Consider the following 56,809-nt stretch of genomic DNA (forward strand, 5'->3'; position numbering starts at 1 on the left):
CCCCCCCCCCCCCCCCCCCCCCCCCCCCCCCCCCCCCCCCCCCCCCCCCCCCCCCCCCCCCCCCCCCCCCCCCCCCCCCCCCCCCCCCGGAGGGAAGAGGCGGGAACGGGTACGGCTAGACCCGCTCCTGCGCCAGCGCGGCGGCGGAGGCGTCGGAGGAGGTGACCACGCGGGTCGCGCGGGGCGGCGTACGGCGGTCCAGGCGCAGGGAGACGACGGCCAGCGCGATCGCGGTGACCGTCATGGCGGCGCCCGCCCAGGCGGTGGCGGCGAAGCCCCAGCCCGCGTCGATGACCGTACCGCCGAGCCAGGGACCGCCGGTGTTGCCCAGGTTGAAGGCGGCCGTGGTGGTGGCCCCGGCCAGGGTGGGGGCGGCGCCCGCCACGTTGAACATGCGGGCGTTGAGCGCCGGGGCCGTGAAGAAGGCCGAGAAGCCGAGCAGGAACGCCAGCGCGATCGCGGCCACCTGCGCGGACGCCAGCAGCGCGAGGGCGGTCAGGAAGACGGTGGAGGCGCTGATGCCCCACAGCAGCACCCCGAAGAGGTGCGCGTCGGCGACCCGGCCGCCCACGGTCGTACCGACGAGCGCGCCGACGCCGAAGAGGCCCAGGATCCACGGGACCCAGGCCGAGTCCAGCCCGGCGACCTCGGTGAGCAGCGGCGAGAGGTAGCTGAAGGCGCAGAAGACGCCGCCCGCGGCGAGCGCGGTGACGCCGATGGACAGCCAGACCTGGCGGTCGCGGTAGATGGCCAACTCGCGCACCAGGCGCGGCTTCTCGTCGGCCAGCGGGATCGGCGGGATCAGCGCGAGGATGCCGACGAGGGCGATGGCGGAGGCGGCGCCGACCGACCAGAAGGCGGAGCGCCAGCCGAGGTGCTCGCCCAGGAAGGCGCCGGCCGGGACGCCCAGGACGTTCGCGATGGACAGGCCGCCGATCATGACCGCCATCGCGCGGGCCCGCTGGTGCCGCTCGACCATGGCGATCGCGACGGCCGCGCCGACGGCCCAGAAGCCGGCGCAGGCGAGGGCGGAGACGATGCGGGAGGCGAAGAGCAGCTCGTAGGTCGGGGCGAGCGCGCCCGCCACCTGCCCGAGGCCGAAGAGGCTGATGAGGGAGACGAGGGTGGTGCGGCGGGGGAGGCGCAGGGTGGCCACGGCGAGCAGCGGGGCGCCGACGACCATGCCGATCGCGAAGGCGGATATGAGCAGACCCGCCTGCGGGATGCTGACGCCCATGTCCTCTGCGATCGGTGGCAGCAGCCCGGACAGCATGAACTCGCTGGTCCCGAGGGCGAAGACGGAGAGGCCGAGGACGTAGACGGCGACGGGCATGCGGGTGCGTTCGGCTGCTGCGGGCATGCCTTGCACCAACGACGCGGAACGTTTCCGCATTCCCGGTGATTCCCTTTTATGGGTTTTTATTCTGGATGCGCCTCTTGTTCCAGCGCGGCCGCCTCGGCGGCGAGGTTGGCGCGCGCCGGGGCCTCCCAGTGGGCGGCGCCGTACGGGGTGCGGAAGAGCCGGGGCAGGGCGAGGAGCTGGCGCAGTACGGCGACGCGCCCGGCGCGGAAGGTCGCGTCGGGGACGAAGTCGTACTCCTCGCGGACGGCGGCGGCGTAGGCGGCGTAGGCGTCCGGGGCGCCGGCCAGGACCGCGAGGTCCGCGTCGCAGAGCACTTCGCCGTCGGTGTCGCCGGGGGCCGGGTCGTGGGTGACGGTGAGCCGGACGAGGCGGGCGACCTCGGCGGTGCGGGCCGCGTCGATGCCGAGTTCGGGCAGGGCGCGCTCGGCGAGGGCCGCGCTGCGCTCCTCGTTCTCGGAGCGGTCCGGGCGGTAGACGGCGTCGTGGAACCAGGCGGCGAGGCGGACGGCGCTCGGGTCGGCGGCGTGCGCGGCCAGGGTGTCGACGTGTGCGAGCACGGCGGCCAGGTGCGCGGTCGAGTGGTAGCGGCGCTGGGGTTCGGCCCAGGCGGCGAGCAGCCGGTCGGCGTAGGGGTCGGGGTCGCGGTCGGCTCCGGCCTCGGTGGCGGTCCGGTGCCAGGCGGCGCGGAGGTCCGTGTCGGTGTCCTGCTGGCGCTGCGGTGTGTCGGAGTCCATGCGCACATTGTGCGGGTGGCGTGATTGTGCTGGTGAAGGGTGCTGGCGGAGCCGTACCCTGGACATTGGACTAGACCTATTTTCCATACCAGTCATACGAGCAGCAATCAGAAGGATGGGGTCAAATGAGCAACCGTGCGCTCCTGGAGGTGATCGCCCTCGACGTGGAGGACGCGGTCGCGGCCCAGGCCGGTGGGGCGGACCGTCTCGAACTGGTCACCGACATGGCGGCCGACGGGCTCACCCCGCCGCGCGAGACCTTCGCGGCGATCCGGGCGGCGGTGGACATCCCGCTGCGCGTGATGCTGCGGGCGGCGGACGGGTTCGGCGCGGGCGACGTCGAGGGGCTCCTCAAGGACGCGCGGGCGCTGCGGGCGGAGGGGGCGCAGGAGTTCGTGCTCGGCTTCCTGAACGGCGACGGGAGCCCGGACCTCGCGGCCGTCGAGGCGCTGGTGGCGGAGCTGGACGGTTGCCGGTGGACCTTCCACCGGGCCATCGACCGGGCCGCGGACCGGGACGGCCTGCGCAAGGCGCTCGCGGATCTGCCGGGCCTGGACACCTACCTGACGGCGGGCGCCGCCGAGGGTGTGGACGCCGGCATGGCGACCCTGCTGGCGGAGGCCGCGCGGGGCGGCGAGCCGGGGTACGGGGCGCGGATCCTGGTCGGCGGCGGCCTCGGGCTGCACCACCTGCCCGAGCTGCGGGCGGCGGGCGTGGACGCCTTCCACATCGGCGGGGCGGCCCGGCCCGAGGGCTGGTCGGCCCCGGTCAACCCGGCGGCGGTGGCGCGGTGGCGCGAGGCCCTGGCCTGACGCCGCCCGCGGCGACCGGGCCCGGGAATCACCCCGGCCCCGGCCCCGGCCGCCCGCACCTCCGGCCCTCCGGGGACGCCTCAAACGCCGGCGAGGCTGCATCGGCCCGGCCGTCCCCATCGAGCCCGCCCGGCGCCCGCACCTCCGGCCCGCTGCCCTCCGGGGGCGCCTCAAACGCCGGCGAGGCTGTATTGGCCCGGCCCCGACGGGAAACGCCGGCGAGGCTGCGTTGGCCCGGTCATCCCCATCGAGCCCGCGCGGCGCCCGCACCTGCGGTCCGCTGCCCTCCGGGGGCGCCTCAAACGCCGGCGAGGCTGTATTGGCCCGGTCCCGACGGCAAGCGCCGGCGAGGCTGCGTTGGCCCGGTCCCGACGGGAAACGCCGGCGAGGCTGCAGTGGCCCGGCCATCAAGCCCCGCCGGCGTTTGAGGCGCCCCCGGAGGGCATGCGAGCCGCAGGCGTCCAGGGGGGCCGGCTCCTCGCGGCGCTGGCCCGGTCCCGACGGGAAACGCCGGCGAGGCTGCAGTGGCCCGGCCATCAAGCCCCGCCGGCGTTTGAGGCGCCCCCCGGAGGGGATGCGGGGCGTAGGCGTCCAGCGTCGTGGCGCCCCCCGGGAACGGACGGCTCAGACCAGCGCCCCCGGCAGGGCTTCCGCATGCAAGGCCGTCAGGCCCGAGACCGCACGGGTCAGGCAGACGTACAGCCGCCGCAACCCGGTCCGCTCGTCCGGCTCGCCCGCCACGATCGCCCCCGGCTCGTCCAGGACCACGTAGTCGTACTCCAGACCCTTCGCCAACGACGCCGGCACCAGCGTCAACCGCGACTCGGCCGTGGTCTCCTCACCCGGCGCCAGATACGGCAGGCCGTCCGCGACCAGCGCCCCGCCCAGCTCCTCGATCCGCGCGTCCGCCGCGATCAGCCCGATCGACCCCTCGTGCACGAGCGCCGCCCGGCAGGCCGCCACCACGGCCCCGGTCAGCTCCCCGGCCGCCACCTCCCGCACGTCCAGCGACCCCGGCGTCTCACGCACCGAGGACACGGGCGCCAGCCCGGGCGAGATCCGCGGCAGCAGCCGCGAGGCGTACGCGATCACCTCGCGCGGCACGCGGAAGCCGGCCGTCAGCTCCTCCAGCACCGCCTCCGGCTTGCCCAGGTGCCCCAGCGCCTCCGCCCAGCTCCGCGTGGCCCACGGCGTGGTCCCCTGGGCCAGGTCGCCCAGTACCGTCGCCGAGCCCGTCGTGCAGCGCCGCCCCACCGCCCGGTACTGCATCGGGGACAGGTCCTGCGCCTCGTCGAGGACGACGTGGCCGAGCGAGTGCGTGCGCTCCACCAGGTCGCTCGCCTCGTCGATCAGGACCAGGTCGGCCGGCGACCACTTCGCGGACTTCACGCTGCGGAAGGGCTTCGGCCACAGCAACAGCCGCTGCTCGTCCTCGTCGAGGATCCCGGCGGCGTGCTCCGCGAGGAACTCCGGCTCGGAGAGCAGCCGCAGCACCAGCTTCGCCGGATCCACCGGCGGCCACGCCTGCTTGACGACCGCCTTGACGGCGGGGTTGCGGGCCACCGCGTCCTGGACGCGGTCGTCGGGAGCCTCGCCCGCCTGTTCCATCCGGACGAGCACGGTGTGCGCGATGCGCTGCGGGAGCGCGTCGTGGGCGGCGCCGTAGCGGATGTCGCGGTTCTGGAGCTCTTCGACGATCTCGGCGAGTTCGTACGCCGGGACCCGCCAGCGGCGCGACCCGCGGACCACCATCAGCGGCTCGGTCGGCGGCGTGACGTGCGACCGTACGGCCCGGCGCAGCACCTCCGCCATCCTGGCGTCGCCCTTGACCACGGCCGTGGCGGCCCCGTCCACGGCCCGGACCTCGGCCACGCCCGGGCGGGCCACCAGGTCGTCGACGGTCGCCTGCTTGACCTCCAGCTCGCCCAGGGCCGGCAGGACCTGCTCGATGTAGTGGAGGAAGGAACGGTTCGGCCCGATGACCAGGGTGCCGGTGCGGGCGAGCCGGTCGCGGTGCGCGTAGAGGAGGTAGGCGACGCGGTGCAGGCCGACGGCGGTCTTTCCGGTGCCGGGGCCGCCCTGGACGCAGACCGAGCCGCCGAGGCCGGAGCGGACGATCTCGTCCTGCTCCGGCTGGATCGTGGCGACGATGTCGCGCATCGGACCGACGCGCGGGCGTTCGATCTCCTGCTGGAGGAGCTTGCTGACGGCGGACGCCTCGGCGGGGTCGGAGAGGTGCTCGTCCTCGTACGCCGTCAGCTCGCCGCCCGTGTACCCGAAGCGGCGGCGCAGCCCGATGTCCTGCGGGTCCTTCTTCGAGGCGCGGTAGAAGGGCTGGGAGACGGGCGCACGCCAGTCGATGACCATCGGGTCGCCGCCCGCGTCGTGGACGTGGCGGCGGCCGATGTAGAACTGCTCGCCCTCCGCGCCCTCGGCCAGGGAAGCACCGGGCGCGTGGAGGTAGTTGAGGCGGCCGAAGAAGAGGGGCGTGTGGGCCAGGTCCGCGAGGGCCTTGATCCGGTCGTCGATCTGGGCCTGCAGGACGACGGCGTTGACCCAGTTCGCGGTGACGTCGCGGATGTCGAGGGACTCGACGTCCTCGCGCATGGCGCGCAGCGCGGAACGGGACGCGGCGAGGTGGGCCCGTTCGCGGGCGAGCGGGTCGACGGACGGGTCGACGGACGGGTCGGCGGATGGCTCGGCGGACGGGTCGGCGGACGTCGCGGCCGACGACGTGGAACTACCTGCGGACACGGAACTGCCTCCAGCTGCTGATCTCTGTGATCGGACCGTCCGGTTTCCGAGCGGACGGCGGCTCTCCCCGGCGGCGTGATGGAGCGACGGCGGGAGGGGAGGCGGCAAGAGCGGAGATTGTAGTCAGCGCGGCGGCGCGGCGCGAACGGATTATCGGGGCCGCCGCGTGGTGCGGGGGTAGTACGGGAGGGGGAGCGGGCTCCCACTTCCGGCAGAGTCCCTAGGGGATGCCGTGCGTCGCGAGGAGGACGTGGGAGGGGGCGGGGTTCCGCCCCCAGGGCGATGTGACGGCCGGGCCGGAAAAGGACCATGGATACATGAGCACCGCCACCTTCACCCCGAGCCAGGGCCGCCACACTCGCGGCGCCACCACCACGACCTCCGTCGGCTCCGCCCCCGACGGCCACACCGCGAGAGCGGCCGGGCCCACGCACCCCGGTCAGCGCCGCAAGGGCGGTCTGCTGCGGGCCGCGAAGATATTCGCCGGGACCGCCGTGAGCGTGGTCCTGCTCGGTGAGTACGCCGAGGACGCCGGCGTCGTACGCCGCTGACGCCCCCGGCCCCTCACCGTGCGGCCACGATCCGCTAGTCGGAAGCCAGCAGCTCGTCCGCGTCCATGATCCGGTAGGCGTAGCCCTGCTCGGCCAGGAAGCGCTGGCGGTGGGCCGCGTAGTCCTGGTCGATCGTGTCCCGGGCCACCACCGAGTAGAAGCGGGCCTCGTGACCGTCCGCCTTCGGGCGCAGCACGCGGCCCAGGCGCTGTGCCTCCTCCTGGCGGGAGCCGAAGGTGCCCGACACCTGGATGGCCACCGTCGCCTCCGGCAGGTCGATCGAGAAGTTCGCGACCTTCGACACCACCAGCACGTTGATCTCGCCCTCGCGGAAGGCGTTGAAGAGCTTCTCCCGCTGCGCGTTCGAGGTCTCGCCCTTGATGACGGGCGCGTCCAGGTGCTCGCCCAGCTCGTCGAGCTGATCGATGTACTGGCCGATGACCAGCGTCTGCTCGCCCTTGTGCTTGCGCACCAACGCCTCGGTGACCTTCCGCTTCGTCGCGGTCGTCGCGCAGAAGCGGTACTTCTCCTCCGTCTCGGCCGTCGCGTAGGCGAGCCGCTCGCTCTCGGTGAGGTTGACCCGCACCTCGACGCAGTCGGCCGGCGCGATGTAGCCCTGCGCCTCGATCTCCTTCCACGGCGCGTCGAAGCGCTTGGGACCGATCAGCGAGAAGACGTCCGACTCGCGGCCGTCCTCGCGCACCAGCGTCGCGGTCAGCCCGAGCCGCCGCCGGGCCTGGAGGTCCGCCGTGAACTTGAAGACCGGCGCGGGCAGCAGGTGCACCTCGTCGTAGACGATCAGGCCCCAGTCCCGGGAGTCGAAGAGCTCCAGGTGCGGATAGATGCCCTTCCGCTTCGTCGTCAGGACCTGGTACGTCGCGATCGTGACCGGGCGGATCTCCTTGCGGGTGCCCGAGTACTCGCCGATCTCCTCCTCGGTGAGCGAGGTCCGCTTGATCAGCTCGTGCTTCCACTGACGGGCCGAGACGGTGTTCGTGACCAGGATCAGCGTGGTCGCCTTGGCCTGCGCCATGGCCCCGGCGCCCACCAGCGTCTTGCCCGCGCCGCAGGGCAGCACGACCACGCCCGAACCGCCGTGCCAGAAGCCCTCGACGGCCTGCTGCTGGTAGGGGCGCAGCGCCCAGCCGTCCTCGGCCAGCTCGATCGGGTGCGCCTCGCCGTCGACGTAACCGGCGAGGTCCTCGGCGGGCCAGCCCAGCTTGAGCAGGGTCTGCTTGATCTGCCCGCGCTCGGAGGGGTGCACGGCGACCGTGTCGGCGTCGAGCCGTGCGCCGACGAGCGGGGCGATCTTCTTGGAGCGCAGGATCTCCTCCAGCACCGGCCGGTCCGTGCTGGTCAGGACCAGCCCGTGCACGGGGTGCTTGGTGAGGGTGAGCCGCCCGTAGCGGGCCATCGTCTCGGCGACGTCGACGAGCAGCGCGTGCGGCACCGGATAGCGGGAGAACTCGACGAGCGCGTCCACGACCTGCTCGGCGTCGTGCCCGGCCGCCCGGGCGTTCCACAGCCCGAGCGGGGTGATCCGGTAGGTGTGGATGTGCTCGGGGGCCCGCTCCAGCTCGGCGAAGGGCGCGATCGCCCGCCGCGCGGCGGCGGACAGCTCGTGGTCGACCTCCAGCAGGAGGGTCTTGTCACTCTGGACGATCAGAGGCCCGTTCAAGAGCGTCCCTTTCCGGCGGTGTGACCGTCCGGGCGCGGACGGCCAAACCTCCAGTCTGCCGCATCCCCCGCCGGGTGTGGGGCTCCCGCGGGATCGCTCAGGCGCCCAGATGGGGCAATGGGGGCGCGGGGTAGGGCGTTTCGGTCGGGAGGAGGGCGCGGGCCGCGGTGTCGTCACCGGCACGGACCAGGGCGTGGATCTCGCGGGCCAGGGGGGTCACGTCGCGGATGGAGAGCGTCCACTCGTCGGCGTAGGCGCGGGAGGTGGATCCGGACAGGCCCAGTTGCAGGGACCGGTGGGGCAGCGCGTTCAGGTGGAGGTCGCGTTCGGGGTCCCACTGGACGCGGGCCGGGGCGGCGCGCAGCGCGTGGCGCCAGGTGGTGTGGTCGGGGTGGACGCCGGACTTGTAGTGGGACAGGCAGGCGTGGCGCAGCGCGTGGTCGAAGCCGGCCCGGGTGATCTCGATGGCGAGGACCGTCTCCTGGCCCTCCTTGGTGCCCCAGCCGCAGCGGTACATCATCCACAGGAACGACGGCTTGATCCACGTCATCCGGTCCCGCTTCCAGTCGGGCGGGAAGCGGCCGTCGCGGGCGGCCGGGAGGCCCAGCCTCGGGGAGTACGCCTGGTAGACGGTGATCGTGTCGGCGGTGTGCGCCGCCCGGATCCGGCGGGACGGTTCGGTGGACATGCCCCCAGGATCACCGCCCGCCGAGCCCCCGGGCCAGCGGTTTTCACATCTGGTCGTCGGCCAGCTCCGCCACGCCCGTGACCCGGTGCAGGGCGTACGTGCGGACCTCGTCCGCGGTGTGGTCGTAGCCGGTGACGTAGCCGCCCTCGACCCGGACCGGTGCGATCACGCGCTGGCTGGCCGCGCCGTCCGCGTTCACGTACCCGATCCACACCGCCGACCCGGTCAGCGCCGCCGCCTGCACGGTCGCCAGGGTCTCGGCCGCGCTGGTGCGCGGCAGTTCACCGGGCAGGTGAGCGGTTCCCGTGGTCGAAGCGGTCGGCGCGCTCTCCTTGCGCACCGCCGTCGCCGCCAGGTCGCCCGCGCGGATCGCCCGTACCGCCGCGCCCAGCAGCGTCGCGTCGGGCACCGGCGGCCCGTCCGGCACCGGGACGGGCGCGGCCCGGCGCGGGGTGCGGTGCGTGTCGGCCCGCGCCACCAGCACGTCACCGGTGCGCGACTCCGCGGCCGGGGCGTAGCCCATCGCCCGCAGCCCGTCGAGCAGCGCGCCCGGCTCGGCCTGCGCGGCCAGGACGGTCGGCGCGAGCCGGCGCAGCCCGAGCCCGGCCGAACGCTTGTCGGCGAGCAGCTCGCCGAGCACCGCGTCGTCGTCGCAGCGCACGTACGCGGAGGCCGCGCCCACGCGCAGGTGCCCGTGCCGCCGGGCCACGTCGTCGATCAGGTAGGTCAGCGGCTGCGGCACCGGCGTGCGGCTGTGCTCGGCCAGGAAGGAGTGCAGGTCGGAGGCGGTCCGCCCGGAGTCCAGGGCGCGGCGCACGGAGCCGGGCGTGAAGCGGTACACCGTCGCCCCGCCCTTGGACTCCACGTCGGCGAGGACGGCCAGTACGTCCCCGAGCGGCCGCCGCAGCGGGCCCGGCGCGACGGCCGTCAGGTCGGCCTGGAGCAGGACGTGGTCCACCGGTTCCGGCAGCAGCGGCGCCAGCAGCGGCCCCGGGTCCTGATGCGAGAGCAGCGCCCGACCGGGGCCCGAGAGCGCCCCGCGCCCGGTCACCCCGAGCAGCTCCGCCTCGTCCAGGGTCCAGCGCGCGAGGCGGGCCCGCAGCTCGCTGGTGCCGCGCACCGGGCGCTCCCAGGCGAGGCGGGCGAGCAGGTCCGCCGGATCGGCGGAGCCGCCCTCGGGCAGCGCGGCGAGCAGTTCCAGGACCCGGCGGCGCACCTCGGGGGCGGCGCTGCGGTCCAGGTCGGGGCCGAGGACGGACAGGGTGCGGCCCTTGGCGTCCTGCTCCCCGGCCAGCGCGGCCGTCCGGGTGGCGGGGAGCCAGGCGACGGCGAGCGCCGACCACCGCTCGGCGGGCGGGAGTTCGACCCAGGTGTCGAAGGCGGGGGTCGGCGCGTACCGCTCGTCGGCCTCGCCATCGCTGGCCAACAGGCCGCTCGCGTAGGCGAGTTCGATCCAGAACGCGGCGAGGGACTCGGTGGTGTCCAGGGCGGTGGCGGTCCGCTTGAGGTCGCGGACGGCGAGGCCACCGGCGCGCAGCACGGCGGGGCCGGTGTGTTCCCAGTGCTTGACGAGCTCCTCGACGGTGGACAGCGCGGCGAGCGCCTGCCCGGCCGCGTTCGCGTCCACGAGCGGCGGACGGTGCTCGCGCGCGGCGGCCACCGTCGGAGCCACCGGTTCCACCGTCCGGTGGGCCAGCCCGCCGCGCAGGTGCAGGGCGACCTCGCGCGGCAGCACGACCGTGCGCGTCGAGGCGGGCAGCAGCAGCCCGCGGTCGCGCAACCAGCGCACGGGCGGCGTCGGGTTGGCGGTCACCTCCCCGTACGGCGGCCCCCACACCAGTCGGCCCAGCACCTGGTGGGCCTCGGCGGGGGCCTCGTCGAGCAGTGCCGACATCCGCTCCCCGTCGGTGAACAGGGCGGTCAGCGCGGACACCGCGGACACCGGGTCGTGGGTGGCGGGCAGTCCGGCGGCCAGCACGATCTCCTGGACCCGGCCCGGGGACATGCCCGCGGTCGCCTCGGCGACGGTCGGGCCGAGCCCGGTGGGGGAGGGGCGGGAGGCGGAGGGGGCGAGCAACTCGCGCGCGGTGCGCACCAGTCGCAGCGCGTCGTCCCCGCCCCATACGAGGGCCTGGTCGCGCAGGGTCCGCAGGGCCCCGGGCAGCGCGGCCCGCACGGCGTCGGCGAGCGGCGCGCGGTCGTCCTCGCCGCCCGGGGCCGTACCGGTGAGCAGGGCCTCCAGCACCGGGTACGGGCACGGGTCCGGGGCCACCGCCAGCGCTTCCGCGCACTGGAGGGCGAAACGGTCCAGGTGTTCCAGGGCGCGCACCACCGACGCGCGGGTCCCGGCCCGGGTCGCCAGTTGGGTGACGTCGCCGGGCACCGGGTTCAGCAGGTCCGGCCGGGCGCGCAGCAGTGCGGCGAGCGCGGCGTCGTCACGGGCGCGCAGCGCCTCGGCCAGGGAACGCGGAGCGGTCCCTGCGGTGCTTGCCTCGGGCACGGTCGCCTCCTGGTCGCGTCGGCCGGTCGTCGGCCGGTCCCCATCCGGTCCACGTTATCCGCTGCGTGGGCGGCGGCTCCACGGGCGCACGCGCTACCTTTCGACGAGGTGGTACGGGAGGAGCCGGGGCGTGGGGATCGAGAGCGACCATCTGGTCTACGAATATCTGAGCCGGGTCGGCGACTTGGCCCAGCGGCGCCAGCTGGCGTCGGCCGACCGGATGCGGCTGGTGTCGGGCCTGCGGGACGAGATCGACCGGCGCCGCGCGAAGTACGACCCGGACACGCCGGCCGCCGTGCGCCGCATCCTCGACCGGATCGGCAGCCCCGAGGAGATCCTGGACGCGCTGGCGGCGGGCCGTGACCCGGCGCCGGCCCCGGAGCCGGCCCCGGCGCCGGGGGGTGTGCCCGTACAGCGGGGGCCGGGGCGGCTGCTCGGCCGCAAGCCGGTCCCGCCGCCGCGGCCCGCGGAGCCGACGGCGCCCGCGCCGGCCGGACCCGCGTCGCCGCACCTGGCCGGGATGGACGAACTCGGCCCCGACGGGGGCGGGTCGGCCGAGCCCGACTGGTGGCGGGTCGGGCCGGGCGGCTACGGCGCCGGTCCGCAGGTCGAGGGTTTCGCGGGCGGCATCGAGATGCCGGACCTGCCGGACCTCTTCAAGGTCCCGGCGGAGGAGGACGAGGCGGCCGAGGCCGCCGCGACCGGGGCGGCGGGTACGGGCGGATCGCGGGGGCGGGCCGCGGTACGGGCGCTGCGCGAGCGGCGTCGGCGGCGCAAGGAGGCGGCGGCCGCCGCGGGCGAGGTCGTGTCCGGGAAACCGCGGCCGCACGCCTTCCTGGTGCTCGCGGCGCTGCTGCTGGCGGTCGGTGTGGTCACCGGGTACTGGGTGCTGCTCGGGCTCGGCTGGTTGGTGGCCTACCTCTCGCGGGTGCTCGGGCCCACCGAGAAGAAGTGGGTGGTGTTCGGGCTGCCGGGGGTGGTGTTCGCGGGTGCGGTGGTGTGGGTGTGGGGGCGGATGAACGGCCACTGGGGTGACCCGATCGTCGACGGCCACCTCGGCGAGGCCTTCCATGGCATGTGGCCCTGGCTGGTCCGCGGCGCCGCCGTAGCCTCGGCCCTGCACCTAACCTGGCGAGCCCACCGCCGCTGACCCACCCCGGCCAGCCGCCTCAACCGCCGTCGAGGCCGGAGGTGGTCCGCCGGCCCGGCAGATCCAGCCTGACCAGTGCCCGCTGGCCCCCGGGCTCCGCCCGGACCCGCGCCTCAAACGCCGGCGGGGCTGGAGGTGGGCCGCCGGCCCGCCAGATCCAGCCTGGCTGGTGCTGCTGGCCCGCCACATCTAGCCCGCCCGGCGTTTGAGGGCGCCCGCCGGAGGCGGGTTGTGGGGGCGGTGCTGCGCTGGGCCCCCGGGCTCTGCCCGGACCCGCGCCTCGAACGCCGGCGGGGCTGGAGGGGGCCCGCCCGGCGCCCCGCCGGAGGCTAGGGGGACCAGGGGGAGGTGGGGATGATGAGGGGGGAGGCGGTGACGGGGTCCGGGATGACCAGGGAGGTGAGGCCGAAGACCTCGTGGACCAGGTCGGCCGTGACGACGGCGGAGGGCGGACCCTGCGCCACCACCCGCCCCGCCTTCATCGCCACCAGATGATCCGCGTACCGCGCGGCCTGGTTGAGGTCGTGCAGGACGGCCACCACCGTCCGCCCCCGCTCATGGTTGAGCCTCCGCACCAGATCCAGCACCTCCACCTGATGCGCGATGTCCAGGAACGTCGTCGGCTCGTCCAGCAGCAGCAGGTCCGTCTCCTGCGCCAGCGCCATCGCGATCCACACCCGCTGCCGCTGCCCGCCGGACAACGCGTCCACGGGCCGGTCCGCCAGGTCGGCGACCGACGTCCGCTCCATCGCCGCGACCACGGCCCGCTCGTCCGCCTCGGACCACTGCTGCCACCACCGCTGGTGCGGCTGGCGCCCGCGCGCCACCAGGTCCGCGACCGTGATCGCCTCCGGTGCGACCGGGGACTGCGGGAGCAGCCCGATGGCCTGCGCGATCCGCCGCGTGGGCAGCGAGGCGAGCGCCTCGCCGTCCAACAGGACCGCCCCCGCCCGCGGCTTCAGCAGCCGCCCCAGCGCCCGCAGGGTGGTGGACTTCCCGCAGGCGTTCGGCCCGACGATCACCGTCACCTTCCCGTCCGGGACGGACAGGTCGAGGTCCTCCACGACGACCCGGTCCTCGTACGCGAGCGTCAGCCCGCTCGCCGTCAGACGACTCATGCCTTGCCTCCACTACGAACACCACGAACACCACGGCTGCGCACGATCAGCCAGATCAGGTACGGCGCCCCCACCGCGGCGGTCAGCACGCCCACGGGAAGCTCGGTCGGCGACAGCAGCCGGCGCGCCAACAGGTCGCCCAGGACCACGATCACGGCGCCGGTCAGCGCCGAGCACAGCAGCGGGATCTGCGCGGTCCGGGTCATCCGGCGCGCGATCTGCGGGGCCAGCAGCGCGACGAAGTCGACGGGCCCGGCCGCCCCCGTGGCCACCGACGCCAGGACCACGCCCAGCGCGACCAGCCCGAGCCGCACCGGCCCCAGCCTGACCCCGAGCGCGGTCGCGGTGTCGTCGTCGAGCGAGACCGTGCGCTGCGCCCGCGCCGCCCACAGCACGGCGGGCGTCAGCGCCAGCAGCACCCAGCCGAGCGGCGCCGCGATGTCCCAGCCGCGCCCGTTGAGGGAGCCGGTCATCCAGATCTGGGCCTGCTGGGCCACCAGGTAGTCGCCCTTGGTCATCAGCAGCGTCGTCATCGAACGCAGCGCGATGGCGAAGCCGATGCCGATGAGGACGAAGCGCCCCGCGTGCAGGCCGCCGCGCCAGGCGAAGACGTAGACGAGAGCGGCCGCGAGGAGCCCGCCGAGCACCGAGAGGTAGGGCAGGACGGCGTACGAGGTCACCCCGAAGGTCAGCGCCGCCACGGTGACCGCGCCCGCGCCCTGGCTGATCCCGATGATGTCGGGGCTGGCCAGCGGGTTGCGGGCGACGGTCTGGATCAGCGCGCCCGCGATCCCGAAGGCGATCCCGACCAGCAGCCCCACCGCCAGGCGGGGCAGCCGCAGGTCGGCGACGACCAGCTCGTCCTGGGAGGGCTGCCCCAGCAGCACCTTGACGACCTCGCCGGGCGCCACGAAGGACTCGCCGACGCAGAGGTACGCCACGCACACCGCGGCCAGCAGCCCCGCGAGGCAGAGCGCGACCACGGCGGCCCGCCGGTGCAGCAGGAACGATCCGCGCCCGGCGCGTACGAGCGCGTACCCGGCCGGTCGGGTCGAGGAGGTCGTGCTCACGCGGCCACCGCCTTGCGGCGGACCAGGGCGACCAGGAACGGCACCCCGATGAGCGCGGTCATCACCCCGGCCGGCACCTCGCCCGGCGGCACCACGACCCGCCCGACCACGTCCGCGACCAGCAGCATCACGGGCCCGATCAGCGCGGCCATCGGCAGCACCCAGCGGTGGTCGCCGCCCACCACGGCCCGCGCGATGTGCGGCACGGCCAGCCCGATGAAGGCGATCGGCCCGGCCGCCGCGACCCCGGCGCCGGTCAGCACGGTGGCCCCGAGGCCGCCGACGACGCGGACGGCGGCGACGTTCTGCCCCAGGCCCTTGGCGACGTCCTCGCCGAGCGCGAGCGCGTCCAGACCGCGCGCCACCGACGCCACGAGGACCGCCCCCACCAGCAGGAACGGCCAGATCTGGGAGACGACCTGGAGGTCGCGCCCGGCGACCGAGCCGACCTGCCAGAAGCGGAACTCGTCCAGCGTGGACGCCTTCGTCGTCAGGACCGCCATGGTGACGGAGGCGAGCAGCGCGTTGATCGCGGCCCCGCCGAGGGCGAGCTTCACGGGGGTCGCGCCCCCGCGCCCGCTCGCGGCGATGGCGTAGACGGCGACGGACGCCACCGCCGCCCCCGCGAAGGCGAACCACACGTAACCGGTGAGCGTGTGCACCCCGGCGAAGGCGATCGCGCAGACGACGGCGACCCCGGCGCCCTGGCTGATGCCGAGGATGCCGGGGTCGGCGATGGGGTTGCGGGTGATGCCCTGGAGGGTGGTCCCGGCGAGCGCGAGGCCCACGCCGACCATCAGGGCGACCAGGGTGCGCGGGACCCGCAGGCTGCGGACGACCTCGGCGTCGGGGGTGTGCGCGCCGCGGAACAGCGCGTCGAAGACCTCGGAGGGGGGTATGGAACGGGCGCCGACGGCGAGGCTGAGCACGACGGCGCACAGCAGCGCGGCGAGCGCGGCCACCGTCCAGCCGAGGCGACGGGCCGTCAGGGCGCGCCGCGGGGCGGCGCTGGGAGCGGGGGCTGACATCTCACCCAATTTCATGATCTGGTAAGGCGAGCCTAAGTCTACGTTCCCCCGCGTTCGCCCGGTCTCGGCACAATGGACGGCATGACTTCCCCCGCGTCTCCCGCGTCCCACCCCTTCACCGTCGGCTTCGACCTCGACATGACGCTCATCGATTCGCGCCCCGGCATCAAGGCCACCTTCGAGGTGCTCGCCGCCGAGACGGGCACGTTCATCGACGCCGCCGCGGCCGTCACCCGGCTCGGGCCGCCGCTGGAACAGGAGCTGGCGCACTGGTTCCCCGAGGAGCGGGTCGCGGAGATGGCCGACCGCTACCGGGCGATGTACCCGACGTACGCCATCGAGCCGAGCCCGGCGATGGGCGGGGCGCGCGAGGCGGTCGAGGCGGTGCGGGCGCTCGGCGGGCGGGCGATCGTGGTGACGGCGAAGTACGAGCCGAACGCGCGGCTGCACCTGACACACCTGGGCATCGAGCCCGACGCGGTGATCGGCTCGCTCTGGGCCGAGGCGAAGGCGGTCGCGCTGCGCGAGTACGGAGCGCGGGTCTACGTCGGCGACCACGTGGGCGACGTGCGCGGGGCGCGGACGGCGGGCGCGCTGTCGGTGGCCGTGCCGACCGGGCCCTGCCCCGCGCCGGAGCTGCGCGAGGCCGGCGCGGACGTGGTCCTGGCGGACCTGACGGAGCTGCCGGCCTGGCTGGAGCGGTACGTCGGCACCCACCTGCCCGCCGCGGTGGCCCAGGAGGCCTGAGCCGCGCGGCCCCCGCGCTGGGGGTCTAGCGGGCGGCGGCCTGTGCGCGGCGGGCGGCGCGGCGTTGGGCGCCGGCCGAGCGGAGCACTCCGGCGGCCGAGATCGCGAAGCCGACGCCCATGAGCATGCACACGGCCCACGCGTACGACGGGAACGGATCGGTGTGCAGGAACAGCGGGGCCATCGTCGCGAGCGTCGCGACGGCGCCGAGGATGAAGACGATGCCGCCGGCCTTGACCAATGCGTCGCCGGGGCGCGCTTCGTCGCAATCAGGAGTGGGAGTCACCTCACCAGGGTAGTTCCCTGGCCGAAGGGGCACTGCAGGAAGGACCGGGGGACGCCTTGTCAGGGCTGCCCTGACCATTAGCCTTGAAGGTGACAGGTCACACATGACCCGCCACACCGACGAGCACAAGGACAGAGGACGGACGTGCCTACCGGCAAGGTCAAATGGTTCAACAGTGAGAAGGGCTTCGGCTTTCTCTCCCGCGACGACGGCGGCGACGTCTTCGTCCACTCGTCGGTACTGCCGGACGGGCTCGACGCGCTCAAGCCCGGCCAGCGCGTGGAGTTCGGCGTGGTCGCGGGCCAGCGCGGCGACCAGGCCCTCTCGGTGACGGTCCTGGAGCCGGCGCCTTCGGTGGCGGCCGCGCAGCGCCGCAAGCCGGACGAACTGGCCTCGATCGTCCAGGACCTGACGACCCTGCTGGAGAACGTCACGCAGCAGTTGGAGCGCGGCCGTTACCCCGACAAGGCGCACGGCGCGAAGATCGCCGGCATGCTGCGCGCGGTGGCCGACCAGCTCGACGTCTGAGACCCGCGTCCGACCCGGACGATCCGTCCGACCCGTACGACCGCGCCCCGCTCCCCCGCCACCCGGCGGGGGAGCGGGGCGCCGTCGCGTGGTCTCAGGGGAAGTCGAGCGCCCCCGGCGCGATCGCCGGGACCAGGCCCTCCGCCGCCGCCCGGGTCAGCAGCCCGCGCACCGCCGCGTAGCCGTCCTCGCCCAGGTCCGCCGTGAACTCGTTGACGTACAGCCCGATGTGCTGGTCGGCCACCGCCGGATCCAGCTCCTGCGCGTGCGCCCGGACGTAGGGGCGGGACGCCTCGGGGTCCTCCCATGCCATCCGCACCGACGTACGGGCCGCCTCGGCCAGCGCGCGCAGCGCCTCGGCGCCCAGCGAGCGCCGCGCGATGATCGCACCGAGCGGGATCGGCAGTCCGGTCGTGGACTCCCAGTGCTCGCCCATGTCGGCCAGGCAGTGCAGCCCGTAGTCCCGGTAGGTGAAGCGCGCCTCGTGGATCACCAGTCCGGCGTCCACCCGGCCCTCGCGCACCGCGGGCATGATCTCGTGGAAGGGCAGCACCACGACCTCGCCCACCCCGCCCGGCAGCACGTCGGCCGCCCACAGCCGGAAGAGCAGGTAGGCGGTCGAGCGCTCGCTGGGCACGGCCACCGTCTTGCCGGTCAGGTCGGCGCCCGGCTCCCGGGTCAGGACCAGCGGCCCGCAGCCGCGGCCCAGCGCCCCGCCGCAGGGCAGCAGCGCGTAGTCCTCCAGCACCCAGGGCAGTACGGCGTAGGACACCTTCAGCACGTCGAGCCCGGCCAGGTCGGCCGCGTCCGCGGGGGCGTCCGGGCCGCGCTCGGCGATGCCGTTGGTGACGTCGATGTCCGCGAAGGTCACCTCCAGCGCGGGCGCCCCGGGCACCCGGCCGTGCGCCCACGCGTCGAAGACGAAGGTGTCGTTGGGGCAGGGCGAGTAGGCGATCCGCAGCGGGCCGTCCGTGAGCGGTTCAGTGGTGCTCATGCTGGCGTTCTCCCCAGTTCGCGAGTACGGGCCCCAGCGCGCGGAAGCCGTCGCCGAGCGCGGCGAGCGCCTCCCCGATCCGCCAGGCGGCGCGGTCGCGCGGGCCCACGGCGTTGGACACCGCGCGGATCTCCAGTACCGGCAGTCCGTGCGCGGCGGCGGCCTCGGCGACCCCGAAGCCCTCCATGGCCTCGGCCCCCGCGAGCGGGTGCCGGGCGGCGAGCAGCGCGGCGCGCTCGGCGCTGCCGGTGACGGTGGACACGGTGAGCACCGGCGCCAGCAGGGCGCCGCTCACCTCGGCGGCCCGGGCTGCCAGTTCGGCGGGCGGCAGGTGCACGGTGTGGCCGAAGCCGAGTTCCCGGACGTCCACGAAGCCGTCGGGGGTCTCGGCCCCCAGGTCGGCGGCGACGAGCGCGTCCGCGACGACGAGCGAGCCGAGGGGGGCGGCGGGCTGGAAGCCGCCGCCGATGCCGGCGCTGATGACGAGGCCGTACGGGGCGGGACCGGAGGGGGCGGTGCCGCCCGCGCCGGGCGCGCCCACGAGGGAGGTCGCGAGCGCGGTGGCGGTGGCCGCGGCGGCGGCGGCCGGGCCGACCCCGCCGACGAGCACGTCGAGGGCGAGGCCGGGCAGGTCCCGACGGGTGATGAGGTACCCGCCGGGGAGGGTGCGCGGCTCAGGTGACCCGGAGGGGTCCGGATGAGGGGTGAGACCGGCGACGACGGAGTCGGCCTCCGCCGCCACCGCGGTCACGATGAGCGCGCGCACCGCGGGGACTACTTCTTGAGCTTGAGGTTGAAGGTCCAGACGGAGGTGGGCTTGCCGTCCTTGCTCAGCTCGATGATGTGGATCGGCTGGGCCTCCGGGGCGGCGCCCTGGCCGCCCGTGGAGAAGGGGTTCAGGCCCGGGAAGCTCTGGTAGGTGTTGCTGGTGAGGTCGCCGAGGCGCTGGGTGCCGACGGCGGCCAGCCACTTCTTGCCGTCCTCCACGACGTCGGGCTCGACGCCCAGACGCAGGGTCTCACCGGCGGTGTAGTTGATGGTCTTGGCGTCCGACGTGCCCTTGGAGTCCGAGAGGCACTCCTGGACGCGCGCCTCCGACAACTCCTTCTCCGAGTCCTGGAGACGGCAGGTGGCCTGCGCGGAAACCGACGAGCTGCCGACCGTCACGGTGGCCAGGGGCGTCGGCTTGTCGCAGGCGGAGAGGACGAGGAGGCCGGCGGAAACGGCTCCGAGGGCCGCGACACTGCGGCGGGCCCTACCCGAGAAAAGCGGTGCGGTCATGAGCCGAAGGCTATCGGGCCGCCGCGCCCGCGCCCCGCACCGGGTCCCCGCGGGCCGCCCGCGGAAGTTTTTTCCGCCGGGCTGTCACATCCGCGCGGCGCCGCGGGTCAGGGCGGTGAAGGACACACCACAGCGGTCCGAACCTCCCGAGGAGCCCACGATGTCCACCGCACACCTCGTCGTCACCCTGGTCGCCGCCCTGATGGTCGGCTTCTCGGCCTACTCGCTGCTCACCCGGACCTCCTGGGTCGTCGAGCCGCTCGTCGCCTACGGCGTCCCCGAAGGCTGGTGGACGCCGCTCGGGGCGGCCAAGGCCGCGGGCGCGGTCGGGATCCTCGTCGGCCTCTTCGTCCCGGTGATCGCCACCCTCGCCGCCATCGGCCTCGTCCTCTACTTCACCGGCGCCGTCATCACCGTCCTGCGCGCCCGCTCCTACGCCCACGTCCCCTTCCCGCTGCTCTACGCGGCCCCGGTCGTCGGCGCGATGCTGCTCGCCTAGCGCGCGGAGGGGGCGTCATCCGCTAGGCCCTGTCGTCAAAGTGCCGTCTGCCTCGCGACGCCTGGCACGCGCTCTCGCCGCACCGGGCGAAAGCCAAGTACGTCCAGTACGCGGGCTTCCGCCCGGCACGGCGAGAGCACGCACCAGACGCCGCGGGGCCGCCCTTCGGGCGACGACGGCACTTTGACGACAGGACCTAGGCCACCCGGGGGCGGGACGCGCCCGGGTGGTGGTGGCGGGGGGAGGACATCAGTCCGCGGACCGCCATCACCGTGCCCAGCGCGACGATGGCCGCCGCCACCCCCATCCCCAACACCCCGTGCAGCGGCAGCGCGATCCCGATCGCCCCGCCCAGCACCCAGGCCACCTGGAGCAGCGTCTCCGAACGCGCGAAGGCCGAGGTGCGCACCGCCTCCGGCACGTCCCGCTGGATCATCGCGTCCAGCGACAGCTTGGCCAGCGCCTGGCAGAAGCCCGCCGTCGCGCCCAGCACCGCCATCAGGACCCCGGAGAAGAAGACGGCCGCCACGACCGCGACGCCGAGCGTGACGGACAGCACCACCGCGATGATCGTCTCCGGCGCACGGGCCCGCAGCCACGCGCCCACCGCCGTCCCGCACGCGTTGCCCACGCCCGCCGATACGCCCACGATCCCCAGCGAGACGGCCGCGCTCTGCCCGGCCAGCGGGTGCTCCCGCAGCAGGAACGCCAGGAAGAAGATCAAGAACCCGGACAGGCCGCGCATGGCGGCGTTCGCCAGCAGCCCGCACAGCACCGACCTGCTGACCGTCCGCAGCCCGGGCCGCCGCGAGTGCGCCTCGTGGGTGGAGAGCCGGGCCCGCCGCTCGCCCTTCGCCTCGTCCACCTTGTGCGGCAGCGTGAACGCCGCGAAGGTGCCGGCGAGGAAGATCGCGCAGGCCCCGTACAAGGGCCACGGCGGGCCGATCGAGTGCAGGGCCGCCCCCACCGGCGCCGCGGCCCCGGTGGCCAGCAGCCCGGCCAGCGTGACCCGGGAGTTCGCCTTGACGAGCGAGAACTTGGGCGGCAGCAGCCGCGGCACCACCGCGCTGCGCACCACTCCGTACGCCTTGGACGCGACCAGCACCCCCAGCGCCGCCGGATACAGCTCCAGCCCGCCCGTGGCCACCGCGCCCGACATCATCACGGCGAGCACCGCCCGGGTGAACATCGCCGCCGCCATCGCCGCCCGGCGGCCGTGCGGCAAGCGGTCCAACAGCGGGCCGATCACGGGGGCCAGGAGGGTGAAGGGCGCCATGGTGATGGCGAGGTAGAGGGCGACCCGGCCGCGGGCCTCGTCCGTGGGGACGGAGAAGAAGACCGTCGAGGCGAGCGCGACTGTGATCATCACATCACCGGCGCCGTTGATCGCGTGCAGCTCGATCAGCTTGCCGAGGCCGGATTCACCCGCCCCGTGCGCGTGCGTGGCCCGCCGGATCCCGCGCGCCGTACCGGTGATCGGCAGGTGCAGGGCACGCCCGAATGCCCGGCCGGCCCTCCGGACCGGTCCCGAGCCGTCATCGGACGACCGTACGGGTGCCACCTGGCCATAGTGCCCCACGCGGCCCCCGAGGACCCCTCCCGGCGCGCTCCCGGCGTGCCCGCGGCGCGAACCGGAGGGAGTCGGACGTCCGCGAATCGGACTTGCATGTGGGCCCAGGCCCGAAGAAGAGGTAGCGTGCGTAGCGCGCCACCGGCGGTTGCTCTTGGCCGCGCGCCTCTTCGCGATCCCGCAGAATGGATGGCAATAGGTGCGCCCGAGGCCGATCGGGTGCGGACGTCGACGCGGCCCTCTGGTCCGCTCCGCCCGCGCCACGTACGGACAGCACCGACGGGTCGTTGTGGACGACAGTACGGACGGCGCACACGTGAGACGGCGTAGGAGAGAACGAGACCAGTGAGTGCTGCGACGACGCGAAGCCGTACCCCGCGTACCCCTGACCGCCTGTGCGTCGAGGCGGTAGAACTCGCGCGGGCGGCGGCCGAGGATGCCGCCTTCCCCGGCGTGGTGGGAGAGCACGTCTCGGCGGTGGCGGAGGGCGACCGGGTCGTCACCCACTACTTCGAGGCCAAGGAGCCGGGCTACCGCGGCTGGCGGTGGGCCGTCACGGTGACCCGCGCGTCCCGCGCGAAGAACGTCACCCTCGACGAAACGGTGCTGCTCCCCGGCTCCGACGCGCTCCTCGCGCCCGAGTGGGTGCCGTGGAGCGAGCGGCTGCGGCCGGGTGACATGGGGCCGGGCGACCTGCTGCCCACCGATGCCGAGGACCTGCGGCTGGAGCCCGGCTGGTCCGGCGAGGACGCGCCGCCGCCGAACTCCGTGGTCTCCGCGGAGATGGCCGAGCTGGTCGAAGCGGAAGATGCCGACGTGACGGAGCCGGCGGTGACGCCGGTGGTGCCGGCGCGCGGTTCCATCGCCTCCGTGGCCGAGGAACTCGGCATGCGGCGGGCGCGGGTGCTGTCCCGCTACGGTCTGCACACCGCGGCCGACCGCTGGGACGAGTCCTTCGGCGCGAAGACCCCGATGGCGCAGGCGGCGCCCGCCTCCTGCGTGTCCTGCGGCTTCCTCGTGGCGATCGGCGGCTCGCTGGGGCAGGCCTTCGGTATCTGCGCGAACGAGTTCGGGCCGGCCGACGGGCGGCTGGTGTCCCTGTCGTACGGGTGCGGGGGGCACTCCGAGGCGGCGGTCATGCCGGCGCCGATGCGGCCTGCGCCGCCGGTCCTGGACTCCATGGCCTCGGACGAGTTCTCCCTCCGCCCGACCCCCCCGGCAGACCCCACCCCCTCGGACCTGGGCCACTCCTAACCCTCCCTCCCCTCCGGGCCCGCCTCAAACGCCGCCGGGGCTGGGTCGGGCCACCTCCAGCCCGCCCGGCGTTTGAGGGCGCCTTGAGGCGCGGACGTGGACCGGGCCGAGCCACATCCAGCCCGCCCGGCGTTTGAGGGCAGGTGCGGCCTGCTGTCCCTCCGGGGGCGCCTCAAACGCCGGCGGGGCTGGGTTGGCGCTGGCCCTGAGGGACGGTCGGGCCGTCGGTTACGCCCGCCCGTCCTCGGTGATCGGGATCGGCTGGACCCCGTTCGCCGAGGGGGCGCCCGGTACACCGCCCTGCGCGTCCGGCGCCTGGTTCATCGACGACAGCAGCTGACGCGCGAGGCCCAGCCCGGTGCCGCCCATCGTGAGGGCCTTCGCGAACATCTCCGACATGCCCTCGGCCCCGTTCAGCAGCACCATGTGCTCGACGTTGCCGAAGGCGCTCGCGCCCGCCTGCACGATCTGGGGCCAGTTCTCGGCGAGCTGCTGGGCGACCACCGCCTCCTGGTTCTCCGCCAGGGCCGCCGCGCGCGCCTTGATGGCCTCGGCCTCGGCGAGACCCTTGGCCTTCGCCGCGTCCGCCTCCGCCAGGCCCCTGGCCCGAGCCCACTCCGCGTCCGCGAGGCCCTTGGCCTGCGTCGCCGCGGCCTCGGCCTCACCGGTCGCCCGGGTGGCCTTCGCCGCCGCCAGACCGCGGGTCTCGATGGCCTGGGCCTCGGCGGCGGCCGCCGTCTTGACCCGGGTGGCCTCGGCGGCCGCCGCGAGCTCGGTCTCCTGGGCCTTGGCCTGGGCGGCCGAGATCCGGGAGTCGCGGTCGGCCTCGGCGAGCGTGCGCTGCTCGTAGGCCTTGGCGTCCGCGGGCTTGCGCACGTCCGCCTGGAGCTGCTGCTCGCGCCGGTTGGCCTCCAGCTCGGCGACCCGGGTCTCCTGGACGACGACCTCCTGACGGGCCGCGGCGTCCGCGAGCGGACCGGCCTGCCGGGAGGAGGCCGCGGCCTTGTCCCGCTCGGCCTGGTAGCCCGCCTGGAGGATCTCGCTGTCCCGGGTGGCCTCCGACATGCGGGCGAAGGCGGCCTGTTCGGCCTCGGTCGCCAGCAGGTTCGCGTCGGCCTGGGCGATCCGCGCGTCGCGCTGGACCGCGGCCGCGTGCGGCATCGCGAGGTTCTTGATGTAGCCGGTCGGGTCCTCGATCTCGTGGATCTGGAGCGAGTCGACGATCAGGCCGAGCTTCTCCATCTCGCTGCCGCAGGCCGCCCGGGTCTGGCCGGTCAGCTTCTCGCGGTCGCGGATCATGTCCTCGACCGTCAACCCGCCGACGATGGAGCGCAGATGACCGGCGAACACGATGTGCACGCGCTCCGGGATCATCTTCTGCTGGTCCAGGAAACGCCGTGCCGCGTTCGCGATCGAGACCATGTCGTCCCCGACCTTGAAGATCACCACGCCCTTGACCTTGAGCGGGATGCCCTGGTGGGTCACGCAGTCCACCAGCAGCTGGGTCTCGTTCAGGTCCAGGGACAGTTTCCGGACCGCCTGGACGCCGGGCAGGACGAGCGTGCCGCGGCCGGTGACGATCCGGAATCCCATGCCCTCGCCGAGACCCTCGGTCTTGTGCGTGGAACCGGAGATGACAAGTGCTTCGTTCGGTTCGGCCACCCGCCACATGAGCTTGAACAGGCCGATCAGAACGAGTAGTGCGGCGAGAACGACTCCCGCCACGACGCCGATAGCCATCGGCAAACGCCCCCTTAGTGCAGTGCCGTTGCGGCACCGATGAGGGCGAGTCTGCGCTCCTCGCCGTTTGGCGTGAAGACGCTGAAGGGTCCTTGTCGCAATCTTGATACGCAGCGCCGCGGCGGCCGGCCGCCGGACGGCCCAGCGAAGGTCAGCGGAAGGTCAGCGGAAGGTCGGACGCAGGTCAAGCGAGGGTCAGTTGACGTAGGCGGCCGTGACGTACACCGTGCGCGGCGGCAGGTGTTCGACCACCGTGACCACCGTGCCGACGGGCATCGGCTCCCGTTCGTTCAACGCCGGGTGGGCCAGGAAGTGCTCCGCGCCGCCCCGGATCCGGACGATGATCTCGCCCACGAGTCCGGGCCCCACCGTGCCGGTGACCCGCCCGGTCATCCCCACCATGTCCTGATCCATACCGGCAGGTTACGCGGGAAGGGCCCGGGGAGACCCCGGGCCCGTTCATCCGTTCCCCTCCCGCCCTCAGCCGGCGAGCACCGGGGGGTGCTCCGGCCGCGCCGTCCGGCCGGCCTCGGCGCGCCGGACCCGGGTCACCGCGATGACCGCGGCGAGGAGCAGCAGGGCGGTGGCGCCGTAGGAGGCGGTGTGCATGCCGTGGACGAAGGCCGCGCGGGCGGTGGCCAGTACGGTCTCGCCGGCCGCACCGCCGATCTGCTGGGCGACCGCGGCGGCCCCGCCGAGCGTCTCCCGTACGGCGGGCTGCGCGTCGCTCAGGTCGCCGCGGTAGACGGCGGTGCCGAGGCTGCCCAGCAGGGCCATGCCGAGCGCTCCGCCGAACTCGCCGCCGGTCTCCAGGACGGAGGCGGCCGAACCGGCCTTCTCGGCGGGGGCCGAGGCGAGGGCCATGTCGGAGACGAGCGCCATCACGGTGACGATGCCGGAGGCGAGGACGGCGGCGCCGATCAGCAGCAGCCACAGCGAGTCGGTGCCGGTGAGGCCGAGGAGGGCGAATCCGGCGGCGCCGATGACGAACCCGCCGGCGATGACGACGGGGCGGCCGAACTTCTGGCCGAGGGCGGTGGCGGCGGGGGCGGTGGCGCCGACGGCGACCGAGGGGGCCAGGGACCACAGGGCGGCTTCCAGGGTGCCCATGCCGAGGACGGACTGGAGGTACTGGGTGGTGAAGTAGGCCGAGCCCATCATGGCGAAGGAGGCGACGGTGTTGAAGGCGACCCCGGCGGCGAAGCCGCGGCCCTGGAAGAGTGCCCGGCCGATCATGGCGTCGTCGCGGCCGAGCTGGCGGCGGACGAAGAGGAACCCGAAGACCAGACCGGCGGCGAGGCAGCCGAGGTAGAGCGGCTCGAAGCCCTCGGCGGCGATCTGCTTGACGCCGTAGACGACGGGGAGCACGGCGGCCATCGAGAGCGGGACGCTGAGCAGGTCGAAGCGGCCGGGGGCGGGGTCCTTGAACTCCGGTACGAGCACGGGCACCAGGACCAGCAGGAGCAGCATCGCGGGGACGTTGATGAGGAAGACGGACCCCCACCAGAAGTGGTTCAGGATGAGCCCGCTCATGACCGAGCCGAGGGCGATGCCGCCGGCCATCGCGCCGGACCAGATGCCGATCGCCCGGCCGCGCTGCTGGTCGTCCTGGAAGAGGTTGCGTACGAGCCCCAGCGTGGACGGCATCAGGGTCGCGCCGCCGATGCCGAGCAGGGCGCGGGCGGCGATGAGCATCTCGGCGCTGGTGGCGTAGGCGGCGCAGACGGAGGCGAGGCCGAAGGCGGCGGCGCCGATCAGCAGCAGCTTGCGGCGGCCGATCCGGTCACCGATCGAACCCATGGTGATGAGCAGTCCGGCGAGGGCGAAGGCGTAGCTGTCGAAGATCCACAGCTGCTGCGTGGCCGTGGGATCCAGCTCCTGCGTGATGGAGGGGATCGCGAAGTAGAGGACGGAGACGTCCATCGAGACCAGGAGCAGGGGGAGCAGGAGGACGGTGAAGGCGGTCCATTCCCGGCGACCTGCGAGACGTGCTGCGGGGTTCGTCATGAGCAGCAATGTACAAGCGTCATAAACACTTGTCTAGTACGGATGTATAGGACGCTCGTGTTGGACGTCTGTGTTGGACGTCTGTATGGAACGCTCGTATATCCTCGGGGGCATGGGACACCGTGAAGATCTGCTCGAAGGCGCCAAGAAGTGCCTCGTGGCGAAGGGTTTCGCGCGCACGACCGCGCGGGACATCGTCAGCGCGTCCGGCGCCAATCTCGCCTCGATCGGCTACCACTACGGCTCCAAGGACGCCCTGCTGATCCAGGCGTTCATCGGGCTCGCGGAGGACTGGGGCGCCGCGGTCACCCCGGAGGTGACGGGGGAGGGCGGCACGCTGGACCGCTTCACCTCGGTCTGGGAGGGCATCCTCGGCCGGCACGAACAGTTCACGGCGATGTGGGCGGCCAGTACGGAGATCGCGCTCGCCCCGGACCGGATGCCGGAGCTCGCGGCCATGCTGTCGGCCTCGGAGGGCGAGGGGCGGCGCGGCCTGATCGCGCTGTTCACGGGGATCCCGGAGGAGGAGCTCGACGAGGACGACGTCCGGACGTTGGGGGCCGTCTACCAGGCGCTGCTGACCGGGGTCATGGTCCAGTGGCGCTTCAACCCCGACACCGCGGCCACGGCGGCGGACCTGACGGAGGGCCTCCGCCGCCTCGCCGCCGCCCTACCCGGTGGGCCGGCCCGAAAGCCGTAGCCCATCCGGGCAGGCTGGAGGAGGTCGGCCTCTCCAGCCCCGCCGGAGCGGTGGGTGCGGGGCCGACCTCTGCAGCCTCGCCGGCGTTTGAGGCGCCACAGGCCCGCGGCCGTCTGATGTGCCTCCGGCGGGCCCTCAATCGCCGGGCGGGCTGGATTTGGCGTGCGCCTCTTCGAGCCCGCCGGGTTGGGTTTGGCGCCCGCCTCTTCAAGCCCGCCGGGCTGGGTGGGGGGTCGGCCTCTCAAGGCTCGCCGGCTGGGTTCGGCGTGCGCCTCTGCAGCCTCGCCGGCGTTTGAGGCGCCGCCGGAGGCGCCACAGGCCCGCGGCCGTCCGATGTGCCTCCGGCGGGCCCTCAATCGCCGGGCGGGCTGGATTCGGCGCCCGCCTCTTCGGGCCTCGCCGGGTGGGCTGGGTTCAGGGCGGGTCAGGCTCGTCGGCCGCGTCCGAGCAGGCGCTTGCCCAGTAGTACGAGCATCGTGGCCCCGACCAGGACCATCGCCCCGACGGTGAAGTTGCCCCCCTCGCCCCCGGCCCCGGCCCCGGTGGCCGGCGCAGTGGGCCCCGCAGAGGGCGCACCCCCCGGCGCGGCCGACGCCCCGGCCCCCGGCACGGGAACCGCCACCACCCGACTGTTCGCCCCCTCCGACCCGAACATCAGCGTCCTGCCGTCCGGCGCGTACGTCACCGACTCCGCCTGCCCCTGCCACGGCGCGTCCACCCGCGCCCCCTCGCCCTGCGGCTTGCCGTCCTTCCAGGGGAAGGTCCGCGCGAAGAAGTACCCCCGCAGCGTCAGGCTCCCGCCGTCCGGCGAGAACGCCCCGTCCGTCACCCACGGCACGTCCGCGACCCGCCGGAACTCGTTGCTCCCCGACGCCGACAGCCGCTCGGGCCCCTCGTACAGCCCGCCCTTGTCCTCGCTCTTGCTCGCGATGTACACCCGTCCGGTCACCGGATGGACCATCAGGGCCTCGGCGTTGCGCGGCCCGTCCGCGTAACGCACCGTGAACTGCACCGGCTTGACCGTCACGTCACCGAGCTGCGCCGGCTCCGGGAAGCGGTAGATCCACACGTGGTCCCAGGTGCCGCCCAGGTTGTCGCCGATGTCCCCGACGTAGAGCTGCCCGTCCGGACCGAGCGAGATCGCCTCGACGTCGCGCGGGGCGCCGACGCCCTCCATCGTGACGCGGGCGACCGTACGGCCCGTGGCCGAGTCGACGGCGTACACGTACGGCCCGTCGTCGCTGTCGTTGTGCGTCCAGTAGATCCCCGGATGGATCTTGCTGGCCGCCAGTCCGCTGGACTCCTTGATCCGCGGGTCCGAGATCGTGAAGGACGAGGACCCCGGAGCGGGCGCCGGCGACCCGGCGGCGGCCGCGACACCCGGCAGCACCGCGAGGGCGGCGACGGCGGCGGCAACGGCGGTGGTGACGGCGGTGGTGACGGCGGCGGCAGGCAGGAGCGGGCGCATCCCCCCAGCCTGCCAGGCCCGCGCGCGTACCCGCGTACGCGTGTCCGGCATCACGTGGGCAGCCGGGCGGTGATCCGCGATGATGACCGGATGCGTTTCATGTTCGTCGGCGACTCCATGACCATCGGACGCGCCGGCGACTTCACCTGGCGCTACCGGATGTGGCAGCACCTGAGCGCCCACTTCGACGGCCCCCACGAGATCGTCGGTCCGCGCAGCGAGGTCTACGACGCCCGCGCCGACGCGCCGACCAGCCACGTCTACGCCGACCCCGACTTCCCCGACCACGCCCGCCGCCACCTGGCCGGCTGGGGCGAGGGCTGGCAGCACATGGTCCCGCTCATCGGCGACGCCGCCCGCACCCACCGGCCGGACGTACTGCTCGTCTCCCTCGGCCTGATCGACCTCGGCTTCTACACGGACGCCGAGCAGACCGCCGCCAACGTCCGGCTGTTCGTCGCCGAGGCCCGGGCCGCACGCCCCCGCATCCGGATGGTGCTGCTCCCGGTCATCCCCAACGTCCGCGCCGACGTCGACGCGCCCTTCGCCGCCGAGGTGGCCCGCTTCAACGAGCTGCTCGCCAAGGCCGTCGCCGACCTCTCCACCGACGCCTCGCCGCTGCTGCTGGCCGCGCGCCCGCAGGACTACGCCCTGAGCCACGACACCTACGACGGCACCCACCCCAGCGCCTCGGGCGAACACCGGCTCGCCGGCGAGTTCGCGGCCGTCATGCACCAGGCGTGGGGGATCGGCGCGCCGTACGCGGCGCACGAGGGCTTGTAACACGCCCTTCACCGAGGGGTCTTGCTTCGAGCGCGCTCCAAGGAGTTGGCTTGGGTCCCATGAAGTACACGCAGCTCGGACGCACCGGCCTCAAGGTCAGCCGACTTGTCCTCGGCACGATGAACTTCGGCCCCCAGACCGGGGAGCCGGAAAGCCACGCGATCATGGATTCCGCGCTCGAAGCCGGGATCAACTTCTTCGACACCGCCAACGTCTACGGCTGGGGTGAGAACAAGGGCCGCACCGAAGAGATCATCGGCACCTGGTTCGCCCAGGGCGGCGGCCGCCGCGAGAAGACGGTCCTCGCCACCAAGGTCTACGGCAGCATGGCCGCCGAGGGCGACCCGTGGCCGAACTTCGACCGGCTCTCGGCGCTGAACATCCGGCGGGCCGTCGAGGCCAGCCTCAAGCGCCTGAACACGGACTACATCGACGTCTACCAGTTCCACCACGTCGACCGGAACACCCCCTTCGAGGAGATCTGGCAGGCCGTCGAGGTCCTGGTCCAGCAGGGCAAGATCCTCTACGCGGGCTCCTCCAACTTCCCCGGCTGGAAGATCGCCCAGGCCAACGAGGCGGCGGCGCGGCTCGGGCGGCTGGGCCTGGTCACCGAGCAGTGCCTCTACAACCTGGCCGAGCGGCGCGCCGAGATGGAGGTCATCCCGGCCGCCGAGGCGTACGGGCTCGGGGTCATCCCCTGGTCCCCGCTGCACGGCGGGCTGCTCGGCGGTGCCATCCGCAAGTCCGCGGAATCCGGTCGCAGCGCCACGGGCCGCTCGGCGGACGCGCTGTCCAACAGCACGGTGCGGGCGCAGGTCCAGGCGTACGAGGACCTGCTCGACAAGCACGGCCTGGAGCCCGGTGACGTGGCCCTCGCCTGGCTGCTGACCCGCCCCGGCATCACCGGCCCGATCGTCGGGCCGCGTACGCCGGAGCAGCTCGCCTCCGCGCTGCGCGCGGTCGAGCTGGAGCTGTCGCAGGAGGTGCTGGACGGCCTCGACGAGATCTTCCCGGGACCGGGCGCCTCGCCGGAGGCCTTCGCCTGGTAGCGGCGGGTGGGGTGGCCGCCGCCTACTGTCCGACGGCGGCGGCCACCGCCACGACGACGAACATCAGTACGAGCACACCGGCCATCACACGGTTACGGGTCTTGGGATCCACCTGTTGAGACTAACGCGTCGGGGTCAGCCGCCGAGCGGCCAGGCCCCGACCACGTCGTAGCGGGGGCCGCCCGCCGGGTCGAGGTTGCTGCGCACCAGGCTCAGCTCGCGCACCGGCCACGGCGTGCCCTCGAAGCCGGCGAGGGCCTCGGTGTACGGGCGCAGGTCCGTCCCTTCGGAGCTGCGGGCCAGGGTGAGGTGCGGGGTGTAGCGGTGGTGCTGCTCCATGGGTACGCCGGCCCGCCGGGCGGCGGCGTCGGCGGCCTCGGCGAGCATCCGCAGGCCGTCCAGGCCGCCGGCCGCGCCGGCCCAGAGGGCTCGGTCGCCGAAGTGGCCCGAGCCGTGCACGCGGAGCGTGAAGGGGGGCGTCTTCGCGGCGGCCCGCGCCAGGCGGGCGTGGAGGTCGGGGAGGAGGTCCTCGCCGACCTCGCCCATGAAGGCGAGGGTGTAGTGCCAGCCGGCCTGTGCGGTCCAGCGGAGGCCCGGTGCGGCGGAGACGGCGCGGACGGCCGTCGCCAGCTCCGCGACGGCCCCCGCGGGCGGCAACACGGCCGCGAACAATCTCATCCCCCGACCTTAGCCCCCCTCACCTCACGCACCGCCGAGAAATCCAGCCCACCCGGCGCGTGAAGGCCCGCCGTCGCCTCAATCGCCGGCGGGGCTTGAGGGGCCAATTCCAGCCCGCCCGGCGTTTGAGGGCCCGCCGGAGGCAGGTGTAGCGGCTGGGGGCCGCCGGTGCCTCCGGCGGCGCCTCAATCGCCGGCGGGGCTGGAGACGGCAGATCCAGCCCGCCCGGCGTTTGAGGGCCCGCCGGAGGCGGTTGTGCGGGGGCGCCTCAATCGCCGGCGGGGCTTGAGGGGCCAATTCCAGCCCGCCCGGCGTTTGAGGGCCCGCCGGAGGCAGGTGTAGCGGGCCGGGGGCCGCCGGTGCCTCCGGCGGCGCCTCAAACGCCGGCGGGGCTGGAGACGGCAGATCCAGCCCGCCCGGCGATTGAGGGCGGGGCTGGGGTCGGGTCAGGCGGCGGGGACCAGGGTTTGGGTGGGGTGGCGGGGGACGAGGGCGAGGCCGTGGTGGCGGTCCACGCGGAGCCGGAGGTTCCCGACCCGGGACAGCACCAGCCCGATCGCCAGCGCAGCGACCAGCGCCACCGCACCCCCCGCCGCCATGCCGATCCGCGCCCCGTAGGTGTCCGTCACCCAACCGACCAGCGGCGCGCCCACCGGCGTACCCCCGGTGAAGACCATCATGAACAGCGCCATGACCCGCCCCCGCATCTCGGGATCGGTGGCCATCTGGACGCTGGAGTTCGCGGTGACGTTGACCGTGAGCCCGAACATCCCGATCGGCACCAGCAGCAGCGCGAACAGCCAGAACCCCGGCGCGAAGGCCGTCACGATCTCCAGGACCGAGAACAGCACGGCCGCCGCGACCAGCACCCGCAGCCGGGACTGCCCCCGCCGGGCCGCCAGCAGCGCGCCCGCGAGGGAGCCGGCCGCGATCAGCGTGTTGAACAGGCCGTACGTGCCCGCGTCCCCGTGGAAGACGTCACTGGTGAAGGCCGACAGCCAGATCGGGAAGTTGAAGCCGAAGGTTCCGATGAAGCCGACCAGCACGATCGGCCAGATCAGCTCGGGGCGCCCGGCGACGTAGCGCAGACCCTCCCGCAGCTGCCCCTTGGCCCGCGGCTGGACCTCCGTACGGTGCAGCTCGTGCGCCCGCATCAGCAGCAGCCCCGCGATCGGCGCGGCGAAGGAGAGCCCGTTCAGCAGGAAGGCCCAGCCGGAGCCGACGGCGGTGATCAGCACACCGGCGATCGCCGGGCCGACCAGCCGCGCGGACTGGAAGTTGGCCGAATTCAGACTGACCGCGTTGCCGAGCTGGTCCGGTCCGACCATCTCGGACACGAAGGACTGCCGGGCCGGGTTGTCGACGACGGTGACGAGGCCGAGCAGGAAGGCGGCCAGGTAGACGTGCCAGACCTGGACGTGTCCGGCGAGGGTGAGCACGGCGAGCGCGATGCCGGTGAGGCCCATGGCGCCCTGGGTGGCGATCAGCAGCGGCCGCTTGGGCAGCCGGTCGGCGAGGACGCCGCCGTAGAGGCCGAACATCAGCATCGGCAGGAACTGCAGCGCGATGGTGATGCCCACGGCGCTGGCCGAACCGGTCAGCGAGAGGACCAGCCAGTCCTGGGCGATGCGCTGCATCCAGGTGCCGGTGTTCGAGACGACCTGTCCCGTCGCGAAGAGCCGGTAGTTGCGGATCTTCAGCGAGCTGAACATCGAGTTCTTGGTGGTACTGGCAGGTGAAGCGGGTGAAGCGGGTTCTGCGGTAGGAGCGGATGTATGGCCGGGTGCGGAGTCTGCTCCGTTTCCCGTACTCAAGGGTGCGCCTCCTGGCGTGTTCGGTTACAAGTGCGCGAGCTTCTCCAGGACGGGTGCGGCCTCGCGCAGCTTGGCCCATTCGTCCTCGGTCAGCTCGGCCGCGAGCCCGGCCAGGAAGGCGTTGCGCTTGCGGCGGCTCTCTTCGAGCATCGCCTCGGCTTCCTCGGTCTGGCTGACCACCTTCTGGCGGCGGTCGTCGGGGTGCGGCTCCAGCCGGACCAGTCCCTTGGCCTCCAGCAGCGCGACGATGCGTGTCATCGACGGCGGCTGTACGTGCTCACGACGGGCCAGCTCACCGGGGGTGGCCTGGCCACAGCGGGCGAGGGTGCCGAGGACCGACATCTCGGTCGGGCTGAGCGACTCGTCGACGCGCTGGTGCTTGAGGCGTCGGCCGAGCCGCATCACGGCGGACCGGAGGTCGTTCACGGCGGCGGCGTCGTCGCCATGGGAAAGGTCTTGCATGTTCATTAGAGTAACTCATTACCCTACCTAAAGAACACCGGCTTCTTTTCGTCACTCGTACGGGTGAGTCGGCTCCGGAAAGTGACACGCGTCCACGCCCCGTGGCCCGACCCTGTGGGCATGGGGACTCATGTGCTCAGCATGCGGATAGACGGGGAGCTGCTGGACCGGCTCCGGGAACACGCCTCAAAACGCGGAATGAGCGTCCAGGACTATGTGGTCCGGACGCTCATTCGCGACGACTTCGACGAGCGCTTCAAGGTGGCGGTCGACGAGACGGAGAGGTTCTACGGCCTCACGTGATCCTCACGTGAGGCGGGGGCTCACGTGAGGCCCAGGGCGGGCATCGCGTAGTAGAAGACGAACACCGCCGACACGACGTACATGGCCACCGGGACCTCACGGCCCCGGCCGGTCGCCAGCCGCAGCACGCAGAAGCTCACGAAGCCGATGCCGATGCCGTTGGTGATCGAGTAGGTGAAGGGCATCATCGTCATCGCCAGGAAGGCGGGGACGGCGACGGTGAAGTCGCTCCAGTCGATGTCCTTGACCGAGCCCGCCAGGATCAGGAAGCCGACCGCCAGCAGGGCGGGGGTCGCGGCCTGCGACGGGACCATCGTGGCGAGCGGGGTGAGGAACAGCGCCACCGTGAAGAGGCCGCCCGTGACGACGTTCGCGAGGCCGGTACGAGCACCCTCGCCGACTCCCGCCGTGGACTCCACGAAGCACGTGGTGGCCGAGGAGGAGGTCGCTCCGCCGGAGGCGACGGCGAGGCCGTCGATCAGCAGGACCCGGTTGATGCCCGGGAAGTTGCCGTCCGCGTCGATCAGCTTGGCCTCGTCGCCGACGCCGAGGATCGTGCCCATCGCGTCGAAGAAGCACGACAGCAGCACGGTGAAGACGAAGAGGACGCCGGTCAGCACCCCGACCTTGTGGAAGCCGCCGAACAGGCTGACCTGGCCGACGAGTCCGAAGTCGGGCGCGGCCACCGGGTTGCCCGGGAGCTCGGGGACCGTCAGGCCCCAGGCCTCGTTCGGCAGCTCGGTGACCAGCTGGACGACGACCGCGACGACGGTCATGGCGACGATCGAGATCAGGATCGCGCCGGGCGTCTTGCGGATGATCAGCGCCAGGGTGAGCAGGACGCCGACGACGAAGATCAGCACGGGCCAGCCGTGCAGGTGCCCGTTGCTGCCCAGCTGGAGCGGGACCGTGGTGTGCGCGAGGTCGGGAATGCGGGAGATGAAGCCCGAGTCGACCAGGCCGATCAGCATGATGAAGAGGCCGATGCCGATCGCGATGCCCTTGCGCAGGCCCAGCGGCACGGCGTTCATGACCCGCTCGCGCAGCCCGGTGGCGACCAGCAGCATCACGACGAAACCGGCCAGGACCACCATGCCCATCGCGTCGGGCCAGCTCATGCGCGGGGCGAGCTGGAGGGCGACGACGGTGTTCACGCCGAGCCCGGCCGCGAGGGCGATCGGCACGTTGCCGATGACGCCCATCAGCAGGGTGGAGAAGGCCGCGGTCAGCACCGTGGCGGTGACCAGCTGGCCACCGTCGAGCTGGTGGCCGTACATGTCCTTCGCGCTGCCGAGGATGATCGGGTTCAGCACGATGATGTAGGCCATCGCGAAGAAGGTGGCGAAGCCGCCCCGGATCTCGCGGGCGACGGTGGAACCGCGCTCCGAGATCTTGAAGTAGCGGTCGACGCCGTTGGTGGGCGTCGGAGTGGGGGCCGCGGCAGGTGCCGAGGTGCTCATGCGGTCCTCAAACTGGTTCGTTTTGGTGGGTTCGTACGAATGAAACCCGTCATAGGCAAACCGTTTCAGTATGAACAGATGAGAACTGTGGCGTCCATCTCCGCGCGTAGAGCCAAGGGGCGAAAGGGGAGTGGGGACGGCCCGGAGGCGAGCGGGCGCCCGCCGTGGGCCCCGGGTGGGCGCCCAATAGACTGGTGACATGGCGAAATGGACCGCACAGCACGAGGCGCCCGAGCCCCTGGAGGGCCCGATCGTCGCGACCGTCACCGGTGGCACGATCCTCTGGTTCGCGCTCTTCCTCGTCCAGCTGCCGTTCTACGGCTGGTTCGCGGACCGCGACCTGCTGTGGTGGGTGTGGTGCTGCGCGGCGGGCGGCGTGCTCGGCCTGATCGGCATCTGGTACGTCCGCGGCCGAGACGCGGCCCTCAAGCGCCACGCGGCCGCCCAGGCGGCCGAGACCCCGCAGTCCGAGACCCCGCAGTCCGAGACCCGGGCGGCCGAACGGGACGCGGGGGCCGCAGTCAAGCCCCCCGGGAACCAGACCGCCGGTTAAAGGGCGTACCGGGGGACGATTCGGGTCATCCCGAAGTCGGATCTTCGTACTGCTCGGCGGGTGAACCGTTCGAAGGCCCTTTACCGTCGAAAGCATGACGCAGCGGGCGAGGATAGATTCCGACGGGCCGGAGCCGGGCGGCACCACCGCCGGCACTACCGCGATCGACGCAGGGGCGGAGCTGGACCCGGTGCACCCGGTGGCCCCGCCCGCACCGCGTTTCCGGGCCGGCGGCCTGAGCACCGCCGAGGTCGCGGAACGGGTCGCCCGCGGTGAGGTCAACGACGTCCCCGTGCGCTCGTCGCGCTCCACCCCGGACATCGTCCGGGCCAACGTCTTCACCCGCTTCAACGCGATCATCGGCGTGCTCTGGCTGATCATGCTGTTCGTCGCGCCGATCCAGGACAGCCTCTTCGGCTTCGTGATCATCGCGAACACCGGCATCGGCATCATCCAGGAACTGCGCGCCAAGAAGACCCTCGACGGCCTCGCCGTCATCGGCGAGGCCAAACCGAGCGTCCGCCGCGACGGCGCCACCGCCGAGATCTCCACCTCCGAGATCGTCCTCGGCGACGTCATCGAGCTCGGTCCCGGCGACAAGGTCGTCGTCGACGGCGTCACCGGCGAGGCCGACGGCCTGGAGATCGACGAATCGCTGCTCACCGGCGAGGCCGACCCCGTCCTCAAGAAGCCCGGCGACCCCGTGATGTCCGGCTCGTTCGTCGTCGCCGGCGGCGGCGCCTTCACCGCCACCAAGGTGGGCCGCGAGGCCTACGCCGCCCAGCTGGCCGAAGAGGCCTCCCGCTTCACGCTCGTCCACTCCGAGCTGCGCACCGGCATCTCCACCATCCTCAAGTACGTCACCTGGATGATGATCCCGACCTCCATCGGCCTGATCATCAGCCAGCTGGTCGGCAAGGACTCCAACCTCAAGGACTCCATCGCCCGAACCGTCGGCGGCATCGTCCCGATGATCCCGGAGGGGCTGGTCCTGCTCACCTCCGTGGCCTTCGCCATCGGCGTCATCCGGCTCGGCCGCAAGCAATGCCTGGTCCAGGAGCTGCCCGCCATCGAGGGCCTCGCCCGCGTGAACGTCGTGTGCCTCGACAAGACCGGCACCCTCACCGAGGGCGGCATGGACGTCACCGAGCTGCGCCCGCTCGGCGGCGCGGACGCGACGTACGTGAAGAAGGTCCTCGGCGCCCTCGGCGAGTCCGACCCGCGCCCCAACGCCAGCCTCCAGGCCATCATCGACGCCTACCCCGACAGCGAGGAGTGGCGCTGCACCGAGTCGCTGCCCTTCTCCTCCGCCCGCAAGTACAGCGGCGCCAGCTTCAGCGAGGGCGACGGCGAGAACTCCACCTGGCTGCTCGGCGCCCCTGACGTCCTGCTGCCCGTCGGCGATCCGGCCCTCGACGAGATCAACGACCTCAACGAACAGGGCCTGCGCGTCCTGCTGCTCGCCCGCTCCGCCCGCGAGCTGGACGACGAGCAGGTCACCAGCGCCGTCAAGCCGACCGCCCTGGTGGTGCTGGAGCAGCGGCTGCGGCCCGACGCGGCCGACACGCTGCGCTACTTCGACGAGCAGAACGTCCACACGAAGGTCATCTCCGGCGACAACGCGGTCTCGGTCGGCGCGGTCGCGGCCAAGCTGGGTCTGCCGGGCGCCGAGAACACCGTCGACGCCCGCGACCTGCCGACCGACCGGGACGAGCTGGCCAAGGTCCTCGACGAGAACTCGGTCTTCGGCCGGGTCACCCCGCAGCAGAAGCGGGACATGGTCGCGGCCCTCCAGTCCAAGGGCCACACCGTGGCCATGACGGGCGACGGGGTCAATGACGTCCTCGCGCTCAAGGACGCCGACATCGGCGTCTCGATGGGCTCGGGCTCGGAGGCGACCCGCGCGGTCGCCCAGATCGTCCTGCTGAACAACAGCTTCGCGACCCTGCCGTCCGTGGTGGCCGAGGGGCGTCGGGTGATCGGCAACATCACCCGGGTCGCGACCCTGTTCCTGACCAAGACGGTCTACTCGGTGCTGCTGGCCGTCCTGGTGGTGTGCAGCCAGGTCGAGTACCCGTTCCTGCCGCGTCACCTGACCCTGCTGTCCACGCTCACCATCGGCATCCCGGCCTTCTTCCTGGCCCTGGCGCCGAACCGGGAGCGGGCGCAGCCGCACTTCGTGAAACGGGTCATGCGGTACGCCATTCCCGGCGGGGCGATCGCGGCCGTGGCCACCTTCGTGACGTACCTGATCGCGCGGGTCCACTACACCGGGCCGGACTCCCTCAAGGCCGAGACCAGTGCCGCGACCCTGGCGCTCTTCCTGACCTCGATGTGGGTGCTGGCGATCATCGCGCGGCCGTACACGTGGTGGCGGGTCGCGCTGGTCGGGGCGATGGGGTTGGCCTTCCTGATCGTCCTGGTGGTGCCGTGGCTCCAGGACTTCTTCCAGCTGAAGCTGGAGGGGGCCGTCATGCCGTGGACCGCCGTCGGCATCGCGGTAATCGCCTCCGCCCTGATCGAACTCGCCTTCCGCTGGGTGGACCGCCGCTTCCCGGCGTAGCCGACCCCCCTCAGCCCCGCCGGCGGCCTGCGGCCGTCGGACGTGCCTCCGGTGGGCTGGATTGGGTGGCCACCCTCAGCCCCGCCGGCGTTTGAGGCGCCGCCGGAGGCCGGACCGGCCTGGGTCGTGTGTGCGGGCGGTCCGGGCTGGTGCCCGGTGGGGCCTCCGGCGGGCCCTCAAACGCCGGGCGGGCTGGATCGGGCGGCCACCCTCAGCCCCGCCGGAGGCCCGCGGCCGGCGGCCGTGCCTCCGGCGGGCCCTCAATCGCCGGGCGGGCTGGATTGGGTGGGCGATCTCAGCCCCGCCGGAGGCCCGCGGCCGGCGGACGTGCCTCCGGTGGGCCCTCAATCGCCGGGCGGGCTGGATTGGGTGGGCCACCCTCAGCCTCGCCGGCGTTTGAGGCGCCGCCGGAGGCCCCACTGGGCGGTGTTGGGTGGGTCAACCTCAGCCTCGCCGGCGTTTGAGGCGCCGCCGGGGGCCCGCGGCCGGCGGGCGTGCCTCCGGCGGGACCTCAAGCGCCGGGTGGGCTGGATTGGGTGGGCAATCTCAGCCTCGCCGGCGATTGAGGCGATGGGGTCAGTCGAACCAGCGGTCGCGGGCCAGTTCCGGGGTGCGGGAGGGGTCCTCCAGGAGGGCGGCGACTTCGAAGCGGCGCGGCCACTGGCCCGCCGCCCAGGCGAGGCCGGCCGCCACGCCCTCCAGCGTGGCCGCGTGCACCGTGCCGTCGGGCGTACGGCGCCAGTCCAGCTCGACCCCACCCGCCAGCAGCTCCTCGTGCTCGACGTACGTCGCCGGCGTGGCCGGCCCGAGCAGCACCCGTACCGGCTCCGGTACGTCGTGCTCCTCCCCGGCGGCGTCGACCCCCGCGGCCACCGTGTCCGACAGCCGCCGCACCTGGAAGAGCTCCGCCAGGTCGGCCGCCCGCGCCGGAGCCACCGGCAGCAGCGGCAGCCCAGCGGCCAGCGGGAGCAGGTCCGGGGCGTCCGCGACCAGCGCGTCGGCCGCGTCCACCACGACCACCTCGCCGTCCTCCACCGCGCGCAGCGCGTCGGGCAGCGTGACCTGCTCGGGGTCCAGGTCCGCCAGCGCCCCGTACAGGGCGTGCAGTTGGTGTCCGCTCACCTCGCGGTCCGGGTCGCCGAGCCGCCCCAGCAGCTCGGCCGCGCCGCCGGGCTCCTCCAGCAGGGCGGCCACGGAGGTCCGTACGCCCAGCGCCCGCAGGACCTGCTCGTCCTCGAAGCCGGTGGCGTCGGCCGGGGTGTACAGCCCGGCGAGCAGCGGGTCCCCGCCCGCCGCGCGCAGCCCGGCCGGGCGGCGACCGTCGAGCACCGGGTGGTCGCGCAGCCACCACGCGGTGTACGAGCGCACCGACCGCGTGGTGCCGTCGGGGAGCAACACCCGCACCGGTTGGGTCAGGGCGTCCCGCAGCGGCGGCTGCGCGAGCATGGCCAGCGCGCGCGGCCAGCAGTCGTCGTCGACCAGGTCCAGGTCCCGTACGGCGATCAGCTCGGTGGCGACCGGCGGGACCGGGGTCTCCGGGAGCTGGTCGAGCAGGTCCTCGCACCAGACGTCCACCGCGTCCAGCAGCCCCGCGTCGTCCGGCTCGGCGAAGTCACCCTCCCGCGGCTCCAGTTCGTCCGGGTCGAGCACCACGTCGGTGGCCCGCACCAGCTGGAAGGTGGCGAGCACGCCGCACGCGGCGAGGGTGTCCGCCCCCCACTTGGCGGCGAGTTCGGCGTCCACGTACGGGATCTCGTCCTCGCGGATCACCGAGGCCAGCGGGCTGTCGGGCAGCAGCAGTTCGCCGGCGGGGGTGAGCTCGCCGTCCTCGTCGGGCAGCGCGAGGGCGCCCAGCCAGGGTTCGTCACCGGGCGCCAGCGCGGCGCTGCTGACCAGGCCGAGCACGATGTCGGCCAGCTCGTCGGGGTCGAGCGCGTCCTCGTCCCAGATCTCGCCCGCGTCCAGCGAAGCGGCCACCGCGGCCCGCACCTGCGGGGTGCCCAGCACGGCGCGCGGGCTCGCGGGCAGCGCGCCCAGCTTCTCCAACAGCGGGTGCGCGGCGTCCGGGTGGGCCACCTTGAGGCCGAGCCGGGTCAGCCCGCCGGGGGTGTCGGGGCCGGGGAGCAGGACGTGCCGGGGGCCGATGGCGGTGCGGATGCCGGGGGCGGCGGAGCGCTCCGGCTCGCCGAAGGCGTCGTACGCGTCGAAGCCGGCCGGGTCCGCGAACCCGCCCGCGCCCCCGGGCTCTTCGGCGGTCGGCGCCAGCGGTACCGGCAGCCCCGACAGCCGGTCGGGGTCCACACCGGCGAGGGTGTCGTACAGCCGGTACCACCAGTGCGGCGGCCGGTCCGCGCCCGCGATCCGCTCGATGGCGTCGCCGAGCGGGAGCCGCCCGACGCCCAGGGTGCGCAGCTCGGCGCGCCGCTCCAACCCGGCGGGGAGCAGGGTCGGCAGCACCTCGGCCAGGACCCGTACGGTGTCGGCGCCCGCGCCCTCCACCACCTCGGCCTCGAAGGGGCGCAGCGCGGCCCGGCCCTCCTCCGGATCCGCGTCGGGCGCGGCGGCGGGCACGGCGGCCGGGGCGAGGAAGGCGGTCCGGGGCAGCCGCTCCAGCACGGCGGCCCGCAGCGCGCCGTCCAACTCGCCCTTGCCGAGCGGTCCGGGCACCAGGTCCACCAGGGCGGTGCTCACCGGCTCCCACGCGCCGAGGAGCGCGGCGTAGGCGTCGGCGGCGCGCTGCACCAGGAAGTCGGTCAGCGGCCCGGGCGCGGGGTGGCGGCGGGCGGTGTCCAGCGGCAGGGTCGCGATGAGCAGCGCGGGGATGCCGAGGGGTTCGTCGGTGGGGGTCGGCGCGTGCACGACGGGTGCGGTGGCCGGGCGCACGGGCGCGCCGTCCGCGTCGACGGGCACGGACCAGGACACGGACCAGGCGGGCCGCAGCCGTTCCTCGACGGGCCGGTCGGCGAGGAGTTCGGGGGCGATGGCACCGCTCTCCCGCACGGTGCGCCACCGCCGGACGTCGTTGCCGCCGGCGCCGGCGTTGTCCTCGATGACCGTGTACGGGCCCTCCACGCGGCGGCGCAGGGTGCGCACGCCCGCCGGGGTCTCCACGACCACCTCGGTCAGCCCGGACAGGGTCAGCAGCAGCGCGTCGTCGATCCCGGCCAGCAGCCGCTCGACGAGGTCGGCGGCGGCCGCGTCGCGCAGCGGCAGGACGACCACGGTGTCGTAGCCGTCGGGCGCGGTGCCCTCGGCGGGCAACGGCAGCCGCAGCAGCGGGACATGGCCGTCGCGGCGGCGCAGTTCGTCGCCGAGGCCGGGGCTGCCCTGGGAGGCGCCCCGGGCCAACTCGCGCGCCTCGGCCAGGGACCAGCGGACCCCGCCGTGCCGGCCGAGGACGGCGGGTTCGTCGGTGACGGCGAGGACGGCCGCGAAGCCGACGCCGAAGCGGCCGACGCTGTCCCAGGCGCTCTCGCCGGGGCGCTCGCCGGCGGCCTCGCGCTTGGCGGAGGCGCGCAGGGTGCTCAGGGACTCCACGCCGGTGGCGTCCAGCGGGGCCCCGGTGTTGGCGACGGCGAGCACGCCGTGACCGCCCTCGCCGGAGTGCAGGGTGAGCCGGAGCCGCCCGGGGGTGTGGGCCCGGGCGGCGGCGTCGGCCGCGTTCTGGGCCAGCTCGACGACGAGCCGGTCCCGGTAGCCGCCGAGCGCCAGGTCCTCCTCGGCGTTGGCGTCCTCCCGGAACCGGGTCGGGCCCGCGCCCCAGGAATCGAGGACTCCGCGTCGCAGCCGGGCCGTCCCGAAGGGGTCCACGCCGCCTTCGGCCGCCGTTACTTGCACGCTCACGCCGCTGCCTCCCAGCTGTACCGCATTCACCGAATGCCGAAGCTCCGAAGGTATCGCGGTCGCGGCGGCCCGGTCGCGCCGGGCCGCGCCGGCCGGGCGCGGGAGCGTGCGGGGTGCCGGTGGCGCAGAGACGCCTTAGACCTTGCCCGTGAGGTGGGCGAAGACCACGACGTTGGCGTCCCAGTGGCGGTCGTTGGTGAGCTTGCCACCGCAGGTGATGAGGCGCAGTTCGGCCTTGCCGTGCGTGTCGCCGTACACCGTGTCGGTGGGGAAGGCGTCCTTCTTGTAGGTCTCGACGTGGTCCACCGCGAAGACGGCGGTGGTGCCGTCGGCCCGGTGGATCTCGATCTTCTCGTCCTTCTTCAGCTGCTTGAGGTGGAAGAAGACGGCTTCGGGGGTCTGCGGGGTGTCCATGTGGCCGACGACGGCCGCGGCGCCCTTCTCCCCGGGGGTGGGGCCTTCCTTGTACCAGGCGGCGTCCTTCGGCTTGGCGAAGTCCGGTTCCTGCATGACGCCTTGGGCGTCGAGGCCGACCGTGTCGAGCGGGGCGTCGACCTTGATGTCCGGGATCTTGATGTGGTCCGGTACGGACGGCTCCAGGACCGAGGCGTTCGAGGCGCCCGCCGGAGCGGAGTCGGTGTCGGCGCCGCTGCCGGAGCAGCCGGTGACGAGGACGGCGGCGAGGCCGGCGGCGCCCGCCAGGGCGGCCGCGCGGCGTGCGCGACCGCCCTGGCGGGGGAGGAGCTGGTCAGCCATGGTTCGCGGTGTCCTCGGCGACGTATCCGACGGGGGCCTGGCCGGTGTTCACGGAGCCCTTGGGCTTCTTGTGCTCGCTCGGGTTCAGGGGCTTGAGGTCGTGGTCGCCCTTGCCGCCCTTGGCCTCGACGGAGAACTTGGCCGTGTCGAACTTCTTGCCGCCGGCGAAGGCGTCGACACCGTAGTAGCCGGTCTTCACGTTCTTGGCGACGGTCGCGGTGCCGGTCCAGGTGCCCTTGCCGTCGTTCTTCAGGTTCACCGTGCCGCCGAAGGCGTCCGACCTGACGGAGGCGCTCTTCTCGGTGGTCTTGAGGGTGACGACGACCTTGTCACCGGGGTGGCCGAAGTCGGTGGAGAGCTGGAGGGTGGACGGCTGCGGCTTGGGGTCCGGCTTGCCGGACTTGACGGTGAGCTGGGCGCTGGCCTGGATCTTCTTGCCGTCGGGGCCCGTGCCGGTGAGGGAGACGCCGTAGGTGCCCGCGGCCACGTCGGTGACCTTGGCGGTGGCGCCCCGGCCGTCGGTCATCTTGACGTCGTCCAGCGCCTTGGAGGAGATGGTGAGGTTGGTCGAACCGTCCGGGACCTCCATGGACATCTGGAGGGAGTCGCCCGGCTTGGCGGTGGAGGTCGACAGCTTCAGGGCTGCCGGCGCGGCGTGGGCGTCCTTGCTGGGGCTGCTCGACGCCGTCGGGCTGGCATCGGCGGCGAAGGCGACGGTGGGGACCGCCAGGGCCATCGAGGAGGCGAGGGCGATCGCCGAGAAGGTAAGTGCCTTGCGCATGGGATTTCCTCCTGAACGGGCCGGGGTTTTTCCCGGCACACCAGACATGAGGGACATCCTGGGGCGCTCGGTTGCAGGGCTCGGAGCGGTCCGGGAGGGGCCCTGCCGAAGGTCCCGAGAGGCGAATCCGCAGGCGGGCAGGGCTATCGAGATGTTCCGTTTGTGGGCTCTTTGCCCCGATTTTTGGGACCAAAGTCCCGGGGCCGGCGCCGCTGCGCCCCGCACAACGCACGACCCCCCGGCGACGATGCGTCACCGGGGGGTCGTGTGGGGCTCGCTCGGAAGCGATCCGTGCGGTCAGAGCTTCTCGATCACGAAGTCGATGCAGGCGGTGAGCGCCAGCACGTCCGCCGGGTCGATCGCCGGGAACATCGCCACGCGCAGCTGGTTGCGGCCCAGCTTGCGGTAGGGCTCGGTGTCCACGATGCCGTTGGCGCGCAGCACCTTGGCGATCGCGGCGGCGTCGATGTCGTCCGAGAAGTCGATCGTGCCGATGACCGACGAGCGCTTCGCGGCGTCCGTGACGAAGGGCTCCGCGTACTTCGACGCCTCGGCCCAGCCGTACAGGTGGGCCGCGCTGGCCGCCGTACGGGCGGTCGCCCAGTCCAGTCCGCCCTGGCCGTTGATCCACTCCAGCTGCTGGTTCAGCAGGAAGAGGGTCGACAGCGCGGGGGTGTTGTAGGTCTGGTTCTTGACCGAGTTGTCGATCGCCGTCGGCAGCGAGAAGAACTCCGGGATGTGCCGGCCGGAGGCGTGCACGCGGGCCGCGCGCTCCAGGGCCGCCGGGGAGAACGCCGCCAGCCACAGGCCGCCTTCGGAGGCGAAGGACTTCTGCGGGGCGAAGTAGTAGACGTCGGTCTCGGTGATGTCCACCGGCAGACCACCGGCGCCCGAGGTCGCGTCCACCAGGACGAGTGAACCCTCGTCGGCGCCCGCGACGCGCTTGATGGGCGCGGCGACACCCGTCGAGGTCTCGTTGTGCGTGTACGCGTACACGTCCACGCCCGCCTCGGCGACCGGCTCGGGGTGCGTCCCCGGCTCGGAGGAGATGACGGACGGCGCGTCCAGCCACGGCGCGAGCTTCGCGGCCGTCGCGAACTTCGACGAGAACTCGCCGAAGGTGAGGTGCTGGGACTTCCGCTCGATCAGACCGGCGGTCGCGATGTCCCAGAAGGCGGTGGAGCCGCCGTTGCCCAGGATCACCTCGTAGCCCTCGGGGAGGGAGAAGAGGTCCCGAACGCCTTGGCGCACCGAGCCGACCAGGTTCTTGACCGGGGCCTGTCGGTGGGAGGTCCCGAGGAGGGAGGTACCGGTGGCGGCCAGCGCGTCCAGCGCGTCCGTCCGCACCTTGGAGGGGCCCGCGCCGAAACGTCCGTCGGCGGGCTTGATGTCAGCGGGAATCTGGATCTCAGCCACGAGCGGAGCGTATCCGGTCCCGGGCCGCCCTTCGGAGGCGCGTCCACCCGGTGAGACGCGCGGGGCCGGTGGCAGGGTGTTCGCGTGACGGGAACCGGGGATCTTGAACGGGCATTGCGGGTCGAGCTGCGCGGAGAGGTGGATTTCGGCGCCGCGGCCCGGGCGTTGACCACCATGGACGCCTCCAACTACCGCCGCGTCCCGCTCGGCGTGGTCGCCCCGCGCGACGCCGAGGACGTGGCGGCGGCCCTGCGCGTGTGCGCCGACGCGGGCGTGCCCGTCGTCCCGCGCGGCGGCGGAACCTCCATCGCCGGCCAGGCCACCGGGACCGGCGTGGTGCTCGACCTCACCCGGCACATGAACGCCCTGCTGTCGCTGGACCCGGCCGCGCGGACGGCGGTGGTCCAGCCCGGCCTCGTCCTCGACCGACTCCGGGACGCGGCGCGCCCGCACGGCCTGACCTTCGGACCCGACCCCTCCACCCACTCCCGCTGCACCCTCGGCGGCATGATCGGCAACAACGCCTGCGGAGCCCACTCGGTGGCCTGGGGCACCACCGCCGACAACGTGCACGAGCTCGCGGTCACCACCTACGGGGGCGCCGCGCACCGGATCGGCACCGGCTGGGCCGGCGCCCCGACCGGGCTGCGGGACCTGGTCGCGCAGCACCTGGAACCGCTGCGCACCGGGATGCCCCGCGACCTCACGCGCCGGATCTCCGGATACGCGCTGGACGCGCTGCTGCCCGAGCGGGGCGTGCAGGTGGCCCGGGCCTTCTGCGGGAGCGAGGGCACCCTCGGGGTGGTGACCGAGGCCGTCGTGCGCCTGGTGGAGGCGCCGCGCGCGCCGGTCCTCGTGGTGCTCGGCTACGCCGACGAGAGCGCCGCCGCGGACGCCGCCGCGGGACTGCTGCCGCTGGGGCCGCTGACCGTGGAGGGGATGGCGGCGGACCTGGTGGGGGACGCGGAGGCCGGATCCCTGCCGCGCGGGGGTGCCTGGCTGTTCGTGGAGGCGCGGGACGCCGACGCCGCGCGCGAGACCGTACGGGCCGCCGACGCGCTGGACGCGCGCGTGATCGCCGACCCGGCCGGGCAGCGCGCGCTGTGGCGGATCCGCGAGGACGCCGCGGGCACGGCGACGCGGGGGCCGGACGGGCGGATGGCCTGGCCCGGCTGGGAGGACTGCGCGGTCCCGCCCGCCCGGCTCGGCGCCTACCTGCGCGAGTTCCGGGCCCTGCTCGCCGCGCACGGGCTGCGCGGAACGCCGTACGGGCACTTCGGCGAGGGGTGCGTGCACGTCCGCATCGACTTCGACCTGGTCTCCGCGGCGGGCGTGGCCCGCTTCCGGACCTTCTCCGAGGACCTCGCCGACCTGGTCGTCTCCCACGGCGGCTCGCTGTCGGGGGAGCACGGCGACGGCCAGGCGCGCGCCGAACTGCTGCCCCGGATGTACGGACCGGAGCTGGTCCGCCTCTTCGGCGCGTACAAGGACGTGTGGGACCCGGCCGGCGGCATGAACCCCGGCATGCTCGCCCGCCCGGCCCGACTGGACGAGAACCTGCGCTTCGCGGTGCTGCCGTCCGGCGCCCGAGAGTCGTCGGGGCTGGCCGGGGAGGTCGCGCGGTGCGTGGGGGTCGCGAAGTGCCGGTCCACGGAACCCGGCGTGGGCGTGATGTGCCCGTCGTACCGGGTGACGGGGGAGGAACGGCACTCCACGCGCGGCCGGGCCCGGCTGCTGCACGAGATGCTGGCCGGCGAGATCGTCACGGACGGCTGGCGCTCGGCCGAGGTGCACGAGGCCCTCGACCTGTGCCTCGGCTGCAAGGGGTGCCGCAGCGACTGCCCGGTGGGCGTGGACATGGCCGCCTACAAGAGCGAGTTCCTGCACCGGCACTGGGCGGGCCGGATCCGCCCGCTGGCCCACTACACGATGGGCGGGCTCCCGCAGTGGCTGCGCCTCATCGCCGCGCTGCGCGCCGCCCCGCTGGTCAACGCGCTCGGGCGGGTGGTGCCGGTGCCGGGTCTGGCCCGGGAACGGTCGCTGCCACCGCTGGCCCGGGCGCCGTTCGGCCGGGAGTGGGGCGGGACGGGGGCGGCCCCTTCGGCGGTGGACGGCCCGGGGGTGCTGCTGTGGCCCGACACCTTCACCGAGCACCTGTCCCCGCAGGTCGGCCGGGCCGCCGTACGGGTCCTGGAGGCGGCGGGGCTACGGGTGTCCCGGGCCGGCGGCCGCTCCACGGCGCTCTGCTGCGGGCTGACGTACGTGTCCACGGGCCGCCTCGACCGGGCGCGCGCGGTGCTGCGGCGGACGCTGGATGCGGTGGATGCGGGGGGCGGGGTACGGGCTCCCGTGGTCGTCCTGGAACCCAGCTGCGCGGCGGCGCTGCGCACCGACCTGCCCGCGCTTCTCCCGGACGACCCGCGGGCGGCCCGGCTGGCCGCGTCGGTCGTGACCTTCGCGCAGGTACTGGAGGAGCGCGCCCCGCAGTGGCAGCCGCCCCGGCTGGAGCGCGCGGTGGTCGGCCAGACCCACTGCCACCAGCACGCCGTCCTCGGCGACGGCGCGGAGCGCCGGCTGCGCGAGCGGGCCGGGCTGACCGGCCCGCTCAGCAGCGGCTGCTGCGGACTGGCGGGCAACTTCGGCTTCGAGCCGGGCCACCACGAGGTGTCGGTGGCCTGCGCCGAGGAACAGCTGCTCCCCGCGCTGCGCGCGGCGGACGCGGGGACCGCGATCCTCGCGGACGGCTACTCCTGTCGCACCCAGATCGCCCAGCTAGGCGGGCAGCGCGCGCGCCACCTGGCGGAACTCCTGGCGGAGGGGCTGGAGGGGCTGTAAGGAAACACATGGAGCCGTACTCCTTACCAACCCCTTAGCCTGGAGAGATGTCCGCACCCTCCCCCGCGCCCGCCCCGGCCCCCTCCGCATCCTCGACGACCGCTGCCTCCGTCACCCCCTCGACGTCCGCGCCCGCGCCCGCGGCCGGTACGAGTCGGTTCGGGCCGGTCGCGCTGGTCGTCTCGGCCGGGCTCTCGGTGCAGTTCGGAGCGGCCCTGGCGGTCATGATCATGCCGCGCGCGGGCGCGGCGGGCGTGGTCACGCTGCGGCTGGCGGCCGCCGCGATCGTGCTGCTGCTGATCTGCCGGCCCAAGGTGCGCGGGTACGCGCGCGCCGACTGGACCACGGTGGTGGTCTTCGGGATCACGATGGCGGCCATGAACGGGCTGTTCTACCAGGCGGTGGACCGGATCCCGCTCGGACCGGCCGTCACCCTGGAGGTCCTCGGGCCGCTGGTGCTGTCCGTGGTCGTATCGCGGCGGCTGGTGAACCTGCTGTGGGCGGGGCTGGCCCTCGCGGGCATCGTGCTGCTCTCGGGCCACGGCGGAGGCGGCGGCTTCGGCTCCCTCGACCTCGTCGGGGCCGCGTTCGCGCTGGGTGCGGGCGCGATGTGGGCGGCGTACATCGTCTTCAGCGCCCGTACGGGCCGCCGCTTCCCGCAGGCCGACGGCCTCGCCCTGGCGATGGCGGTCGCGGCGGTGCTGTCGCTGCCGCTCGGCATCATCGAGGCGGGCCCGGCCCTGCTCGTGCCGAGCACGCTGGCGCTCGGCGTCGGGGTCGCGGTCATGTCCTCGGTGCTGCCGTACACGCTGGAGATGCTGGCCCTACGGCGCCTGCCGGCGCCCACCTTCGCGATCCTGATGAGCCTGGAGCCGGCCATCGCCGCGACCGCGGGCTTCCTGGTCCTGCACCAGGCCCTCTCCGCACTGGACGCCCTCGCGATCGCCCTGGTCATCGCGGCAAGCATGGGCGCGGTCCGCGCCCAGACAACCCGCAAGGCGGGTTGAGCGCGGCTTCGCCGCGGTACCGGGTGCTTCGCGGGTGGGGCGGGTGCTTCGGGTGGGGCGGGGTCGGTGGGGTTCCGGGGGCTGCCCGTCAGTTCCACTGTCTCTCCGGGGTGGGCCGGGCCCTCAAGGGCGCTCCTTCGTCGCGTCGCTGCGCGATGGCCTGCGGCCACCCTTGACCGCCCGTCCCACCCCGGAAAGCCAAGAACTGTCGGGCCGCCCCCGGGGGAAGGCATGGGGGACCGGGTCCTATGCGGCTGGATTCCGGCCAGTGAGGCAGGAGCCCTGAGTGCAGCCATGCCGCGCCCTCCGGGCGAACAGCAACAGATGACAAGCCACAAGCCACAAGCACGCCTTCAGATCGCTACGCGCTTCTCCGAGAGAAGCGTCTGCGAGTTGGTTGGGGTTGGTGGGGGTGGAAACTCGGCGAGGTCGAGCATGGGGAGGGTCTGAGGCCGTCCGCCCCTCGCAAACGACTTCCAAATGTCCACATATCGGGCATTTTGGAGGGGTGTTGAGTCCCCACCGTCTCCTGACCCGACTCCTGCTCGGTGGGGCCGAGCTTCCGCCCCTCCCGCACCCCCACCAGCCCAAATCAGCCCCAAACAACTCGCAGACGCTTCTCTAGGAGGAGCGCGTAGCGATCTGCAGGCGTGCTTGTGGCTTGTGTCGGTTGCTGTTCGCCCGGAGGGCGCGGCAAGGTCACTCTCAGAGCCTCCGGCGCATCGCTCGCAACGGGGCCGCATGGGAAAGGTCCCCCCTGCCCTTCCTCCGGGGGCTTCCCGACAGTTCTTGGCTTTCCGTGACGGGGTGGCCTGTCAAGGGTGGCCGCAGGCCATCGCGTAGCGACGCGACGAAGGAGCGCCCTTGACAGGTCGCCCCGGCACGGAGAGACAGTTGAACTGACGGGCAGCCCCCGGAACCCCACCGACCCCGCCCCACCCGAAGCCCCCGCCCAACGCGGCGAAGCCGCGTGCCCCACCCCACCCACCGAAAGTATCTTGACGTCGAGATAGATGTCCGGCAGGCTGCGGCCGTCAGGTCTCTTGATGTCGAGAGACTTCCGGGGTGGGCAGGTGAGCGGAGGGGCGCGCGATGGGGATCCGGTCGGCAGGCGGATCGGCAGGCGGATCGGCAGGCGGATCGGCGGACGGATCGGCAGACGGGCAGTCGGCGAAAGGCGGTCTGTGGTCGCGGTTGCGGCGGCCGCCCGGTGGGCGGGATGCGCGGATCATGTTGTTCGCCCAGCTGTTGGACCGCACCGGGTCGGGGGTCTGGGCGGCCTCCTCGGTCCTGTACTTCACGTTCGTCGTCGGCTTCGACGCCCGGCAGCTCGGTCTGCTGCTCGGGGTGGCCGGGGTGGCGGGGATCGCCGGGTCGCCGTTGGCGGGGTGGCTGGCCGGGCGCTTCTCCGTACGGGCCCTGCTGGTCGGCTGCCACCTCCTGCGGCTGGCGACCCTGTGTCTGATGCTGGTGTGCACGCGCTTCGACGTGCTGCTGGCCGTCGTCGCGATCACCTACCTCGGCGACCGGGCGGCCAAGACGCTGGAGATGCTCTTCGCCACGCGCGTCGCGGGTGAGCGGCGTGCGGAGTACCAGGCGCTCTCGCGCAGTGCGGCGAACGCCGGGTGCGCGGTGGGGGCGGGGGTCGCGGCGCTCGGTCTCGCCGTCGGGACCCGTGGGGCGTACGCCGCCCTGATCCTCGCCAACGCCCTGTCGTTCGTCCTGGCCGCCGCCCTCGTGTGGCGCACCCGCGAGCCGCGGGCCCGCGCCCACGTCGTGGCGCGCTCCACGGGCGCCGGGCCCGTCGCGCCCGCCAGTCCGTGGCGCGATCGCGGCTACCTGCGGTTCGTCCTGCTGGACATCCCCATGAGCCTCGACGACTCGATCCTCAATGTCGGCCTGCCGCTGTGGCTCGTGGGCCACACCTCGGCGCCGCACGCCGTGGTCCCGGCCTTCCTGGCGATCAACACCGTGCTCGTCGTCGTCCTCCAGCTGCACGTGTCGGCCCGGGTGCGGGGGCCGCGTCGGGCCGCCGGGGTGGCGCTCCTCTACGGCGTCACGCTGTTCGCCTGCTGCGTCGTACTGGCGACCGCGACCGGCGGCGGGGCGTGGAGCGCCTCCCTCGCCCTGCTCGCCGCGGCGGTGCTGGTCACCGCGGCCGAGCTGGTCCGTTCGGTCAGCTCCTGGGAGCTGGCGGTCTCCCTCGCCCCGCCGGAGTCGAGGGCGGCCTACCTGGGCGTGGCCGGCATGGCCCAATCCATCCAGAAGTCCGCGGGGCCCCTCCTGCTCACCGGTGCGGTCATGGTGGCGGGTCCGGCCGGTTGGCTCCTGCTGGGCGGTGCGGTGGCGGGTCTTTCGGTGGTGCAGCGGCGGGGGTGTCTGCGCCGCTTGGACGCCCTGGAGGGCGTCAACTCCCCTGCGGTCGGCTCCCGTTCCTGAAGGGGGCGGGCTCCGGACAAATAATGCAAGCATGCTTGATTGTTTTGTCGAGCGCTGCCACGCTTCCCCCCACAGCCGTGTCCTGGGGTCCCGAGGGAGCGCACCGTGCCCGAGCCGTCGTCCGCCGCCACCGAACCCGCCGCAGCAGCGGTGTACGTCGATCTCCGTGAGGAGGGCCGTGAGCTCGACCTCCTCGTCGCCGAGCTGTCCGACCCCGGCTGGGCCGCGGCCACCCCCGCCGCCGGCTGGAGCATCGCCCACCAGATCGCCCACCTGGCGTGGACCGACCGGGCGGCGCTGCTGGCGCTCACCGACGCCGACGGGTTCGGGGAGATGGTCGCGGCGGCCTTCGCGGCGCCCGACCGGTTCGTCGACGACGGCGCCGCCGAGGGGGCCGCGCTCGGGCCCGCGGAGCTGCTGAGGACGTGGCGGGCCGGGCGCGCCGCCCTGGACCGGGCGCTCGCCGCGGCCTCGCCCGACACGCGCTTCCCCTGGTACGGGCCGCCCATGAAGGCCGCCTCGATGGCCAGCGCCCGACTGATGGAGACCTGGGCGCACGGGCAGGACGTCGCCGACGCGCTCGGAGTGCGCCGCACGCCCACCGACCGGCTGCGGCACGTCGCCCGGATCGGCGTGCGGGCCCGCGACTACGCCTTCGCGGTGCGCGGACTGCCCGCTCCCACCGAGGAGTTCCGGGTGGAGCTGACCGCCCCCGACGGGGCGGGCGCATGGACGTACGGTCCCCCGGACGCCCCGCAGCGGGTCACCGGCCCCGCGCTCGACTTCTGCCTGCTGGTGACCCAGCGGGCGCACCGCGCCGACCTCGGCGTACGGGCGCTGGGCGCCGACGCCGAGCAGTGGCTCGACATCGCGCAGGCCTTCGCGGGCCCGGCCGGTCCGGGCCGCGAGCCGGGCGGCGGTCCCGCGTGAGCGGCGCGCGGCGCGCCCTGCGCATCGGCAACGCGTCCGGTTTCTACGGCGACCGCTCCTCGGCGGTGCGCGAGATGCTGACCGGCGGCGAACTGGACGTCCTGACCGGGGACTACCTCGCCGAGCTGACCATGCTGATCCTCGGCCGCGACCGGCTCAGGGACCCGGGCCTCGGCTATGCGAAGACCTTCCTGCGCCAGCTGGAGGAGGGCCTCGGCCTCGCGCACGAGCGGGGCGTGCGGATCGTCGCCAACGCGGGCGGCCTCAACCCGGCCGGCCTCGCGGACGCCGTGCGCGAACTGGCCGCGAAGACCGGTGTGCCGGTGCGCGTCGCGCACGTCGAGGGCGATGACGTGATGCCCTACGCCGAAGGGGTGTTGACCGCGAACGCCTACCTCGGCGGCGCCGGGATCGCGGCCTGCCTGCGGGCGGGCGCGGACGTCGTCGTCACCGGCCGGGTGACCGACGCGGCGCTCGTCAGCGGCCCCGCCGCCTGGTGGTTCGACTGGTCGCCCGGCGACCACGACCGGCTGGCGGGAGCGGTGGTCGCCGGGCACGTCCTGGAGTGCGGCACCCAGGCCACCGGCGGCAACTACTCCTTCTTCACCCGCCACGCGGCGGTGGCCCGCCCCGGCTTCCCGCTCGCCGAGATCGAGGCGGACGGCTCCTGCGTCATCACCAAGCACCCCGGCACGGGCGGCGCGGTGACCACCGGCACCGTCACCGCGCAGCTGCTCTACGAGACCCAGGGCGCCCGCTACCTCGGCCCCGACGTGACGGCCCGCCTCGACACCGTGCGGCTGTGCGAGGAGGGCCCGGACCGGGTCCGGATCAGCGGGGTGCGCGGCGAGGCACCGCCACCGACCCTGAAGACCGGCGTCACCCGGATCGGGGGCTGGCGCAACGAGGTGGTCTTCGTCCTGACCGGCCTCGACATCGAGGCCAAGGCGGAGCTCGTACGGGCCCAGCTGGCCGGGGCGCTGGAGGATGTGGCCGACGTCGGCTGGACCCTCGCCCGTACCGATCACGCGGACGCGCGCACCCAGGAGACGGCGAGCGCGATGCTGCGGCTGGTGGTCCGGGACCCCTCAGCCGACCGGGTCGGGCGGGCCCTGACCTCGGCGGCGATCGAGCTGGCCCTCGGCAGCTACCCGGGGTTCCACGTGACGGCCCCGCCCGGACCGGCCCAGCCGTACGGGGTGTTCAGCTCCGGGCAGCTGCCCGCGGACACCGTCCCCCACACGGCGGTCCTCCCGGACGGCAGCCGCCTGAGCATCCCGGCGACCGGGCCCGCGGCGCCGCCGGCCTCCCCGCTGCCGCCCCTGCCGGTCCCGCCCGACCCGGGCCCCACGGGAACCCCGGCGGGGGAGGTCCCCACCCGCCGCGCGCCCCTCGGGCTGGTGGCCGGGGCCCGCAGCGGGGACAAGGGAGGGGACGCGAACGTCGGCGTCTGGGCCGAGAGCGCGGACGCCTGGGACTGGTTGCGGAGCACCCTCACCGTCGACCTGTTCCAGGAGCTGCTCCCCGAGACCCGCACCCTGCCGGTCACCCGGCACGACCTGCCGAACCTGCGCGCCCTCAACTTCGTCGTCACCGGCATCCTCGGCGACGGCGTCGCCTCCGGGCACCGCTTCGACCCGCAGGCCAAGGCGCTCGGCGAATGGCTGCGCGCCCGCCACCTCGACATTCCCGTCAGCCTTCTCCCCCCTCTCGCACCCCCTCCGGAGGTGAGCCGCCCATGACCCGGCTCGGCACCAGCGTCGACACCAGCGACCCCGACCACCTGGCCCACCGGGCCGCCGCCCTGGAACGCATCGGGGCCCTCGACGCCGAGCACGCCAAGGCGCTCGCGGGCGGCGGCGAGAAGTACACGGCCCGGCACCGGGCGCGCGGCAAGCTGCTCGCCCGGGAACGGATCGAGCTGCTCCTCGACCCGGACACCCCGTTCCTGGAGCTGTCCCCGCTCGCCGCCTGGGGCAGCGACTACCCGGTGGGCGCCTCGATGGTGACCGGGATCGGTGTGGTCGAGGGCGTCGAATGCCTGGTCACCGCCAACGACCCGACGGTGCGCGGCGGTGCCTCCAACCCCTGGACCCTGAAGAAGGCGCTGCGGGCCAACGAGATCGCGCGGGCCAACCGACTGCCCTGCATCAGCCTGGTCGAGTCCGGCGGCGCCGACCTCCCGTCCCAGAAGGAGATCTTCATCCCCGGCGGGGCGATCTTCCGGGACATCACCCGGCTCTCCGCCGAGGGGATCCCCACCGTGGCCGTCGTCTTCGGCAACTCCACGGCGGGCGGGGCCTACATCCCGGGGATGTCCGACCACACCGTGATGATCAAGGACCGGTCGAAGGTCTTCCTCGGCGGCCCGCCGCTGGTCAAGATGGCCACCGGCGAGGAGAGCGACGACGAGTCCCTCGGCGGCGCCGACATGCACGCCCGCACCTCGGGCCTCGCCGACTACTACGCCGTCGACGAGGAGGACGCGATCCGCCGGGCCCGACGGATCGTGGCCCGCCTCAACCACCGCAAGGCGCGGCCGGAGCCGCCGGTGGCGCGGGAACCGCTGTACGACGCCGAGGACCTGCTCGGCATCGTGCCGTCCGACCTCAAGACCCCCTTCGATCCGCGCGAGGTCATCGCCCGGCTGGTCGACGGCTCCGATTTCGACGAGTTCAAACCGCTGTACGGGACCAGCCTGGTCACCGGCTGGGCGAGCCTGCACGGCTACCCGGTCGGCATCCTCGCCAACGCCCAGGGCGTGTTGTTCAGCGCCGAGTCGCAGAAGGCCGCCCAGTTCATCCAGCTCGCCAACCAGCGCGACATCCCGCTGCTCTTCCTGCACAACACCACCGGCTACATGGTCGGCAAGGAGTACGAGCAGGGCGGGATCATCAAGCACGGCTCGATGATGATCAACGCGGTGTCCAACTCGAAGGTCCCGCACCTGTCCGTCCTCATCGGCGCCTCCTACGGCGCGGGGCACTACGGCATGTGCGGGCGGGCCTACGACCCCCGCTTCCTCTTCGCCTGGCCCAGCGCGAAGTCCGCGGTGATGGGACCGCAGCAGCTCGCGGGCGTGCTGTCGATCGTCGCGCGCGCCTCGGCCGCCGCGAAGGGGCAGCCGTACGACGACGAGGCCGACGCCGGGATGCGGGCATTCGTGGAGCAGCAGATCGAGTCGGAGTCCCTGCCGATGTTCCTGTCCGGGCGGCTGTACGACGACGGGGTCATCGACCCGCGCGACACCCGCACCATCCTCGGCCTGTGCCTCTCGGCCGTCCACAACGCCCCCGTCGAGGGCGCCCGTGGCGGCTTCGGCATCTTCCGGATGTGAGCCCCCACATGACCACCTCGCCCGAAGCCACCGCACCCCGGTCCACCGCGTCCGAGCCCACCGCGTCCGACCTCGCCGCGCCCAAGACGATCGGCTCGCTGCTCGTCGCCAACCGCGGGGAGATCGCCGTACGGATCTTCCGCACCGCCCGCGCCCTCGGCCTCGACACCGTCGCCGTGTACGCGGACCCCGACGCCGGGGCCCTGCACGTGCGGGAGGCCGACGCGGCCGTCCGGCTGCCCGGGGCCGCCCCCGGCGAGACCTACCTGCGCGGCGAACTCCTCGTACGGGCGGCCCTCGCCGCCGGCGCCGACGCCGTCCACCCCGGGTACGGGTTCCTCTCCGAGAACGCCGACTTCGCCCGGGCCGTGCGCGCCGCCGGCCTGCTCTGGATCGGGCCGCCGCCCGAGGCCATCGAGGCCATGGCCTCCAAGACCCGCGCCAAGGAGCTGATGCGCGCCGCCGGGGTCCCCCTGCTCGACCCCGTCGACCCGGCCGCGGCCACCGCCGCGGACCTGCCGCTGCTCCTCAAGGCCGCGGCGGGCGGCGGCGGCCGGGGCATGCGGGTCGTCCGCGACCTCGACTCCCTGAAGGAGGAGCTCGAAGCCGCCGCCGCGGAGGCCCGGTCCGCCTTCGGCGACGGCGAGGTCTTCGCGGAGCCCTACGTCGAGCGCGGCCGCCATGTCGAGGTGCAGGTCCTCGCCGACGCCCACGGCACCGTCTGGGCCCTGGGCACCCGGGACTGCTCCCTGCAGCGCCGCCACCAGAAGGTCATCGAAGAGGCCCCGGCCCCCGCCCTCCCCGAGAGCCTGCGCACCACCTTGCGCGAAGCCGCCGTCGCCGCCGCCCGCGCGGTGTCCTACCAGGGCGCGGGCACCGTCGAGTTCCTCGTCACCGCCGACGGCCGCCCGTACTTCCTGGAGATGAACACCCGCCTCCAGGTGGAACACCCCGTCACCGAGGCCGTCTTCGGCATCGACCTCGTCGCCCTCCAACTGCGCGTCGCCGAAGGCCGGGCGCTGCCCCTGGACCCGCCGCGGGCCGAAGGCCATGCCGTCGAGGCCCGGCTGTACGCGGAGGACCCGGCCCGGGACTGGCGCCCGCAGGCCGGGGTCCTGCACACCCTGTCCGTCCCCGGGGACGGGATCCGGATCGACACGGGCTTCGCCGACGGCGACACCGTCGGCGTGCACTACGACCCGATGCTCGCCAAGGTCATCGCACACGCCCCCACCCGCGCCGAGGCAGTCCGCGCGCTCACCCGCGCCCTGGCCCGGGCC

The 56,809-nt window shown here is 73.8% G+C and carries 46 protein-coding genes (1 of these 46 cut by a window edge); 20 read left to right on the forward strand and 26 right to left on the reverse strand.

Annotation, left to right across the window (positions count from 1 at the left end):
- Positions 1-115: 115 nt before the first annotated feature.
- Both ACZ4UB_RS17780 and ACZ4UB_RS17785 read right to left on the reverse strand, forming a co-directional pair.
- The gene (locus ACZ4UB_RS17780) at positions 116-1,333 is read right to left on the reverse strand and encodes a Cmx/CmrA family chloramphenicol efflux MFS transporter (protein WP_354381326.1); all 1,218 of its coding nucleotides are present in this window, start codon (positions 1,331-1,333) and stop codon (positions 116-118) included.
- Positions 1,334-1,419: 86 nt separating this feature from the next.
- Positions 1,420-2,097, reverse strand: coding sequence for an HD domain-containing protein (locus ACZ4UB_RS17785; RefSeq protein ID WP_468071138.1), 678 nt, complete (start codon positions 2,095-2,097; stop codon positions 1,420-1,422).
- A gap of 125 nt (positions 2,098-2,222) precedes the next feature.
- On the opposite strand from ACZ4UB_RS17785, the gene ACZ4UB_RS17790 reads away from it, so the two are divergent.
- A complete protein-coding gene (locus tag ACZ4UB_RS17790) occupies positions 2,223-2,909 on the forward strand; it encodes a copper homeostasis protein CutC (RefSeq protein ID WP_468071140.1) in 687 nt (228 codons plus the stop codon).
- Between the two features lie 624 nt (positions 2,910-3,533).
- On the opposite strand, the gene ACZ4UB_RS17795 is transcribed toward ACZ4UB_RS17790, so the two are convergent.
- Positions 3,534-5,516 carry a HelD family protein gene (locus tag ACZ4UB_RS17795; RefSeq protein WP_468071398.1) on the reverse strand — a complete coding sequence of 661 codons (1,983 nt, stop codon included), beginning with the start codon at positions 5,514-5,516 and terminating at the stop codon, positions 3,534-3,536.
- A 464-nt stretch (positions 5,517-5,980) separates the two neighbouring features.
- On the opposite strand from ACZ4UB_RS17795, the gene ACZ4UB_RS17800 reads away from it, so the two are divergent.
- Positions 5,981-6,214, forward strand: a complete 234-nt coding sequence (locus ACZ4UB_RS17800) for a hypothetical protein (RefSeq protein WP_468071142.1) — start codon at positions 5,981-5,983, stop codon at positions 6,212-6,214.
- A 34-nt stretch (positions 6,215-6,248) separates the two neighbouring features.
- On the opposite strand, the gene ACZ4UB_RS17805 is transcribed toward ACZ4UB_RS17800, so the two are convergent.
- The 3 genes from ACZ4UB_RS17805 to ACZ4UB_RS17815 form a co-directional block, all read right to left on the reverse strand.
- Positions 6,249-7,892, reverse strand: coding sequence for a DNA repair helicase XPB (locus ACZ4UB_RS17805; protein WP_354381266.1), 1,644 nt, complete (start codon positions 7,890-7,892; stop codon positions 6,249-6,251).
- Positions 7,893-7,989: 97 nt separating this feature from the next.
- A complete protein-coding gene (locus tag ACZ4UB_RS17810) occupies positions 7,990-8,580 on the reverse strand; it encodes a DUF4291 domain-containing protein (RefSeq protein WP_468071144.1) in 591 nt (196 codons plus the stop codon).
- 43 nt (positions 8,581-8,623) lie between these two features.
- Positions 8,624-11,080: a helicase-associated domain-containing protein gene (locus tag ACZ4UB_RS17815; protein ID WP_468071146.1), complete on the reverse strand. Its 2,457-nt coding sequence runs from the start codon at positions 11,078-11,080 to the stop codon at positions 8,624-8,626.
- 130 nt (positions 11,081-11,210) lie between these two features.
- Between ACZ4UB_RS17815 and ACZ4UB_RS17820 the strand changes: the two genes are divergently transcribed.
- Positions 11,211-12,230: a hypothetical protein gene (locus tag ACZ4UB_RS17820; protein ID WP_468071148.1), complete on the forward strand. Its 1,020-nt coding sequence runs from the start codon at positions 11,211-11,213 to the stop codon at positions 12,228-12,230.
- A gap of 329 nt (positions 12,231-12,559) precedes the next feature.
- Here the strand turns inward: ACZ4UB_RS17820 and ACZ4UB_RS17825 are convergent, their stop codons facing one another.
- The 3 genes from ACZ4UB_RS17825 to ACZ4UB_RS17835 are packed head-to-tail and all read right to left on the reverse strand — an operon-like array spanning position 12,560 to position 15,446.
- Positions 12,560-13,348 carry an ABC transporter ATP-binding protein gene (locus tag ACZ4UB_RS17825; protein ID WP_468071150.1) on the reverse strand — a complete coding sequence of 263 codons (789 nt, stop codon included), beginning with the start codon at positions 13,346-13,348 and terminating at the stop codon, positions 12,560-12,562.
- On the reverse strand, positions 13,345-14,418 hold the full coding sequence (locus ACZ4UB_RS17830) for a FecCD family ABC transporter permease (protein ID WP_468071152.1): 1,074 nt from the start codon (positions 14,416-14,418) through the stop codon (positions 13,345-13,347). Before ACZ4UB_RS17830 ends, ACZ4UB_RS17825 begins: the two co-directional genes overlap by 4 nt.
- Positions 14,415-15,446: a FecCD family ABC transporter permease gene (locus tag ACZ4UB_RS17835; protein ID WP_399266646.1), complete on the reverse strand. Its 1,032-nt coding sequence runs from the start codon at positions 15,444-15,446 to the stop codon at positions 14,415-14,417. Before ACZ4UB_RS17835 ends, ACZ4UB_RS17830 begins: the two co-directional genes overlap by 4 nt.
- An 81-nt stretch (positions 15,447-15,527) precedes the next feature.
- On the opposite strand from ACZ4UB_RS17835, the gene ACZ4UB_RS17840 reads away from it, so the two are divergent.
- Entirely contained in the window at positions 15,528-16,193 is a 666-nt protein-coding gene (locus ACZ4UB_RS17840) for an HAD family hydrolase (protein ID WP_468071155.1), read from the forward strand.
- Between the two features lie 25 nt (positions 16,194-16,218).
- Here ACZ4UB_RS17840 and ACZ4UB_RS17845 read toward each other — a convergent pair whose 3' ends face one another.
- A complete protein-coding gene (locus ACZ4UB_RS17845; RefSeq protein ID WP_354381274.1) occupies positions 16,219-16,479 on the reverse strand; it encodes a hypothetical protein in 261 nt (86 codons plus the stop codon).
- Between the two features lie 144 nt (positions 16,480-16,623).
- Between ACZ4UB_RS17845 and ACZ4UB_RS17850 the strand changes: the two genes are divergently transcribed.
- Complete coding sequence (locus tag ACZ4UB_RS17850) at positions 16,624-17,007, forward strand: cold-shock protein (protein ID WP_354381275.1); 384 nt, start codon at positions 16,624-16,626, stop codon at positions 17,005-17,007.
- 94 nt (positions 17,008-17,101) lie between these two features.
- Here ACZ4UB_RS17850 and ACZ4UB_RS17855 read toward each other — a convergent pair whose 3' ends face one another.
- From ACZ4UB_RS17855 to ACZ4UB_RS17865, 3 genes are read right to left on the reverse strand one after another with little or no spacing between them, the layout of a single operon-like run.
- Positions 17,102-18,001: a 1,4-dihydroxy-6-naphthoate synthase gene (locus ACZ4UB_RS17855; protein ID WP_354381276.1), complete on the reverse strand. Its 900-nt coding sequence runs from the start codon at positions 17,999-18,001 to the stop codon at positions 17,102-17,104.
- Complete coding sequence (locus ACZ4UB_RS17860; protein WP_468071158.1) at positions 17,988-18,767, reverse strand: futalosine hydrolase; 780 nt, start codon at positions 18,765-18,767, stop codon at positions 17,988-17,990. The genes ACZ4UB_RS17855 and ACZ4UB_RS17860 overlap by 14 nt, the downstream gene beginning before the upstream one ends.
- An 8-nt stretch (positions 18,768-18,775) precedes the next feature.
- Positions 18,776-19,282: a DUF2771 domain-containing protein gene (locus ACZ4UB_RS17865; RefSeq protein WP_468071160.1), complete on the reverse strand. Its 507-nt coding sequence runs from the start codon at positions 19,280-19,282 to the stop codon at positions 18,776-18,778.
- Between the two features lie 160 nt (positions 19,283-19,442).
- On the opposite strand from ACZ4UB_RS17865, the gene ACZ4UB_RS17870 reads away from it, so the two are divergent.
- Positions 19,443-19,781: a DoxX family protein gene (locus ACZ4UB_RS17870; RefSeq protein ID WP_354381279.1), complete on the forward strand. Its 339-nt coding sequence runs from the start codon at positions 19,443-19,445 to the stop codon at positions 19,779-19,781.
- 196 nt (positions 19,782-19,977) lie between these two features.
- Here ACZ4UB_RS17870 and ACZ4UB_RS17875 read toward each other — a convergent pair whose 3' ends face one another.
- A complete protein-coding gene (locus ACZ4UB_RS17875; protein ID WP_468071162.1) occupies positions 19,978-21,360 on the reverse strand; it encodes an MFS transporter in 1,383 nt (460 codons plus the stop codon).
- Between the two features lie 336 nt (positions 21,361-21,696).
- Between ACZ4UB_RS17875 and ACZ4UB_RS17880 the strand changes: the two genes are divergently transcribed.
- Entirely contained in the window at positions 21,697-22,605 is a 909-nt protein-coding gene (locus ACZ4UB_RS17880) for a DUF3027 domain-containing protein (RefSeq protein WP_468071164.1), read from the forward strand.
- A 228-nt stretch (positions 22,606-22,833) separates the two neighbouring features.
- Here the strand turns inward: ACZ4UB_RS17880 and ACZ4UB_RS17885 are convergent, their stop codons facing one another.
- The 3 genes from ACZ4UB_RS17885 to ACZ4UB_RS17895 all read right to left on the reverse strand — a co-directional run bounded on the left by ACZ4UB_RS17885 (position 22,834) and on the right by ACZ4UB_RS17895 (position 26,352).
- Positions 22,834-24,345, reverse strand: a complete 1,512-nt coding sequence (locus ACZ4UB_RS17885) for an SPFH domain-containing protein (protein ID WP_468071166.1) — start codon at positions 24,343-24,345, stop codon at positions 22,834-22,836.
- A gap of 195 nt (positions 24,346-24,540) precedes the next feature.
- Positions 24,541-24,759 (reverse strand): hypothetical protein, encoded by a 219-nt coding sequence (locus tag ACZ4UB_RS17890; RefSeq protein WP_468071168.1) that lies wholly within the window; start codon positions 24,757-24,759, stop codon positions 24,541-24,543.
- Between the two features lie 66 nt (positions 24,760-24,825).
- Positions 24,826-26,352, reverse strand: coding sequence for an MFS transporter (locus ACZ4UB_RS17895; protein WP_468071170.1), 1,527 nt, complete (start codon positions 26,350-26,352; stop codon positions 24,826-24,828).
- A gap of 112 nt (positions 26,353-26,464) precedes the next feature.
- On the opposite strand from ACZ4UB_RS17895, the gene ACZ4UB_RS17900 reads away from it, so the two are divergent.
- Positions 26,465-27,052, forward strand: a complete 588-nt coding sequence (locus ACZ4UB_RS17900) for a TetR/AcrR family transcriptional regulator (protein ID WP_468071172.1) — start codon at positions 26,465-26,467, stop codon at positions 27,050-27,052.
- Between the two features lie 424 nt (positions 27,053-27,476).
- On the opposite strand, the gene ACZ4UB_RS17905 is transcribed toward ACZ4UB_RS17900, so the two are convergent.
- The gene (locus ACZ4UB_RS17905) at positions 27,477-28,520 is read right to left on the reverse strand and encodes a WD40 repeat domain-containing protein (protein ID WP_468071174.1); all 1,044 of its coding nucleotides are present in this window, start codon (positions 28,518-28,520) and stop codon (positions 27,477-27,479) included.
- A 90-nt stretch (positions 28,521-28,610) separates the two neighbouring features.
- Here ACZ4UB_RS17905 and ACZ4UB_RS17910 point away from each other — a divergent pair, with 90 nt between their 5' ends.
- The gene (locus tag ACZ4UB_RS17910) at positions 28,611-29,303 is read left to right on the forward strand and encodes a GDSL-type esterase/lipase family protein (RefSeq protein WP_468071176.1); all 693 of its coding nucleotides are present in this window, start codon (positions 28,611-28,613) and stop codon (positions 29,301-29,303) included.
- A 59-nt stretch (positions 29,304-29,362) separates the two neighbouring features.
- Positions 29,363-30,352: an aldo/keto reductase gene (locus ACZ4UB_RS17915; protein WP_354381288.1), complete on the forward strand. Its 990-nt coding sequence runs from the start codon at positions 29,363-29,365 to the stop codon at positions 30,350-30,352.
- Between the two features lie 135 nt (positions 30,353-30,487).
- Here ACZ4UB_RS17915 and thpR read toward each other — a convergent pair whose 3' ends face one another.
- From thpR to ACZ4UB_RS17930, 3 genes are all read right to left on the reverse strand, one after another.
- Positions 30,488-31,030, reverse strand: coding sequence for an RNA 2',3'-cyclic phosphodiesterase (gene thpR / locus ACZ4UB_RS17920; RefSeq protein WP_468071179.1), 543 nt, complete (start codon positions 31,028-31,030; stop codon positions 30,488-30,490).
- A gap of 446 nt (positions 31,031-31,476) precedes the next feature.
- Positions 31,477-32,844, reverse strand: coding sequence for an MFS transporter (locus ACZ4UB_RS17925; protein ID WP_468071181.1), 1,368 nt, complete (start codon positions 32,842-32,844; stop codon positions 31,477-31,479).
- Positions 32,845-32,868: 24 nt separating this feature from the next.
- Positions 32,869-33,306, reverse strand: coding sequence for a MarR family winged helix-turn-helix transcriptional regulator (locus tag ACZ4UB_RS17930; protein ID WP_354381291.1), 438 nt, complete (start codon positions 33,304-33,306; stop codon positions 32,869-32,871).
- A gap of 120 nt (positions 33,307-33,426) precedes the next feature.
- Between ACZ4UB_RS17930 and ACZ4UB_RS17935 the strand changes: the two genes are divergently transcribed.
- Positions 33,427-33,609 carry a ribbon-helix-helix protein, CopG family gene (locus ACZ4UB_RS17935; RefSeq protein WP_283458154.1) on the forward strand — a complete coding sequence of 61 codons (183 nt, stop codon included), beginning with the start codon at positions 33,427-33,429 and terminating at the stop codon, positions 33,607-33,609.
- Between the two features lie 20 nt (positions 33,610-33,629).
- Here ACZ4UB_RS17935 and ACZ4UB_RS17940 read toward each other — a convergent pair whose 3' ends face one another.
- Positions 33,630-35,069, reverse strand: a complete 1,440-nt coding sequence (locus ACZ4UB_RS17940) for an NCS2 family permease (protein ID WP_467956086.1) — start codon at positions 35,067-35,069, stop codon at positions 33,630-33,632.
- Positions 35,070-35,268: 199 nt separating this feature from the next.
- On the opposite strand from ACZ4UB_RS17940, the gene ACZ4UB_RS17945 reads away from it, so the two are divergent.
- Positions 35,269-35,622 (forward strand): DUF2530 domain-containing protein, encoded by a 354-nt coding sequence (locus ACZ4UB_RS17945; RefSeq protein ID WP_468071183.1) that lies wholly within the window; start codon positions 35,269-35,271, stop codon positions 35,620-35,622.
- Positions 35,623-35,716: 94 nt separating this feature from the next.
- Positions 35,717-38,185: a cation-translocating P-type ATPase gene (locus ACZ4UB_RS17950; protein WP_468071185.1), complete on the forward strand. Its 2,469-nt coding sequence runs from the start codon at positions 35,717-35,719 to the stop codon at positions 38,183-38,185.
- 576 nt (positions 38,186-38,761) lie between these two features.
- Here the strand turns inward: ACZ4UB_RS17950 and ACZ4UB_RS17955 are convergent.
- From ACZ4UB_RS17955 to serC, 4 genes are all read right to left on the reverse strand, one after another.
- Positions 38,762-42,022, reverse strand: coding sequence for a sacsin N-terminal ATP-binding-like domain-containing protein (locus ACZ4UB_RS17955; protein ID WP_468071400.1), 3,261 nt, complete (start codon positions 42,020-42,022; stop codon positions 38,762-38,764).
- A gap of 141 nt (positions 42,023-42,163) precedes the next feature.
- The gene (locus ACZ4UB_RS17960) at positions 42,164-42,784 is read right to left on the reverse strand and encodes a class F sortase (RefSeq protein ID WP_468071187.1); all 621 of its coding nucleotides are present in this window, start codon (positions 42,782-42,784) and stop codon (positions 42,164-42,166) included.
- Complete coding sequence (locus ACZ4UB_RS17965) at positions 42,777-43,565, reverse strand: hypothetical protein (protein ID WP_468071189.1); 789 nt, start codon at positions 43,563-43,565, stop codon at positions 42,777-42,779. Before ACZ4UB_RS17965 ends, ACZ4UB_RS17960 begins: the two co-directional genes overlap by 8 nt.
- Before the next feature lie 297 nt (positions 43,566-43,862).
- On the reverse strand, positions 43,863-44,981 hold the full coding sequence (serC, locus tag ACZ4UB_RS17970; protein ID WP_468071191.1) for a phosphoserine transaminase: 1,119 nt from the start codon (positions 44,979-44,981) through the stop codon (positions 43,863-43,865).
- An 84-nt stretch (positions 44,982-45,065) separates the two neighbouring features.
- Here serC and ACZ4UB_RS17975 point away from each other — a divergent pair, with 84 nt between their 5' ends.
- The 7 genes from ACZ4UB_RS17975 to ACZ4UB_RS18005 form a co-directional block, all read left to right on the forward strand.
- On the forward strand, positions 45,066-47,816 hold the full coding sequence (locus tag ACZ4UB_RS17975; protein ID WP_468071193.1) for an FAD-binding and (Fe-S)-binding domain-containing protein: 2,751 nt from the start codon (positions 45,066-45,068) through the stop codon (positions 47,814-47,816).
- 47 nt (positions 47,817-47,863) lie between these two features.
- Positions 47,864-48,823, forward strand: a complete 960-nt coding sequence (locus ACZ4UB_RS17980; protein ID WP_468071195.1) for an EamA family transporter — start codon at positions 47,864-47,866, stop codon at positions 48,821-48,823.
- A 1,194-nt stretch (positions 48,824-50,017) separates the two neighbouring features.
- Positions 50,018-51,262 (forward strand): MFS transporter, encoded by a 1,245-nt coding sequence (locus tag ACZ4UB_RS17985; protein ID WP_468071197.1) that lies wholly within the window; start codon positions 50,018-50,020, stop codon positions 51,260-51,262.
- 105 nt (positions 51,263-51,367) lie between these two features.
- Positions 51,368-52,192 carry a TIGR03084 family metal-binding protein gene (locus ACZ4UB_RS17990; RefSeq protein WP_468071199.1) on the forward strand — a complete coding sequence of 275 codons (825 nt, stop codon included), beginning with the start codon at positions 51,368-51,370 and terminating at the stop codon, positions 52,190-52,192.
- 74 nt (positions 52,193-52,266) lie between these two features.
- Positions 52,267-53,934 (forward strand): acyclic terpene utilization AtuA family protein, encoded by a 1,668-nt coding sequence (locus ACZ4UB_RS17995; RefSeq protein WP_468071402.1) that lies wholly within the window; start codon positions 52,267-52,269, stop codon positions 53,932-53,934.
- Entirely contained in the window at positions 53,931-55,529 is a 1,599-nt protein-coding gene (locus ACZ4UB_RS18000; RefSeq protein WP_468071201.1) for an acyl-CoA carboxylase subunit beta, read from the forward strand. Before ACZ4UB_RS17995 ends, ACZ4UB_RS18000 begins: the two co-directional genes overlap by 4 nt.
- Positions 55,530-55,537: 8 nt before the next feature.
- Positions 55,538-56,809, forward strand: partial view of an acetyl/propionyl/methylcrotonyl-CoA carboxylase subunit alpha gene (locus tag ACZ4UB_RS18005; protein ID WP_468071404.1) — the 5' portion only. The gene runs 738 nt beyond the window's last position; the window shows 1,272 of its 2,010 coding nt (coding positions 1-1,272); it begins with the start codon at positions 55,538-55,540; the stop codon falls past the right edge of the window.

Source organism: Streptomyces sp. NPDC028419, from assembly GCF_055565515.1.

What these genes read in the sequence shown, in the direction of transcription:
- ACZ4UB_RS17915 (WP_354381288.1), top strand. Translation starts at nt 29,363, where the DNA reads ATGAAGTACACGCAGCTCGGACGCACCGGCCTCAAGGTCAGCCGACTT.
- ACZ4UB_RS17785 (WP_468071138.1), bottom strand. Translation starts at nt 2,097, where the DNA reads ATGGACTCCGACACACCGCAGCGCCAGCAGGACACCGACACGGACCTC.
- ACZ4UB_RS17890 (WP_468071168.1), bottom strand. Translation starts at nt 24,759, where the DNA reads ATGGATCAGGACATGGTGGGGATGACCGGGCGGGTCACCGGCACGGTG.
- thpR (WP_468071179.1), bottom strand. Translation starts at nt 31,030, where the DNA reads ATGAGATTGTTCGCGGCCGTGTTGCCGCCCGCGGGGGCCGTCGCGGAG.
- ACZ4UB_RS17995 (WP_468071402.1), top strand. Translation starts at nt 52,267, where the DNA reads ATGCTGACCGGCGGCGAACTGGACGTCCTGACCGGGGACTACCTCGCC.
- ACZ4UB_RS17885 (WP_468071166.1), bottom strand. Translation starts at nt 24,345, where the DNA reads ATGGCTATCGGCGTCGTGGCGGGAGTCGTTCTCGCCGCACTACTCGTT.
- ACZ4UB_RS17865 (WP_468071160.1), bottom strand. Translation starts at nt 19,282, where the DNA reads ATGACCGCACCGCTTTTCTCGGGTAGGGCCCGCCGCAGTGTCGCGGCC.
- ACZ4UB_RS17790 (WP_468071140.1), top strand. Translation starts at nt 2,223, where the DNA reads ATGAGCAACCGTGCGCTCCTGGAGGTGATCGCCCTCGACGTGGAGGAC.
- ACZ4UB_RS17930 (WP_354381291.1), bottom strand. Translation starts at nt 33,306, where the DNA reads ATGCAAGACCTTTCCCATGGCGACGACGCCGCCGCCGTGAACGACCTC.
- ACZ4UB_RS17795 (WP_468071398.1), bottom strand. Translation starts at nt 5,516, where the DNA reads ATGCGCGAGGACGTCGAGTCCCTCGACATCCGCGACGTCACCGCGAAC.
- ACZ4UB_RS17935 (WP_283458154.1), top strand. Translation starts at nt 33,427, where the DNA reads ATGGGGACTCATGTGCTCAGCATGCGGATAGACGGGGAGCTGCTGGAC.
- ACZ4UB_RS17940 (WP_467956086.1), bottom strand. Translation starts at nt 35,069, where the DNA reads ATGAGCACCTCGGCACCTGCCGCGGCCCCCACTCCGACGCCCACCAAC.
- ACZ4UB_RS17870 (WP_354381279.1), top strand. Translation starts at nt 19,443, where the DNA reads ATGTCCACCGCACACCTCGTCGTCACCCTGGTCGCCGCCCTGATGGTC.
- ACZ4UB_RS17895 (WP_468071170.1), bottom strand. Translation starts at nt 26,352, where the DNA reads ATGACGAACCCCGCAGCACGTCTCGCAGGTCGCCGGGAATGGACCGCC.
- ACZ4UB_RS17960 (WP_468071187.1), bottom strand. Translation starts at nt 42,784, where the DNA reads ATGGCTGACCAGCTCCTCCCCCGCCAGGGCGGTCGCGCACGCCGCGCG.
- ACZ4UB_RS17950 (WP_468071185.1), top strand. Translation starts at nt 35,717, where the DNA reads ATGACGCAGCGGGCGAGGATAGATTCCGACGGGCCGGAGCCGGGCGGC.
- ACZ4UB_RS17780 (WP_354381326.1), bottom strand. Translation starts at nt 1,333, where the DNA reads ATGCCCGTCGCCGTCTACGTCCTCGGCCTCTCCGTCTTCGCCCTCGGG.
- ACZ4UB_RS17855 (WP_354381276.1), bottom strand. Translation starts at nt 18,001, where the DNA reads ATGAGCACCACTGAACCGCTCACGGACGGCCCGCTGCGGATCGCCTAC.
- ACZ4UB_RS17905 (WP_468071174.1), bottom strand. Translation starts at nt 28,520, where the DNA reads ATGCGCCCGCTCCTGCCTGCCGCCGCCGTCACCACCGCCGTCACCACC.
- ACZ4UB_RS17945 (WP_468071183.1), top strand. Translation starts at nt 35,269, where the DNA reads ATGGCGAAATGGACCGCACAGCACGAGGCGCCCGAGCCCCTGGAGGGC.
- ACZ4UB_RS17840 (WP_468071155.1), top strand. Translation starts at nt 15,528, where the DNA reads ATGACTTCCCCCGCGTCTCCCGCGTCCCACCCCTTCACCGTCGGCTTC.
- ACZ4UB_RS17900 (WP_468071172.1), top strand. Translation starts at nt 26,465, where the DNA reads ATGGGACACCGTGAAGATCTGCTCGAAGGCGCCAAGAAGTGCCTCGTG.
- ACZ4UB_RS17980 (WP_468071195.1), top strand. Translation starts at nt 47,864, where the DNA reads ATGTCCGCACCCTCCCCCGCGCCCGCCCCGGCCCCCTCCGCATCCTCG.
- ACZ4UB_RS17800 (WP_468071142.1), top strand. Translation starts at nt 5,981, where the DNA reads ATGAGCACCGCCACCTTCACCCCGAGCCAGGGCCGCCACACTCGCGGC.
- ACZ4UB_RS17810 (WP_468071144.1), bottom strand. Translation starts at nt 8,580, where the DNA reads ATGTCCACCGAACCGTCCCGCCGGATCCGGGCGGCGCACACCGCCGAC.
- ACZ4UB_RS17910 (WP_468071176.1), top strand. Translation starts at nt 28,611, where the DNA reads ATGCGTTTCATGTTCGTCGGCGACTCCATGACCATCGGACGCGCCGGC.
- ACZ4UB_RS17965 (WP_468071189.1), bottom strand. Translation starts at nt 43,565, where the DNA reads ATGCGCAAGGCACTTACCTTCTCGGCGATCGCCCTCGCCTCCTCGATG.
- ACZ4UB_RS17835 (WP_399266646.1), bottom strand. Translation starts at nt 15,446, where the DNA reads ATGTCAGCCCCCGCTCCCAGCGCCGCCCCGCGGCGCGCCCTGACGGCC.
- ACZ4UB_RS18000 (WP_468071201.1), top strand. Translation starts at nt 53,931, where the DNA reads ATGACCCGGCTCGGCACCAGCGTCGACACCAGCGACCCCGACCACCTG.
- ACZ4UB_RS17825 (WP_468071150.1), bottom strand. Translation starts at nt 13,348, where the DNA reads ATGAGTCGTCTGACGGCGAGCGGGCTGACGCTCGCGTACGAGGACCGG.